The organism is Paenibacillus eucommiae (genome assembly GCF_017874215.1).
Classification (GTDB): domain Bacteria; phylum Bacillota; class Bacilli; order Paenibacillales; family NBRC-103111; genus Paenibacillus_AI; species Paenibacillus_AI eucommiae.
Map to the genome: position 1 here is coordinate 1 of NZ_JAGGLB010000005.1, position 57671 is coordinate 57671.

The following is a 57671-nucleotide window of genomic DNA, read 5'->3' on the forward strand; positions in this document are numbered from 1 at the left end:
TTAAAGATTTGTTCCTACCTCCTCATCCATTTCATTCAAGGGAACAAATCTTTAACAGCGGCTGGAGCCCACGCCCCTTACCTCCGCAACGCTCCAACGTCACAAACACGCACATCAAAGGACGCCGCAAGGTATTTTTCTTACCGCAATCACAAGCAACCCTTTAATTAACATTGACAGTGAGAATAATTTTCAATAGTATTTTAATTGGGACGGAAATTGGGACTCAATAGTATTTTAGTGAGTCTCCATCCAATTTTAATAGAGATTTAGCAGAAATTAATTTGAGATTATTCATTTGCAGGGATGTGAACGATGTGGGATCGTGGGATCATTCTCGTCAGCTGTCTCTTCGCTATGCAGCAACGGAGGAGCTTAAAATAGATAGCTGGCGCATCTTCGAGCTGCCAAATCATGAGGACTACAGGTTCGGGTATGTGTTGAAGGAGCAGGTGAAGCTGACTCTGGAGGCGGGTGGACAATGTCTGGAGCGGAAGCTGCTGTGCGGGGAATTGTTTCTCGTTACGCCCAACCTCAGTTGTAAAATTCACAATAGCACCAGTCAGGCTGCTCACATAGTCATCATCCATTTTCAATGTGACTGGGGAGGGAATCCGGCAGCGCCTGAAGCGGGCCAAACGCCATTCTTTCCATGTTTCTCAGAACAGGAAGAGGGTGTGGGAAAGCTTAGGAAATCCGAGTCCCAGGCCAAGGTATCGGTACCGGTCCATTCCCAGCGCCATTCCCAGACCCAGGCCCAGTTACAGTCCCAGCTCCAACTCTACACTCTGCGTGTGCCCCAAGCCTATGGCTGGATTCAGGATTTCCTGAATGACTCGCAGAACCCGGAATCGGTGCCGGTACCGTATTTCCAATTACAATCTCATTTGTATGCCATTGCGGCTGCTTTTCAAGCCCATGTCCACAAGCCGAGAAGTGCGGAGGATGACCTGCATGATTACGTTAAGCAGACCAGGCAGTACATACTGGAGAAGTACAATCGGGCCGTAGATATTGAAGAGGTTGCGCGGTTATCGGGTGCCAGCTCCAGCCGTTTTTATCAGGCATTCAAAAGAACTACCGGGCTCAGCCCGAATAAATTTATTACGATGACCAGGTTGAATGTCTCCCTGTATTTATTGTCTGCTTCCTCATCTTCAGTGATGGAGGTGGCCCATTCGGTTGGGTACCCGGATGAGTTGTATTTTAGCAGGTTGTTTAAGAAGCATATGGGGCTGTCACCGACTGAATATACGGGCTTGGCCAAAAAACGAATTGCCAACCTCTCACCGGTTTTTCAAGGCGATCTATCGGTGCTGGGCATTGTCCCCAAGATTACTTTGCAGCGGGGATGGTCGGAGCATCCGGAATCCTATATTAGGCTGATTGAAAATTCCAATCCGGAGCTTATCCTGACATCACCGATCCCGGATGAATTATACCGGACCTTATCGAAGATAGCGCCTGTGCTGATGCTCTACTGGAAAACCTACTCCTGGAAAGAACGTCTGCTCAAAATCAGCCGCGTACTCGACATGCCCACAATAGCAGAGCGCTGGTTAACTTATTTCGATATGAAGGTAGAGAATGCACGGTTTCACATCCATAGGCATTTGGGCAGCAAACCTTTTCTACTCGTCGGTGCCGCGGCGGGGCGTTTCCGTGTGTTTGGCATGCAGGGCAAAAAAATGAAGGATTTTTTCTACGATGATCTTCAGGTGACACCGGCCGGTCCTGCTGAGCATATTCGGTTCCTGGACGTTACCTCGATTCACGAAGTTGCCGCATTGGACTGCGAGAACGTCTTGTTTCTCGTTCAGACTTCGGAATCCGACGATTTTTGTACACAGCTGGAAAAAGACTGGCGGCGTTTAAAAGGAAACCGGCGCAACCAGAACTGCCTGTTTGTCCGTCATGAGGAACCCCTCTTGTACAATGCGGCTGTCCATGAAAGTTTGATTGACCAAACCGTACAGTTGCTGCAAAATCAGTAGCTTGTAGCATCATTAGCCATTGATAGCATCCTTAGCGCAGCCGGCTAGTCAATGAATAAACGTCCTATCGATCAAGCTGCCGGAAAATCCATGCGAATAAAAGGAACGTCCATTCCAGTACCCATAAATTCATGTAAAATAGATGAAGGTGATAACGATTATCATTTTCTTCTTTTTAGGACATGATGAGAATGATTATCTTTCCCGTAGAAAAAGCGTTACAACCAATACTCCGTACGTAAGGAAGCGTCATGAAAAAAAGATACCTGATTGCAGCGCTGCTAATTTTATCATTTACTTCTGTTTTTGTGGGTGTAAAAAACCTTACTCCATTTGATCTGTTTCATTTAAGTGAGGATCAGGCGCAAATCTTATTTGTTAGCCGCATTCCGCGTTTAATCAGCATTATTATCGCTGGTGTGAGCATGAGCATTATTGGCCTGATGATGCAGCAGCTGACTAGAAATAAATTCGTATCCCCGACTACAGCTGGAACGATGGACTCGGCAGGTTTAGGTGTATTAGTAGCTTTAATGATCTTTACTTCGGCTAGTCCTATGCAAAAAATGCTGGTAGCCTTTGTTTTTGCCTTGGCTGGAACCTTCCTTTTTATGAAAATATTGGAGAAGGTTAAATATAAGGATACGATTTTTATCCCGCTTGTAGGTTTGATGTTTGGGGGGATTGTGAGCTCGATTACGTCATTTTTTGCTTACAAGCATGATCTTATCCAGAGCATTGGCTCATGGCTGCAGGGTGATTTTTCAATGATTATGAAGGGGCGGTATGAGCTTTTATACCTTAGTATCCCGCTGGTGATCGTAGCTTATATTTTTGCAAACCGGTTTACGATTGCGGGAATGGGCGAGGAATTTTCTGTTAATCTCGGACTTAACTACAAGCAGGTGGTGCGTATAGGGCTGGTGATTATAGCTCTTGTAGCATCGGTTGTGCTGCTTACTGTAGGCTCGCTTCCGTTCCTGGGGCTGATTATTCCGAATATCGTTACGTTTTATCAAGGGGATCATCTTAAGAAAAGTCTTTCTCACACAGCGTTATTAGGAGCCGTCTTCGTGTTATTTTGTGACATCCTGGGCCGTGTCATTATTTATCCTTACGAAATTTCAATTGGTCTTACTGTAGGAGTCATAGGAAGCGGTGTGTTCCTGTATTTGCTAATAAGGAGAAAGGCATATGAGTGATAAGCTTAAAATTGGCCTTCTTGTGATTCTTGCCGGTGCTTTAATTACAACGTTTCTCGTGATAGATGCAAGTGGAAATTGGGATTATATTTTGCCTAGAAGAGGTAAGAAGATCCTTGCCATTGTACTCACGGGAGCTGCTATAGCGTTCTCTACGCTGGTGTTTCAGACGATTACGAATAACAAAATTTTGACGCCTTCGATTATGGGGCTTGACTCGCTTTACTTGCTGATCCAAACCTTTGTCGTCTTTGTTTTCGGCTCCACTACGCTGGCGATGATGAATAAACAGACTCACTTTCTTTTGTCGGTCGGCTTGATGGTTGTGTTTGCGGGGCTGCTGTACCGGATATTGTTTCGGCGGGAAGGGCGGAATATTTACTTTTTGCTGTTGATCGGGATTATTTTCGGTACCTTTTTCTCCAGTATATCGTCCTTCTTGCAGATGCTTATCGATCCCAATGAATTTCTCATCGTTCAGGACAAGATGTTCGCCAGCTTTAACAATGTCAATACGGACATTTTGTTAATCGCTATGATACTGATGCTTTTGGTCGGCGTTTATTTCGCCAAGTTCACCAAATATCTGGATGTACTGTCTCTCGGTAGAGAACACGCCATCAATTTAGGGATCAACTACGATTATGTCGTAAAAAGGCTGCTGATCGTCGTTGCGATTCTTGTATCCATCTCAACGGCCCTGGTCGGACCGATCACTTTTCTCGGGCTGCTTGTAGTCAACGTGACTTACCAGTTTATAAGAACATATAAGCATAAATATTTAATTATAAGCTCCAGCTTGGTTAGCATTATTGCTTTGGTTGGCGGGCAGTTGATTGTAGAGCGGGTTTTTACCTTCTCCACCTCGTTAAGTGTCATTATCAATTTTGCCGGTGGCGTATATTTTATTTACCTTCTGTTAAAGGAGAATAAATCGTGGTAGAAGTAACAGGCGTTTCCAAGAAATATGGCACTAAGCATGTGATAGATAATGTCTCCCTGCAGATCACTAAGGGGAAAGTCACGTCCTTCATTGGACCCAACGGCGCTGGCAAAAGCACCCTGCTATCGATGATAACCCGCTTGATTACGAAAAATCAGGGAGATATCTGTATCGACGGCGTGGAAATATCCCAGTGGAACAGCAATGATCTGGCCAAGAAGCTGTCTATTCTCAAGCAATCCAATCATATCAATATTCGTTTGACGGTAGAGGAGCTGGTTAGCTTTGGACGTTTTCCCTATTCCCAGGGCAGGCTGACGAAGGAAGATCTGAAGCATGTTGACGAAGCGATAAACTATATGGATCTTGGGGATATGCGCGATAAGTACCTGGATCAGCTAAGCGGGGGGCAGAAGCAAAGGGCTTATATTGCCATGGTTATCGCCCAGAACACAGAGTACATTTTTCTTGATGAGCCCTTGAATAACCTCGATATGAAGCACTCCGTGCAAATTATGAAGGTGCTTCGGAGGATGGCTGATGAGCTGGGCAAGACGATTATTCTTGTGCTGCATGATATTAATTTTGCATCTTGTTACTCAGATTATATAGTTGCGCTTAAAGATGGAAAAATAGTGAAAGAAGGTGCTACTGATGAGATTATACACCCTGCCGTGTTAAAAGAAGTTTACGAGATGGATATTCAAATCGAGACCATTGGCGGGAATCGAATTTGTATTTATTTTGCTTAAGCTTAACCATAAACCTAAATAGGAGTGAAAACCATGAAAAAAAGCTTAACCCTTATTGTCATGACCTTTATTTTAGCGATCCTTGTCTCAGCATGTGCTGCAAACAATTCGAAGGAAAACGGAGGCTCATCTACACCTGCAGCTTCACCTTCAGGCTCTGCAGCATCTCCAGAAGCAGCAACACCTGCACCAACAGCCGCAGTAGAGACAGAATTAACGATTACGCATCAATTAGGAGAAACCAAGGTAAAGAAAAACCCGCAAACCGTTGTTGTATTTGATTTTGGCGCCTTGGATTCCTTAGACAAGCTGGGTGTAGAAGTGGCAGGTGTGCCGCAAGCTAACATTCCGCCCTATTTGTCCAAGTATGAAGATAAGAAATATGCCAATGTGGGCAGCTTAAAAGAGCCTGATTTCGAAGCCATCAATAAAATCAAACCGGATTTAATTATTATTTCTGGAAGACAATCCGAGGCTTACGCAGAGCTGAGCAAAATTGCTCCTACCATTTATATCGGGGTGGATACCAAGAAATATATGGAGTCCTTTACTGAGAACATGAAAACCTTAGGCAAGATTTTTGATAAGGAAGCTGTTGTAGACCAGGAGCTGGCGGCGATCGATCAGTCGATTCAAACGTTGCATGCAAAGGCCTCCACAAATGGAAAAGCATTAATTATTCTTTCTAATGGCGGCAAAATCAGTGCCTATGGAGCAGGCTCCAGATTTGGTATTTTGCATGATGTATTTGGCTTTGCTCCAGTTGACGACAACATCGAAGTTACGACACATGGCATGAGTATTTCTTTCGAATATATTGTTGAAAAGGATCCTGACTATCTGTTTGTCATCGACCGCGACGGCGCTATTGGCGAAGAAGCCGCAGCCAAGAAATTAGTAGAAAACGAGCTGATGAAAAACACCAAAGCGATGAAAAACGGCCACATTGTATACCTCGATTCCAACTACTGGTACCTCTCCGGAGGCGGACTGCTTTCCGTATCCGAGATGGTCAAAGAAGTGGATGCAAGCATTAAATAGACTGATTATTTGATTTAGAAGCGCTATCTGACCACTATGGCTCAGGTGGCGTTTTCTTGTGGTTTTATTAGGTTTTATTAGTAATGGAATCAGAAAGAAAGCACAGATTATCCTATCGCCACTATCCCTCTACCTCAGGAAAGTAACTTCTATTGGCAGCCCGCCCTCCGCTGAAATAAGCGTACGCCACTTAACGATGTTTTTCATCGTTAAAAGGAGTGTTTCCTGGCCAAACGGCACGTTAAGGATGATTTTCATCGTTAAAAGAGGACGGATGGCCTTTTTGGGTGGTAAAAGGGGATTTTAACGATGTTTTTCATCGTTAAATAAGGTTGTGGAGTCGACCTGGTACTTTTAGCGATGAAAAACATCGTTAAGTAGCAGATCCTCTCGGTTGTGTGCGCGGGAGGGGGCGTTCTTCAGTCCCAGCGGCCTAGCTAAAGCACAACGACGAAAATATAGAATCTATATATTGACTATAGAAATAAATGGATTTATTATGGTGAGTAATTCATCGAATGGCAAAGGTATTTCTAGAGAACAGCAATCCTGTGACCCTGCGATGAAAAAGAAAGGAAGGTGGTTAACGTGCACAAACTATTGATTGTTGACGATGAGGAATACGTTCGAAATGGATTGAAGAAAAGATTTTCATGGCAGGAGTTTGGGTTCCAGGTAATAGGAACATGTAATAATGGCCAGGAGGCGCTGGACTTCGTCAGAACCAATCAGACTCACGTCGTATTGACGGATATCAAGATGCCGGGTATGGGCGGTCTGGAACTGGCAGCTCAAATTCATCAATTATTTCCTGAAATTCATATTATTTTATTAAGCGCTTACAATGATTTTAAATTTGCTCAGGAAGCGATAAAACTTGGTGTGAAAGGGTATTTGTTGAAACCGGTGGAAGAAGATGAAGTCAAAGAATTATTTGCTTCCATATCAAAGTCCTTGAGATTAGCTGCACGCCCCAACTATATACCCCCAGCCCCCGCAGACTTGTCTTCATACAATAGTATGGAGAAACAATGCATCACCCGTGCCAAGCAGTTCGTCGAAGAGCATATCGAATCTAAAATCACTTTGCAGGAAGTAGCCAGAGAGCTGCACTTTACTGCAACCTATTTCAGCATATTTTTTAAAAAAGAAACGAATCAAAATTTTATAGATTATGTTACGGAAGTGAAGATTAAAAAAGCGATGCAGCTGCTGCAGTATTCCGACTTCCTTGTTAAAGACATTGCATACAAAGTCGGATACGATGATTATTCGTATTTTTGCAAAATATTCAGAAAGTATGTGGGGACTACGCCGCTGGATTACCGCACAAACCGGATGAAATGATGAGGGAGACCACATGAATGTTCATGTACCGCACCGATTTCGTATCAAACTGCAAAGTTTGCTGATTGCACTGTCATTGACATTAGCGGGCACTGCGTTGTTCATTACAGCCGTTGTGTTTTATTCAGATGCTCAAGTGCTTATTTCTGAAAAGATGGATGCCATCCATAAAGCCGATTTTAACCAGATCGATGCAGAAATTCTAGATTTTTACGAAAGTACTGGAAAAATTACCGCCCTGCTGCAGAACAATATACAGCTGATAGATATCCTTCAAGAATTGGAGTACGAGGATCGGGATTTATTTCGCAAAAGTGAGCTCGTTGACGAAGTTAATCGATACTTAATGAACCTGACCATTAATAATAAAGCAATTAAAGGGATTAATATCGTCACCAGGGCAGCGCAATATTACAGCGGCCACTTACTGTTTAACGGGCAAATAGCAGATCAGTTCATGGCCAGGCAAATAAGCGGGATCGAGTTCGTGTATCCGGAGCAATTCATAGATTCCGAATTCCCTCTTGATCAAGGTACATTACTGAATTCTCGAAAGCTGGATATGGAGAGAGAGAGTTATTATATCACCTCGCTCCGATCAGATGACAAGTATTATGGTAATGTGATTGTCATCCTGCAGAATCTTCCATTAATCAATAAGCTGGATAAAAAAGATGATATTATGATTGTCGATGATCGTGGTTATACCATTTATCGGGGCAAATCGTTCAGCCATGTCGATGTCGGATCGTTAAATGAGAGTGATCCGGTTGGCAGAGGGGAAGTCATTCGAGTCGGTAAAGTGGTTGAGTCCCGCATCATCTACGCACAAATGAATCAATTTAACGGCTGGAAAGTGTATTACAGCATTGAGAACAAAGCCTACAGCAATCAAATCACGCTGTTATTTGCGCTGGCCATATCTTTCTTCCTCATCTGCTTCATCCTCTCTTTTCTGTTCTCCAAATTTATCGCCAGACGTATTGCCCGTCCCATTGCGAACCTGACTTCGTACATGAAGCGATATAAAGTGGGGGATGCCGCTGCTGCCCGCTCTACCGATTTAAATCGCCCTAAACAAATGCCTCTTCGTGAGAAGATCTATTACTATTTCCTGGTTTCCATTCTTGCCCCGGTTTGCGGTTTTGTATTAATGTTCCATTTGATGTCTAGTTCGATGCTGTCCAAGCAGATCCTTATGGATTATAAAATGGTGTTCGAGGATACGGTAGAGAGCATGAACGACTTCATGGAAAAAAAGGAAAGGTTACTGCTCGGTCAAGCTTACAGCAATCTTATGCAGCGTTACCTGCAAGGGGATGCCCAATCGGAAGCATCCATCTACGATATGATGAAACAATATATGTATCTGGGCATGGACGGCACGTTCAGTCTGTATAACACCTCCAATCAGCTGCTCTTATCCAGCCGTTACTGGCAGGAACAGCAAATGGATTCAAAGGATTTTAGCACACTTCAGAAAACGCGGCAGAAAATTGTCTGGAGCACTGGAAAAGATCAATTAGGCGCAGATATTGCCAAATTGAGTTTGACGATCACCGATTTATTGCATTTAAAGCCGATTGGTTATGCACAGATAGAAATTCAGATGGACGAGATCACCAAGTTATATTCCAAGTTATCCTTGGCTAGGGGTTCCGTATTTCTATTTGATGAGAATAATATGGCCGATGGCAGCAGCGAGTGGAAGGACCTCCTCGTTGTCCGTATGAATGAAACAGGAGGGGTGAAGCCCATTTCATGGCAAGGGACAACGTATTACATGTTTTATCAGAAGCTGGGCTCAACATCTTTTTATCTCGTTTCCCTCTATAATAAACAGGATATTGTCAAACAAAGCAGCGCTGTCTTAATGAACAATATTTATTTGCTCATCGTCCTGTTTCTAACCTTATTAATTTTGTCATTTTCTATATCCTGGGCACTACTCAGCCCGGTTAACAAAATAAACAGCAGCCTGTATATTGCTGAACTGGGACAATTTACGAAGATGCCCTCAAAGCCTTATGTGATTGATGAGGTTTATGAATTGTCTGACAATTTCAATCAGCTGCTGGAGCGCATTGAAGGCTTGGTAGATAACCTGCTTGTTGTCAGCAAGAAGAAGCATGAGGCTGAGAACAATAAGAATATTGCCGATATCCGGGCGCTGCAGGCGCAGATCAATCCTCATTTTCTGCAGAATACGCTGGATAATATCATCTACATGATGCAAGAACAGCATACTGCAAATGCAATAAAGATGATCCAATCGTTAAGCCGCTTGTTCCGTTACGGCATTAGCCGGGGGGAAACGATCATTCCGCTGCATGAAGAAATCAAATATGCCAAGGCCTATGTTTCCATCATGGAAATGCGCTATGGCGACGGTATTCGATTCACATGGAATATCGAGGAGGCCGTTCTCCTATGTCATATACCCAAGCTCATTCTGCAGCCATTGATTGAGAATGCGATTCATCACGGTTTTCGCGATTACCAGGGAGAAGGAACCATCTCGATTACTTGTGAGCAAAACGATGAACAGATTCTTATTACTGTGGCTGATGATGGCAAAGGAATTTCCAAGGAGGCTTTGGAAGTGCTGCAAAATCGCCTGCTTATCGGCGAAATGGGTGAAAGTATGGGAATTCTAAATGTTCACGAACGAATTCGCCTGTCTTTTGGGGCACAATTTGGGGTTACGCTGCATAGCGAACGGGATACATATACGCAGGTTACGCTGAATGTTCCTAAGCTTTTTAAAGAACAGGATTAAATAATCCATGAAAACCATATAAATACTCTTACTTCTCCCCTGAAGGCATTCGGTATAATTCAACTATGAACAACAGGATTGAAAGGGGATATAACGAAGGTGTCTATTACACAATTGCCATTGGTTCATCGAAAGAAAGCGGGCAGAACATGGAGGAAGCTGCGCCAGATGAAAGCGCTCTATCTGCTTATGCTGCTGCCGGCCGTGTTTGTATTTATTTTTAATTACATGCCCTTATACGGCGTGCTGATCGCTTTTAAGGATTTCAATTACAGTAAAGGGATTCTGGGCAGTGACTGGAATCAATTTGCCTATTTTAAATCCATGCTTAATGACTCGTTTTTCCGCAGAGCCTTATGGAATACTATACGCATCAATCTTCTAAGCATTCTGATTATATTTCCTGCACCGATCATTTTTGCGCTGCTGCTGAACGAAATGAAGCATTTGCCTTATAAAAGAGTTGTACAAACTATTTCTTATTTGCCACACTTTATGTCCTGGGTCGTCATTGGCGGTTTCGTGTACCAATTGCTCTCTCCAGAGGGGGGAATTGTGAATGCACTGCTGGGGTTGTTCGGAATCGAGCCGATTTATTTCATGACCAACAGTCATTTGTTTATTCCTGTCCTGCTGTCTGCTTCCATTTGGCAGGGTGTGGGATGGGGCTCGATTATATATTTGGCAGCCATCAGCGGAATTGACCCAACGTTGTACGAATCAGCGGAAATTGACGGAGCCGGCAGGTGGCAAAAAGTGTTTTCCATTACTATCCCCGCCATCATGCCTGCCATCATCATCTTATTCATATTATCCCTGTCCAGCATTCTTAACGCGGGATTTGATCCGATCTTTAACCTGTACAATCCGCTTGTCATGAATGTCGCGGATGTTATTGATACTTACGTGTACCGCAAGGGACTGCTGGAATCCAAATTTGGATACGCTGCAGCGGTGGGGCTGTTCCAAAGCTTGATTGGCCTGCTGTTGGTTTACTTCTCAAATAGGTTGATTAAGAAATTTAGTGATTACGGTATTTGGTAGATGGGCCCAAAGAGGAGAGTGAAAGCATATGAGTAGAAAGTATAAACTTGGAGTATTTGATCTCTTTACGTATGGTTTGTTGGCTGTATTTTGTTTTAGTATCCTGCTGCCCTTCTGGGATATGCTGCTGTTATCCGTCTCTGATCCCAAGAAAACGGCATCGCTGACATTGCGCTTATGGCCCCAAACTTTATCCTTCGATGCCTATGAATTTGCCTTTTCCAACAACCGGATTCCAATGGCCTATCTGGTAACGTTCTACCGGGCAATATGCGGCACAGCGTTGACCGTCTTCCTGGTAACTATTGCGGCATATCCGCTTTCTAAGAGAGATCTTCCTTTCAGAAATTATTGGACATCTTTCTTTCTTATTCCGATGTTTTTTGGTGGCGGTATGATTCCTACATACCTGATTATACGTAAATTAGGACTTATTGATAATTTACTCGTATATATCCTGCCAGGAGCTGTAGGTGTATTCTATGTACTGTTAGTGCGTAATTTCCTCATGTCGATGGAGAAAGAAATCGAGGATGCGGCCTTTATAGATGGAGCTGGATATATCCGAATCTTGTTCTATATTACAATGCCTCTATCCAAACCGATCCTGGCGACGATCGCCCTCTTGTCGATCGTCGGGCACTGGAATGCGTGGTTCGACGCCTTGATTTATATCCGCAGCGATAATAATCTGACGCTTCAAGCCATATTGCAGCAATTGCTGAGTCAAGCCAGCAGCACGATCCCCACAGATACCTTAAATTTTAACACCATGCATCCTGACAAATATGTTACGGGCAAATCGTTTCAAGCAGCCCTTACCATGATTACCATTGGACCCATCGTGCTCGTCTACCCATTTTTCCAAAAGTATTTTGTGAAAGGGATTATGATCGGTTCGTTAAAGGGTTGACGGTCATGCTGTCTACAAACTCTAAATTGATAATGGGGGTAAGTTTACATGAAAATCGCACGTATTATTCCAATGACCTATACACCGGGCAAGCTCGAATACGCTTCCTTTATCCGTGGCGGCATCGGTGCGGATTATCATCAGGAGCCCCGTTTCTTTCAGTTCCCGGATGGGCAAGTGATGATGTACTGGGCTGCCTATGACTTTGATGAATGTGCATCCAACCTGGTTAAGCTGTATTCCATAACTAAAGACCGCGGACTGACTTGGTCAGATCCACAGGTTTATATGGCGAATTACCCGGAAGGAGTGCCGTACTTTGTGTGCATGCTTCAGCTGCGTACATCAGGCAAGGCACTCATGCTGCACACCCAGACCAGGCACAATATCGAAGTTGACGAAGCAGACAGCACCTTCACAGCCCATAGCGACTATTTCAAGAGCCAAACCCGAATTTTTATTCGCCGGTCTGCGGACAACGGAATCACATTCGATCACGGTGAAGAGCTGCCCTATCTGGACATCAGCGGTGGCAAGAGCTTGCCCGGCGTCGGCTTCTACGGGTCTATTGATGAGCTGATCCAGTTGCAGAGCGGACGAATTGCAGTGGCATTCAGTTACCTGGATCCTGATCGTTCGGATTCGGGGAAGGGGCTGCAGCATTATACGGCTGTCTGCCTATTGTCTGATGACGAGGGCCGTACCTGGAGACGAAGCGGTGAGATCACCTGTGATACTCCGCGCGGGGTCATGGAAGTGCAAATCGTCGAAACAGCGCCCGACCGCCTGTACTGCCTGTTTCGCACCAAAGGCGGATATCTGTATCAGACTGTCTCGGAAGACGGCGGTGAGAACTGGCAAGCAGCTGCTCCTTCCATGCTGCCAGCGCCTGAATCCATGGCACGTATGATCAAACTGCAAAGCGGCAGCTTATTGGTCATCTGGAACAATATCTCCTCCACTACGCAGCAGCCGAGGCACCCATTAGTCGCGGCGATTTCCAGGGATGGCGGCCGTACCTGGGGCGATCCGCGAATTATTGCGCGTGAAGCCGGTACAAACCAGCTTAGCAATCATGGGGTGATCCAGCTGGATGACGGACGGATTTTACTGGGTATCAGCCACTACAGAGACATCAGGCCGATGACGAGCGATCTGGATATGGCCATCTTTGATGAAGCATGGCTGCAAGATCTGGAGGGGGGGATGGGTATGTAAATATAAAAAGTCGAACAGAGAGACAGTACGATATTCTATTCCAATCAGGGAGGTTAAGCAAATGGCAAGGAAGCGGACTATTATTCTCTTTATTTTGATCATGGCAATCGTTTTGGCAGCATGCAGCAGCAAAGATAACAATAACAACAAAGAAAACATAGGGGGAAGTAACCCGGATGCAACAAAGGCACCGAACGATACAGGTACCCCGGGAGCAGCCAATGCATTTGACAAGCATTTTGATATATCCTATCTCTCCACCTTTTTTAATACGAATGTAGTGGAGGGAGACTGGGTTACGAAACAGTTGGAGGAAAAACTTAACATTACCATTAAGCCCGTTAAGGTGGACAAGTCTAATAAACAGCAAGTTGAATTGATGTATGCTTCCGGGGAAATGCCGGATTTCGGGTGGCAGGGTCCGGGAGCCAATACACCGGAAAGTCTGATAGAACAAGAGGTGACTCGGACAATTCCCCGCAGCATGATAGAGAAATACGCACCGTCCTATGCGAAATTGCTCGATAAATACCCCCAAGGCTGGAAGAAATACGAATCCAAGGTTCATCCGGATGAGCAGCTGGCGCTATCCGCTTATGCTGAGGATTTATCGATTAGTATGATGGCGTTCTATCGCCTGGATTGGCTGGAGAACCTCGGAATCAAGCCTAATGGGGAGTTGAAGAGTCTAGACCAGGAAGGGAGAATATGGTACACGGATACAGGCTTCACTAAGGACGAGCATGTGAATATATTAAGATCGTTCAGTCAGGATGATCCGAACAAGAACAACAAGAAAGATACTTACGGGATGAGTGCTTTTTCTCCCTATTTCAACTGGACCTGGGCCCAGCTCTCGGGTTATGCCGGGTTTAACGCTAATAATCTGGAAGAAGACGGGAAAACAACGGATTGGTATGTATCCAATAAATACAAACAATTTTTGAAAGAAGCTCAAGCATTATATAAAGAAGGAAGCGTTGATCCGGAATTCTTCACGACGGATTGGAACCTGTGGAATGAGAAAATTGCCGGAGACAGGGTAGGCTTTTGGTTAACACAATCCGATTATGTGGGAGCGAGTTATGCACTGGATCGTGTCCCGCAGCTGCTGTTGAACACGCAGCCGCATGCGAAAATTTTGATTACTCCTTCAACCGGCACGACGTTAACTACCTTAGAACCCTATACGGGTAATATCGCCTTAATTCGCGCCGATGTCAGCGATGAGAAGCTGATCCGCATTCTGCAGTGGTTTGAATATATGTATTTTGATCCGGATGCAATGATCTACACGCAGTATGGACAAGAAGGCATCAATTACACCTGGGAGGGCGAGCCGAGGAAATCAGCCATCCTGCCGATCAAAGACAGCCCTGCGTTTACTCCAATGAATGGCAACTATATTGCCACCACAGAAACGATGTCCTGGACATTAAACCCGCTGTTTACAAAAGTAAAAGCCATTGGGAGCAGCGAAGCGTATTCGAAGCTTGCGATTCTGCCTCATCGAAATGACTTCTTGAATCAGACGAAGTACAGGGAAGTTTCAAGTGAAGTAAGTGCCTCAATCGATACGATCGTCAATGAGTTTCAGTTTAATGCCATAGGCGGAAAATTAGATATCGACAAAGAATGGGATAGTTACTTGAAGAAGTTGAATGATGCAGGAGAACAGAAATTATTGGAAGAACTGAACAAAATGCCTTTAACCGCAGATTATATAAAGTAAGAATGGCTTATTTCTATGAATTATGAATACTGAAAGAGAGTCGAAACTATTGTTTCTGAAATCGAGAAATATCGACGGGTTTGCGTAACTTTTCGATTTCAGAAAGTCAGTTCAGACCCTCTTTCAGTGTTCTCCCTCCATCAACCAGGAGGCACGTATCTAGGTCTCAGTCTATGAAAATAACTCAATATGGAGACTTCCTATGAAAGAGGATAACCGATTAAGCAAACTTCGCGAAAGCATGATCCGGAACAGTGCAATCACCATTGTTGCTTATGGGGACAGTTGGACATATGGCAGCTGCGCAGACGGCTGGATAGAGGCTGGTGAAGCTGGCAATAATGCCGGGCTGATCCACGGCTCCTGGGCGCAGCAACTGCAACGTTCTCTTCAGAAACGCAATCCTAATGTGCAATTTTATAATAGAGGTATGGGGGGATGGGAAAGCACTCAGGGGTTGGAGAGGTTTGATACGATTGTTAGCCCGCTTAAGCCGGACTATCTGATTTTGAATTTCGGCATCAACGATTGGAAAAATAATGGCTCGCTGGAAGACTATAAGATTGCAATGGAAACAATGATAGCTCGATCCACGGATATGGGATGCCAGATTGTACTGTGGACGGCAGGGCCGTTATCAACTAGCATGGGAGAAAGCTATGGGTGGAATGAGCCTATGATCGATACACACTACACCCATTTATACGATGACTATTTAGAGAAACTGCGGCAACTGGCAACTATTCACAAGCTGCTGCTCGCAGATGCTGCGTATGAAGCGGTCGAGCTTTGGAAGGCAGGAGAGGATCTTTCCTTATGGTTTGGTGATGCTATCCATTTCAAACAGAGTGGGCATGATTTGATATTCAACTGTATACAGAAAGAGTTGGGGTTGGTATGAAAAGAACTATTTGGCTAACTACTCAACCGTTACCCAAACTAGTTAAATTTATTAATGATGAAGGATGGTTATTATGGATAGCCTGCAAATGCTGTATTTGTCTAAAGAGGATGTTATGAAAGTGAATGTATCCATGGAAGAAATCATTCAATCGCTGGAGCGCATGTTTCGCCTGAAAGGTGAAGGTAAAACGGAAATGCCGCCCAAACCAGGCATACATACGCAAAAGGATGCCTTTATCCACGCGATGCCTGCTTATATTCCGGATATGAATGTCGCAGGAGTCAAATGGGTTTCCGGCTATCCGGATAATTACAAAAGCGGGCTGCCTTACATTACAGGCCTTATGATCCTGAATAGCCCCGCTACAGGAATTCCCCTTGCTGTAATGGACTGCACTTGGGTAACGGCCAAGAGAACCGGGGCAGCGACGGCTGTAGCGGCGAAATATATGGCCAGACCCGAATCTCATACCCTCGGCATTCTCGGATGCGGTGTACAGGGTGAGAGTAATCTGGAAGCTTTGATGATCGTACAGAAACAGATTAGAACTGTCTATACTTATGACATTTTCCCTCAAAAGACAGAAAGCTTCATAACGAAAATGGCCTTGCAATATCCGCAGGTGGAGTTTATTAAAGCAGCTATACCCAAAGATGCCGTCGTGGACTGCGATATCATCGTGACGACGGGCCCAATTCTAAAAGAACCTGAACCGGTGATAGAAGCGGAGTGGTTCAAGGAGGGCTCGTTTGCTTCCCCTGTAGACTTTGATTCCTATTGGAAGCCGGCTGCCATGCACTTGTCAGCTAAATTCTGTACCGATGATTATGAGCAGATGATGTACTACAAGCAGGATGGCTATTTCCGGAATATTCCCGAAGTTTATGCGGATCTTGGCCAGATTATCGCTGGACAGAAGCCGGGTAGAGAAAATAACCAGGAACGTATCATGTCGGTGAATTTGGGGCTTGCGCTTGAAGATATGGCCGTCGGCACCATCATATACGAGCGTGCAGTACAGATGAAGCTAGGTACTTGGCTGCCGTTATAAAAATGGAAAGTCATAATAGAAGGGGGCAGGCGGATGGCGGAAGCAGGCTTTGGGGTTGCAGATATAACGCCGGAGATCGGAGCACTTACTTCTTTGTCTATGCATTGTAAAGTTACCCGAATTATTACGCCATTGCAAATCAAGATTTGTCTAATTCGTATGGGGGAACAAATGACAGCGATTGTATCTGTTGATACGACATCGTTATATAGCTGCACCATTGCAGATATGAGAAGGGTCATTGCTAAGACGGCAGGCTTGCTGGAGGAGCATATTTTTATTAATTCGACACATACCCATTCATCCCCGTTCTTGCATCGTAGTGCACAAGATTGTTTAAAGCCATGGCAGCTGCAATTTCTCGACGATGATTATTATGAATATGTGTTACAGGGCGCGGTAGAAGCAGCAACAAAGGCTAAAGGCAGTATGGCAGCAGTACAATTCCGATTTTCCAAAGGCATAGTCCGGGAAGTGGCTTGCAACCGCCGCGTTACACTTCCTGACGGGACAATCGGCGTTCGGTATGGCCGGGGTGTAAGTGCAGAGCTTCGTGCGTATCCGGATGGGCTTATCGATCCTGAAGTGTCGTGTACATGGCTCGTTGGGAGTCAGGGAGATTTGATGGGCTGCTTAATTAATTATGCTTGTCATGCCACCACTTATCATCAACCGACAGAAATTTGCTGGGATTATCCCGGCTATGCGGCGCAAACAGTAGAGCGTGAACTGGGCGGAATCTGTCTCTTTCTTCAAGGCTGTGCCGGTAACATAAGTCCGGGAAAATATACGATTGGCGAGCCGCTCGAAGATAGTATGAAGTTGGGGAGGCGGGTTGCGGATGCCGCTATCGAAAGCTATTCATCTGCGGGAGCCGTAATGGTGGATGGTTTGCTGATTTCATGCGAGCACATAGAAACAGAGCTGCGTATTTTACGAAGTATGGAAGATTTAAAGCGCGCGTTAACCGTGGAAATTGAAAAGTATTTTACTGAATCTGGAGACTTAAGTGTTGGCAGCTCTGGTACAAATATAATGAGTCTGGCAGAGCGCATCGTCCTTCTCGGCAAGTATCCGGGCAGGCAAATGTTATCTGAAATTGCAGTGATTGGTCTGGGGACGATTGTATTCGTTTTTTTGCCAGGTGAGATGTTCGTTGAATGTGCTCTCTCACTAAAAGCAAAATTTCCTATGTTGAATCTAATGATTATGGCCTATACGGATGTATCCCTGGAATATGTGCCGATTAGAGCTGCGTTTGAGGAACAGGGCGGATATGAAACCTGTGAGGAATGGTGTTTTTCTGTACCGGGAAATGCTGAAATTATGGAAGAGAAAGCAGCCAACATGATCCCTGAATTTCCGAAGGAGCAGGAGGAGAGGATATTTTCATGAATATTATCGACAGAGGCACGATTTATCCCGGAAATAAACAGTGTAACCGGAACAGCTGCATCTTTCCATCAGTATGCATTCTTGCAGACGGGAGATGGGTGGCTGGCTTTCGCGCTGCACCGAGCAAAAGCGAGTTGCCCGGTCAAGAGGTGGTTATTACTTGGTCGGATGATGAAGGAAAGAACTGGAGTGAGCTGATCACTCCCTTTATCCAGCAAATGGTGGATGGACGGCAGGGTAGTTTCCGTACTGTACATTTGCTCGCATTGGGTGGGCAGCGGTTGTTGGCGGCTTTATCCTGGATTGATCAGACGAAGCCGGAGCTTGCATTCTTTAATACGGTAACCGAGGGTTTACTGGATGCACGTATTTTTCTATCTTTTTCGGAAGATGGAGGAGAGAGCTGGAGTTTGCCCTCACTTATGGATACCCCTGCATTTCCAGTCCCAACTCCAACAACCGGACCCGTATTGAGGCTCGGAAATGGCGAGCTTGCCTGCCAGTTTGAGCTGAACAAGCACTATGACGATCCTGCAGTTTGGCGTCATTCAGCCGTACTGATGTTTTCAAAGGATGAAGGTGTCACTTGGAAGGAACATTCCATTGCTGCTCATGATCCGGCTAACCGATTCTACTATTGGGATCAGCGGCCAAGTGTGTTTTCGAGTGGAGAGCTCCTGAATGTATTCTGGACCTATGATAACGAATTGGCGCAATATGCGAATATACATATGAGAAAATCTGTTGATCATGGACGAACCTGGTCTGAATACCGGGATACAGGCGTACCCGGGCAGCCAGCTCCCGTAGTGCCATTTGGTGACAACGCTATAGCGATGGTCTATGTAGACCGTACGGGAACACCTGCTATTAGAATGAAAACGAGTAAGGACGGTGGATTAAGCTGGTCGGAGGCGACTTTGGATGTGTCCAAGCCCGAAGGTGCTTCACAAACCAGGGAAAAAGGCTCTATGCAGGATGCCTGGGCAGAGATGAGTCTCTATTCCAAAGGCTTGCCTGGTACTGCAGTGCTTGCCAATGGGGATATTCTGATTGTTTATTATGACGGGCCGGGCACAGACTACACTGGGATAGAATGGGTACGCGTTCAAAAGCCTAAGCATTAGGAAGACCAGGCGTGTATGAAGGTACAGTGATTTATTTATAATCACTTAATGAACACGCCACTTTGAAACATTCCACGAAGGCCAGGCGGTATCACGTTGAGCTTTCCGCTGCAATTTTTCAACAGCTTCTTTTAATCCCGGAATTTCAGGCTGTTTAGCTTGAAGTTTTAGCAGAGAGGGGGCTGCATCAGTGGAAAGCTTCCCCAGATAGCTCATATCGATCACACCTGTCCGGTTAAACCTTTCGATATTGTTCGAAGCGATTCGATGATCCATATTCATATAATTCATCAGTACATAAGCGACGATAGAAGTACAAAGATAGGCTTTAGATAAGGAGAAGCGTTCCCGCCATATGCGGACGAAGGCTATAATCAGCAGGACACCTAGAAACCACATAAACCCGTGGACCAAGAGCCGGGATTGGGTAAACCCATAGGCTTCCTCATATAAAGAAAGGCGGCTGTAAGCAGAAATCAGCATAATGAACGTGCAGCTCACCAGTATGCTTAGCAGCAGCTTTCGGATCATTTCGAGACTATGGCCTGCACGGCGCACAAAGTGAAGACCCATTAGAAGCAAAGCTAGATTTATTAAGGCGGCGATAATCAATTCAGCAAACCCTCTGCGTGCATACTCGGCATAGGCAATATTAGCGGGCAGGAGGCCATTCGTTGAACCAAATAAATAAGAAAATTGGATAACCGTGAACAGGATATAAACTAGGTTTACACTTACAAGAAAAGTACTGGCAACAATGGGATCCAGGAAACGCCGTTCTTTTTCGCTTGGGCTGCTGGTTCCGCCCTCCATGAAAGTATCCTTGGCGTCCACTTCTTTAGGAAAAAGTAAGGCCCACAAGAAGCAAAATGTGTATAACGCAATAAGAATGGCCACGCCAGTCCGATAAATAACGCTACCGAGCGAGAGGCCCTCCAGTGAAGTTGGGATTTTCTCTAACCAAGACTGGAATATAGGATCTGCTGATGAAAGCAGCATAATAACTACAAGCAGAAGAGGGGCAGCCAGCAGTAGACCCATGGATATTTTGCGTATGTAACCCCAGGTTGAAGCGGTTTTTTCGCTGGAGAAATTAATCGCTATGCTGCCAGCTACACTAAATGGAGCAGATAGCTTTGTTAAAGGACCAGCAATAAGATGATGCAGCACATCCTGAAAAAAACGTATCCCATGCCAGGTATGAACGCTGGAGCGGGTTAACAGCATGGTTTGTGCAGCTGCCAAAATAAGCAATGCGAAGCTATTCAGTGTGCGAAAAAGCTCGTTAGCAAATAACATATATGTAATCGCGAGCAGTCCTATCGGCAGGAAAAGAAACCAGCCCATAGCCGTCTGCCCCCTCCATTTATCGAAACCCCCAAGTCTTCCTCTAACAGCATAAAAAAAGATGCAATAAAATCCAAGCATAAACAAAATAACGGAAATCCCTGCAGCTTTATCTACAAATAAATATTGGCTGAGCAGCCCGAATAAACAGGCAAGTAGAAGCATTCGCGGATATCTTTTCTGCCATGGCGCCGGATCTCTCATGCACATTCACTCCTCATCGTCCTTGTTATTCTCTCTCTTTTATTGTAACGTTGAAAACAGGAAGAAAAAGTGCAAGTTTATCCGTACAAATTTCATGTTTTAAAAATAGACCCTGAAATAGGGGAGGTCCAGATGAAAATCCGCAGGCATTATTTGACTTTAAGGCGTGCTTTTCCACAAATAGCCGAAGAGGTTCCTTTAGAAATTACCGTACAGGAGCTGTCGCAATTGTTAGACTGTACGCATCGAAATATGGTGTTGTTGTTAAAAAGGATGGAGCAGGAGCAGTGGTTAAGCTGGACTCCGCGGAGAGGTCGCGGGAATCGCTCTGTGCTGCTTTTTTTGGCGCGGAAAGAGGAGATGGTGCTGCAGGAAGCCCAAGAGATGGTCGGCAAGCAGGATCTGCGATCGGCCTTGGAGCTTGTGCATGCCGGGGAGGACGCTTCTTCCGCACGCGAGCAATTTCACGACTGGCTTTCGGGTCAATTCGGATTTCGCTCGGAGGTCCAGGGGCAGCGGCGCAGCGATATATTACGGTTTCCTTTACCGCAAACGATTCATTCCCTGGATCCGGTAGCGATTCATTATTCGGGGGAATCCCATTTGGTGAACCAATTGTTTGACGGTCTTGTCCGGATGGATGCAAAGGGAGAGGCTATTTTGCCTCATCTTGCTCATGCCTGGGAGGTGGATGCTGCGCGGACCACTTGGACTTTTTATTTGCGCAAGGGGGTGCTCTTCCATCATGGCCGGGAGATGCTCGCCTCCGATGTGAAATATTCGCTGGAGCGTTTGCAAAGGCTGGCTCCGCGGGGCTTGTACAGCTGGGCGTACGCCTGTATTCAAGCGATAGAAACGCCGAATGACACCACAGTCTCTATACATTTGTCTGAACGCAATGAGGCGTTCTTGGCATTTTTGACGACGAATAGGGCTTCCATTGTGCCGCAGGATGCGTGTGAGGCCGGGGCTGAGCGGTTTGGCAGAATGCCAGTGGGAACGGGGCCTTTTCGTTTAATTGGACATGAGCAGGGAATTTGGACCTTGGAAGCTTTTGCTGCTTATTTTCAGGGAAGGGGTTTTCTGGACCGTGTAGAGGTTTGGACGATGCCGGAGAGGGATGCCAAGCAGGGTGGACACCAGACTGGAAAGCAGGATGGACAACAGAATGAAAACCAGAATGGCAATAAGGATTCCAAGGAGCATGAGCATTTTCAAGTGATGCATAATGTGCGGATATCTGAGTTGGGTGCAGAGAGGTGGCAGCAGGTTCGCCAATCCGGGATGACTTGCAAATTTATTACCGTTAACGAGCTCAAAGGTGGACCGACAGCTAACCCTGAGATCCGTAAAGCTATTCATTCTGCTATTGATCGTGCTTATCTTTTGGAGCTGCTTTCTGGGGATGTAATTGAAGCTGGAGATAGCTTCTGGCCTGAAGAGGCAGATGCGGTTTCTGACACTGTATCTGAACTTTCTGGACTTCCTGTTCTTCCTGATCTCAAAGAGGTGAAGCGCAATTTGCTGGCGTCCGGTTATGGTGGAGAAACGCTTAAGCTGGCTACAATACCGCAGTATGAGTCTGATGCGCAGATTATTGCACAAGTGTGTGCCCGAGCCGGAATTTTGCTTGAAATTGAGCTCATTCCTGCCGAGCAGTTTAAAGGCAAGGCACGCATGGATGCGGATTTGCTGCTGTTTGCCGTTATGCTGGATGAACATCGGGAATTGCGGCTTATTGATCTCTACAAAAGTATGCAGGAGCATGCTGCACCGGAAGTACAAGCTATGCTGGATCTGACGATTCGGCGCCTGTTGATGGAGCCTGATGCCAAATGCAGATCCAGCCTGTTCCGTGAAATAGAAACTCAGCTTAAGAACCGGCACAGTCTGCTATTCCTGTATCATAAGCATTTAAAAACAGCGTATCACCCATCGATTAGAGGGATTTCATTAGATTCCCTTGGTTGGGTACGATTCAGGGATATCTGGTTTACTTAGCTATACTCTACGTAGTTACAATCTAGGCTTGTTTTGTTTCTCTGCCCAATACGTTTTGACGGCGGGAATGCTCCCTATGCCCACGGAGATGATGAAGGTCACAGCCAATGCGCCCAAGATGATCATAAATCCTGAAGTGATGATGATGGAGGCCAGTCCAATTTCCGTAAGTCCAATGACAAAAGCCAGAATTAGAATGAGTGGTGAAACAAACCTTTTGATCGGATTGCTGTCACTGATCATACGCTCGGCCAATAGCGCCAATGCTTTACCGACAATGATAATGATAACAACGAGCACTAAACGAGGCAGTAAGGCTATTAAATAACCTACGGTCGTAGAGATGAACGCCAGGTTAAGAATATTAGTCGCTTCCACCAGGAAAAATCCAAAGACCAGAATACCAACCAGATTCGCTATCCAGCGTGTTATCGGGTAAGTCTCCAGCTGAATGGCTGGGGATGTTTCCTGCACATCTGGTGTGGAAAAGCCTGGAACAGTAGTGTCCTTTTCTTTAGCTGGAAAGAGCATCTGCATTTTTTGATTGACGTTTAATGGTGAAATGAGTGTAATAGCCAGGTTTCTAACGATTTTCGCAAGAATATAACCGATGTAAATCAAGAAAGCGGCGATAGCGATTTTGGGAATCCATGCCATGATTAAATTGAGAATTCCCTCTGCTGGCTTTTGAATAGAGGCAATATTAAGTAAATTCAGGGCTTGAACGGCTATCGGGAAAATAATCAGAAAATAAACAATGCTGCCAATAACGTGAGCGGCTTGAACGCCTGCGCCTGTCCATCTTTCCAAACGGAATGGAGTGAGCAGCGATTCTACCAGGTTAGCCACGAATTTGGCGATGAAGTGTCCAATAGCCAGAATCAGGACTGCACCTATAACTAAGGGCAGATAATTAATAATAAGAGCAATGACATTTCCTATCGGACCGGCAATCGCCTGAATCTGCAAAGCGCCCAGAATTGCTGGTGCAAAAAGCAGAATAACCAAAGCATAACCGATTTTGGCCAAGCCATCTCTGTAAGAGACAAGCTGGTTTGCTTTTTCTTGGAGCTTACGGTTCGACAGCAGGCTGTAAATAAGTGACTTAACCATAGTTCCGATAATATGGGCGATAACGGCCAATAAGCCGGCTGCCAGAACGTTCGGAATATATAAAGTCAGCACATTAATGAACCCGACAAAAGGATTCAGTATGGAGGTGAAATTCAGCAGCTGCAGCACCATGAGAATCGTAAGTAAAGCCAGAAAATATTTAACGGCCAAACCGGTGCCACTACTTACCTTACCCTCCTTAAAATATCGCGTTGACTTCTGATCCACATTCGTTTTGGCCAGGCCGCGCGTAATCGCTCTTCCAACAACTCCAGAAATCCATAAGCCAATCCACAGGATCAGGAATGCGGCAATAACCCTGGTCAGCATGCTGCCTGTAAAAAAGTAATCCATCCATTGATTCCAGCTCCAGTTCAAATCAATCATTCCTCTCTTGTTAAAGTTTATTGGTATATTCCCTTGTATTCACTTAACCCTTTCTGTAAAGACTCAAACTTGCAGGGATTAAAAAAAGAATAGAAATTACCTTCCGCCAACTTCCGTCCACACACTATAAATCGAATGATGATGGTAGTTTGAAGGCTGCTGCTTTGGGGTAAAAGCTAGGGTTAATCATGAGTTAATCGTAGGCTATTACTGCCAACTAAATGAAAGAAATGACGGGAAGGAAAGCGGCCGCATGAAGAATTTAACCTCTCAATCTCTCTCTAAAAGAGCACCAAAGTCACGTAAAAAGAGGTTCTGGCTGCTCATCATACTGCTGCTGTTTCTTTTTCTACTGGTTCTGATTGGAGTTATGATCTATCAGACCCACAAGCCGTTACCTGCTGGACTTTCTATGGAAGCCCCTGTGCGCCTTGTGAAGGATACGGATGTTGAATTTTTATACGATTTAACGTACAAAAAAGCTGGACAGACCGTCTATGAACAGATGATTTTTGAGCGGATAATTAAGGCTATTGAAGAAGCTGAGCAATTTATAGTCGTGGATATGTTTTTATTTAATGGATATTATAAAAAGGAACAATCGTTCCCCCCGTTAAGCAGGAAGCTTACCGATGCATTGATCGCACAAAGAAACAGGCATCCACAAATGCCAATTTTGATTATTACTGATGAAGTTAATACCTCATATGGATCCCATCCTTCGGAGGAGCTTGAACTTCTGGAAGCAAGTGGTATACCGACATCGATTACCGATGTTGATCCGCTGCGCGATTCAAGTCCTCTATATTCTGGAATATGGCGGATGTTCATGCAGGGGTTCGGCCAATCAGGCAAAGGGTGGATACCTAATCTCATGGCTGATACGGCACCAGATATGACCTTGCGTTCTTATATGAAGCTGCTGAATGTGAAAGCCAATCATCGCAAAATTATTGCTACAGAAAAAACACTTATCGTACCATCAGCGAACGCACACGATGCCAGCTTCTACAACTCGAACACCGGCTTCGCCGTGAAGGGGGATATTATTGGCGATGCTCTCCTTAGTGAGCAGGCTGCGCTTAATCTCTCGGAGAGCGAATTGACTGTGCCTGATTTTGATTTTGAGAGCATGGCTCAAGCAGGGGCAGACGGAGAAGCCAATGGAGAAGCAAATGTCCAGCTGCGCTTTTTGACAGAAGGAAAAATTTTGCAGCGTGTGCTCCAATCATTGGCCGCTACGGAATCCGGGGATACGGTATGGATGGCTATGTTTTACCTGGCAGATCGGCAGGTGATCCAGGAGCTGCTCCAAGCTGCTGAACGTGGAGTTCAAATTCGCTTGATCCTGGACCCGAACGAAAATGCTTTTGGCAATGATAAAATAGGACTCCCTAACCGCCCTGTAGCCTCGGAGCTGCTGGAGAAGTCGGACAAGCAAATCCAGATCCGCTGGTACAATACGGGTAAGGAGCAGTTTCATAGCAAGTTAATGTTTATTGAGCAAAAGGATCAGATCACGATCCATAATGGATCAGCGAATTTCACTACCCGAAACCTGGCTGATCTTAATCTTGAGAGCAACCTGGAGATCCAAGCTTCTCCTGACAGCCGGTTAGCTCAGCAGGTGCGGCAGTATTTTCAGCGGTTGTGGGGCAATGACGGCGCCGAATTCACGTTAGACTATGAAGCTTACGAAGATAAGACGGTAGCTCTTAAAAAAGCCATGTATGCGCTCCAAAGATGGCTTGGGTTTACTACTTATTAATAACCGAAAAAGAGAAGGCTGCCCATTCCTGGGGAGTCTTCTTTGGATTGCTGAAGCAATAGCTCAGCAGCTCTCTTACGGGGCTTTAATAGAAAAAAGGACCACCTGGGCTTGATAAAACCCCGGCAGTCCTTTTTTAATTTGAATAGTGTCGTTCAAGCCTAAATTTAGGCCCTTCTCATGGAACGCATGAGCAGGCTGGCAATGAAGACCAGTATAATGGAACCAATTAACGCTGGTATGAAGTAGAATCCGCCAATCGCTGGACCCCAGTCACCCAAGATCAAACCTCCGAGCCATGCTCCTATAAAACCGGCGACAATATTACCAATAACGCCTCCTGGAATATCTCTCCCCATTATTAATCCTGCAAGCCAACCTATTATACCTCCAACAATTAAGGACCATAAGAAACTCATATTTGCCATCTCCTTTTTGTGCTGCTTATACTTGTTTACTATTAACCTATGACGAATCTTTTTAAACATTCCCTGGCTTGAATTATTTATGCATACCAGAAAAGACTTTTTTTTGTTAAAATTGTAGGGAGAGCAATTCATGATTACTTACAGGAGGATGGAAATGAGCATTAGAGTTGGTATTGTAGGGTATGGAAATTTAGGGCGCGGCGTAGAAATGGCGATCAAGCAGAACCCTGATATGGAATTAACAGCGGTTTTTAGCAGAAGGCCGGTTGACCAAGTCGCCTCGTCGCAGAACATTGTCCATATCTCTGAAGTGGAGAAATATGCAGACCTTGTTGATGTGATGATCTTATGCGGAGGATCGGCTACGGACTTGCCTGAGCAAGGGCCGATGCTTGCGGCGTTGTTCCATACAGTGGACAGTTTTGATACACACGCAAAGATCCCTGAGTATTTCGATCAGGTGGATGCTGCAGCCCGCAAAGGCGGTAAAGTCAGCGTTATTTCTACAGGCTGGGATCCAGGACTATTCTCGCTGAATCGTCTGCTTGCCGAGGCGATACTGCCGGAGGGTAAGGAGTATACTTTCTGGGGCAAAGGCGTAAGTCAAGGCCATTCCGATGCTATTCGGCGGATTGATGGGGTTCGTTCCGGTGTTCAGTACACCATCCCTGTTGAAGCTGCAGTGAATAAGGTGCGGAGCGGAGACAACCCTGAGCTGGCTACAAGAGAGAAGCACAACCGGGTATGCTATCTGGTTGCTGAGCCTGGTGCTGATCTGGCCCGCATTGAAGAGGAAATCAAAACGATGCCTAACTACTTTGCTGACTATAACACAGAGGTTCACTTCATCAGCGAGGAAGAGATGAGCAGAGATCACTCCACAATGCCGCATGGGGGAACAGTCCTAAGAAGCGGTAAAACAGGGACAAACAGTACCCAAATCATTGAATTTGGCTTGAAGCTGGACAGCAATCCGGAATTCACGGCTAGTGTTCTGGTTGCTTATGCCAGAGCAGTCTACAAATATTCCAACGAAGGACATGTCGGCGCCAAGACGGTATTCGATATTCCATTCGGCTATTTATCCCCTAAATCACCAGAGCAGCTTAGACAAGAGCTGCTGTAAGACAGTTTTGAAGGACACTTCCCATTTGTTTGTGGGAAGTGTCTTTTTTTGCGATTCTATTAGGAAATTTAGAAATTATAAGTTTTGGGGGATGCCTGGATTGGTGGTAGTTGCTGGAATATTACAGTGCAGCTTTACAGCGATAAAGCTAACGATATTGCCATTCATTCTCTAAGGGAATCAGAAAGGAAGCGTAGTTTTTCCCTATCGCCACTATCCCTTTCCCTTAGGAAAGCAGCATCTGCTTGCCAGTCCGCTTGAGAGTGGCAAGTTCGGCACTTTGAAGCTGAGAGGGAAGAGTAATCCCGCGGAGCATCCCAGTAGTATCCCAGTAAGTAGCCCGCCTCCTCCAAATGGAGCGTATGCTTCACTTAACGATGTTTTTCATCGCTAAAAGGGGAAGGACGGCCTCTCTGGGTGGTTAAAAGGGATTTTAACGATGTTTTTCATCGTTAAAGTAAATATTTGGAGGTGACCAGGCGATCTAACGATGAAAAACATCGCTAAAGTACGCAAAAGTCTCATAAGTCTCATAAGTCGCATAAGTCGCTAAAATCGCAAAGTAGCTAAAGGAGCAGACCCTGTCTGATCCTACCATATCCTCTCAGCTCTTCATGCCCAGCGCCCGCGCGGGCTAGAAGTTCTCCTCCAGCCAAGAGAAAAATCCTGGCTGTCCGTTTGAGCTTGGTGTTCGTGGTATTCGTGCGATTGTAGCTAAAGAGAGGGAATGGCTGTGGGCGGAAGAGCGGCAGCGTCCGCATTTAAAGATTTGTTCCTACCTCCTCATCTATACCAGTTCAAGGAAACAAATCTTTAACAGCGGCTGGAGCCCACAGCCATTCCCTCCCTCCATTATCCGAGTCAAGAACACGTCCATCAAAGGACGCCACGAGGTATATTTAGCAGATAAAGAAAAGCTGTTGACAATAAATACAGTAAACTGTATATTGAATTTGTTAGCTTGGAAGTGCTTACACTAGAAGTTCAGATTTATCAATTATGGAACCAATTTGACAAAAAAATGCAATCGCAAAAAGGAGCATGATGATGCCATTAGATGGAAAGTTTGAACATGTAAGTTTGAATTCGCTTGTAGGCTCTAATGCTTTTGTTACTGGAGCTGCAAGAGGTACAGGGAGAGCGTGTGCCGAGGCCTTGGTTGCAATGGGAGCAAATGTAGTAGCCGTTGATATCATTGAGATGGAGGCAATTGCTGGAGCCCAGATTCTGCAGGTGAATGTGGCTGATGAAGCAGCAGTTAACGAAGTCATTAAGCGGGGAATTGACGGGAAACCTTTTCAAATTATCGTTAATAATGCTGCTTATTATCGCCGTACTATTTTTGAGAAGCACAGCACGGAGGTTTGGAACAATACTTTGGCCGTGAATGTGAACGGACCTTTTTATATTATGAGAGCCGCGGCTCAAGCTTTAATTGCTGCTAAATTACCCGGAGCGTTTATCAATATGTCGAGTATAGCCGGTACACATGCTCACAAGAATTGTGCAGGCTACTGCGCATCGAAAGCGGCCATTTTGGGACTAACAAGAGCCACGGCTTTAGACCTTGCTCCTTATGATATTACTGTGAATGCCATTTGTCCGGGTACGGTCGATACTGAAATGATTAAACAAGTTGCTGAAGGTCTAACTATAGAGCTTGATACGGACATCGAAGGGGCTTGGGCTTATCTGCACAATAAAATTCCGCTAGGACGCCTGCAGACGCCTGCAGAGGTTGCTGCATCCGTCTGTTTCCTGGCTTCGAATGGCGCCAGAAGCATTACTGGAACCCATATTACGATTGACGGGGGTGAGACAGCAGGGTAATAAGGCTGCAGCGGCTAGTAGAGCATTATCATTTAACTTCAATATGGAGGGATCCTAAATGGAACATGAGCATATGCAGACGAAGCCAACCGTAGTTCTGATCGGAACTTTGGATACGAAGGGGGTGGAATACGGATATATAAGGAACTGCTTGGAAGAGCAGGGGGTCAGTACGATTCTGATTGACGCAGGTGTCCTGGGAGAGTCTAAGATCACTCCGGATATTACCCGGGAGGAAGTAGCCCAGGCTGCGGATACAAGCATTGAAGCGCTGGTGGCAGCGGAGGACCGGGGGGCTGCTGTTACAGCCATGGCTCACGGAGCGAGCGTCATTGCCAAGCGGCTTTATGCGGAAGGCCGGCTCAGCGGTATTTTGGGACTGGGTGGATCAGGAGGCTCGGCCTTGGCGACACAAGCGATGCGCGATCTGCCAGTCGGTGTCCCTAAGCTGATGGTATCCACGATGGCTTCAGGGGACACGCGGCCTTACGTTGGTGCAGTTGATGTTATCATGATGCATTCGGTCGTGGATATCGCTGGAATTAATCAATTATCCGTACGCATATTGTCGAATGCCGCTGGAGCGATGGCGGGAATGGTGAAAACAACGCCTCCGGTAATAAAGAGCGAACGGCCGCTTATTGGGACCACGATGTTCGGAGTCACGACTCCTGCTGTCAATGCTGCGCGTGAGCGGCTTGAGGAGCTCGGCTACGAGGTGCTGGTTTTCCATGCAACTGGTGTTGGCGGACAGTCGATGGAAGCTTTAATCAAAGACGGCTTCATCGTGGCCTCGCTGGATGTGACAACGACAGAGCTGGCCGATGATCTGGTAGGCGGAGTCCTTTCGGCAGGACCGGACCGGCTGCAGGCGGCAGGAGAATTGGGCATTCCGCAAGTCGTTTCGCTGGGGGCTCTCGATATGGTTAACTTCGGTGCTTTCGAGACGGTGCCATTGAAGTTCAAAGAGAGACTTCTATACAAGCACAACGAAACGATTACATTGATGCGGACAACACCTGAGGAATGTGCGGAGCTTGGCCGGTCCATTGCCCATAAGCTGAATGCCTCCAAAGGCAGGGTAACGCTTTTTGTTCCTCTCAAAGGGCTCTCGATGATTGCAACAGAAGGCCGATTGTTCTTTGATGGACAAGCGGATGCGGCACTGTTTGAAGCGCTGCGCGAACATTTGGACCGGAATGTAGTTGAACTCATAGAAGTTGATCAGCACATTAATGATCCGCTTTTCGCAGTAGCCATGGCAGACCGGTTGCATGAGCTTTATCAAGAGTGGAGCAGAGTGTAGAAGCGCGTAGAAGCATGTAGAAGTTAATGGGAAATAGTATATAATATTAAAAAATACCAAAAATTAGAAATAACCGATGATAGAAATACAGCCGATAAAATAGCCGATAAAAAATGGCTCAACCTAATAATCAGTGCTTGACAGTCAAGCTAACATTCGATGGTGGTTAAATGCTACGAAAATGCCAGCTTTATAGCGGCCCGGTACTTGTCATAGCTATTTTCATATTGCGAGGGTAACACGTGCGCTAATGGTCACTGCAGTGTCAAAGCAGTCCGTTAGAAGCGGAAATGCAGCGAAATGAGATTGTAACGGTCACAGATGTCCCTTACAGGCTGAAAAGGGGGCGATTGTGGGGAAAACCGCCTGCTAATGGTCAAGAATGTCCATTAGAATCGTGAATATGTAAAAATCAGCCTCTAAAGGTCAGCGGCGGCCGTTAGAGACAGGTCCTTTCCGTATCTGGAAGAATGGAAGATATCTTCCTTCGTTGTGATAGACGGGTTCTGCATCGGTCTATTCCTCTTTTGTTGTTGGGTAGGACTTTCAACCGTACAGGATTGGAAGATGTTTTCCAGTTTTAGCTATCCATTCATTTGTCAAGCACTGATTGTGGTGGTGAGCCTAAAAAATAGCTGAAAAAAAACAGCAGAGAGAAGGTTGGCAAGGATGGAGGAAAAGTTGGAGGAAAAGAAGTCTCCTTTTTTAAAATCGCTTGACTTGCAGTATCATTTTGAAGGAGCCTGGTATCGGCGCACCTACGCATCCGACGTTGAAATTCCCCAAGAGATTTTGGGAGAAAAGTATAGCGGGGCTCGACCGTCGGCTACTTGTATTTATTATTTAATGCATCCTGGCGAGGTATCCCGGTGGCACAAAATTGCTTCTACCGAAATTTGGATATGGCAAAGCGGCGGCACTGTCAAATTAACGATGGGCGGCGAAGGCGATCAACCGGGAGAAGGCTCGGACTACATTCTGGGTCTGGATATAGAGAAAGGCCAGCATCCCCATGTGATTGTACCTCCGGGAGTGTGGCAGATGGCAGTTAACGATAGTGATGAGCCGGTTCTATTTACATGTGTGGTTACACCGGGCTTTCATACGGACGAACATATCATATTGGAATAGCCTAGAAAGGAGATAACTTATGCTTACTAGAGAAGAAGCTCTTGCCCAGCTTAACCGAGAGGTGAAGGAGGGGCGGCCGGTTATCGGCGCAGGGGCAGGTACTGGACTTTCGGCAAAATGTGCAGAGGACGGCGGGACGGATCTTATTATTATTTATAATTCGGGCCGTTACAGAATGGCCGGCCGAGGCTCACTTGCAGGGATGATGCCCTATGGGGACGCTAATGCGATTGTTGTCGACATGGCCAGCGAAGTACTCCCCGTAGTCAAGCATACACCTGTTCTTGCTGGCGTGTGTGGTACAGACCCGTTCCGCTTGATGCCGGTTTTCTTGAAGCAGCTTAAAGAGATGGGCTTTACAGGTGTACAAAATTTCCCGACCGTCGGCCTTATTGATGGCATTTTCCGTGCTAACCTGGAAGAAACGGGGATGGGCTATGACCTGGAGGTTGAAATGATCAGGACCGCTCATGAACTCGGCTTGCTGACGGCCCCTTATGTATTTGACGAGGAGCAGGCCCGCAAGATGGCTGAAGCTGGAGCAGATGTTCTGGTGCCGCACGTAGGTCTTACCACTTCCGGAACCATTGGGGCAAAGACGGCGCTAACGCTGGATGAAGCCGTGGAACGCGTCCAGGCTATGCATGATGCAGCCAAAGCGGTGAATCCCGATATTTTGGTGCTTTGTCACGGAGGGCCGATCGCGGGGCCGGAAGATGCAGCTTATGTGCTTGAGAGAACGAATGGAATTGCCGGCTTCTTCGGAGCTTCCAGCATGGAACGCTTGCCGACAGAAGTGGCGATGACCGCAAATATGCGCAAGTTCAAATCCATTAACGGAGGGAATCAATGATGAAAAACGTGGATAAAAATGCAATCGCAACGCATTCTTTTGATTGGGGTCTGATTAAATGGAGCGTGACTCCGGACAGCATCGAAGGAGCCAAGGTAACTTTTGGCGAGGTTGTTCTTCTGCCCGGCAAAGGGCATGACCGCCATAATCACCCGGATTCCGAAGAAATTCTGTATGTGCTTTCTGGTGAAGGCGAGCAGACCATTGGCGATGGGGAGCCGTTCCCTGTCAAGGCTGGCGATGTGATTTATATTCCTACTGCGGCGTTCCATTCGACTTACAATACAGGCTGGGAAACGTTGCGGCTGTTGGCCTTTTATAATCCTGGAGGAGCAGAAAAGGGACTAACCGGTCTTCCTGATTTTCAAGAGCTTCCAGCTGGGGAAATTCAGAGCTATACACGCACTAAATAATCAGTTTTAATATGGAGGGGTATATGAATGTTTAAAAAGAGATTTTCGGCAGCACTAGTTTTATTGTTCGTAATGGCAATTATTCTTAGCGCGTGCGGGACCAAAGATGGCGAGGGTACTAAAGCAAGCACAGAAACCAAGCAGCCTGAAAAGAAAACTCTGAAGGTCGGTATGGTTACCGGTGCCGGAGGCGTCAATGACAACTCATTTAACCAAGCAGGCTGGGAAGCCCTGCAAAAAGCGCAAAATGCGCTAGGCATCGAAGTGAAATATTCGGAAGCCAAGCTGGAAGCTGATGCTGAGCCCGACTTGATCCGTTTTGCCCGTGATGGGTATGATTTAACTTGGGGAATGGGCTCTCTTATGGGAGAAGCTTTGGTCAAAGCGGCCAACAGTATGCCGGATTCCAAGTTTGCTATTATAGATGCGAGTTTAGAGGGAACGATTCCCGCTAATATTTCCACCGTTTCTTTTAAAGATGAGGAAGGTTCGTTCTTGATGGGCGTTATAGCCGGACTCATGACCAAAAGCAATAAAGTAGGTTTTCTCGGAGGGATGAAGTTCCCGCTTATCGAAAGATTCGAATATGGCTTCAGAGCTGGTGTACAAACCGTAAATCCAAAGGCTGAAGTTTCCGTTAACTATGTAGGGGCGTTTAATCGACCTGATCAAGGGAAAACATTTGCTGCAACCATGTATGATAGCGGCGTAGATATTATTTATCAGGGTGCTGGATCTACAGGAGAAGGTGTTTTTGCCGAAGCGAAAGAACGTAAAGGCGTTTGGGTTATCGGATCGGACAAGGATCAGTCCTACTTGGCTCCAGATCAGACACTTAGCTCCATGGTTAGACGTGTGGACGTTGGTGTATATACGATAACTGAGCAATTGAACAAGGGTGTTTTTAACGGCGGGACAGACAGTCTGCTTGGTTTGAAAGAGGATGGCGTAGGCCTTGCTTCATCTTCCGATAAGAATGTGCCTAAGGACATCCTGGATAAAGCAGCAGAATACAGGCAGCAAATTATCGAAGGAAAAATCAAGGTTCCCCAAACAGAAAGTGAATTTAAAGAGTTTAAATAAACAGGTCTTGAACTTTGGAGCCTTGAGGACTAGATATTCCTAAGATTTAGTCCCAAGGCTTTCATAAGGTTTGAAGAACGTTTTAATAACGTCGTTATAGGGGGTCGTGGAATGAGCCTGGTGGAGACTGTAGTCGAAATGCGCGGGATTACGAAGAGGTTTCCAGGAATTATTGCTAATGACAACATATCTTTTTCGGTAAAAAAAGGTGAGATTCACGCTCTATTGGGGGAAAATGGTGCGGGGAAATCGACGCTCATGAACATTTTATTCGGCCTGTATGAACCCGATGAAGGAGAGATTCTGATCCACGGGAAGAAGGTGAGGATGAAAAGCTCGAAGGAGGCTAACCGTCTAGGCATCGGTATGGTCCATCAGCATTTCATGCTTGTGAAGCCTTTTACAGTTACTGAAAATATTATTTTGGGCAGTGAACCGGTCAAGTTTATTTCCATAGATTCGAAGGCAGCTAAGCAGAAGGTTATTGAAATTTCCGAACAGTACGGGCTTGCAGTGAACCCGGATGCGATAATCAGTGACATTTCAGTGGGGATGGAGCAGCGGGTTGAAATATTAAAGACGCTCTACAGAGGGGCGGATATTTTAATTTTTGACGAACCGACCGCGGTTCTAACACCTCAGGAAATTAATGAATTGATGAAAATCATGAAGAATTTGGTTAGCGAAGGCAAATCGATCATTCTGATTACGCATAAATTAAAAGAAATCATGGCGGTTAGTGATAACGTTACCGTTATTCGGCGGGGCAAGGTTGTGGGGACTGTACAAACTTCGGAAACCAATCCTAACGAGCTCGCAGCGATGATGGTAGGAAAAGAAGTATCATTTGAAGTGCAGAAGAAGGAAGCCGAGCCTAAGCATGTAGTTCTGCAAATCAACAAAGTGACCGCCTTTAATGAAAAAAAGGTCAAGGTGTTAAACGATATCAGCCTGGAGGTAAGGGCGGGAGAAATCGTAGGTATTGCAGGGGTAGATGGAAACGGACAATCCGACTTAATTGAATCGATTACCGGACTTCACAAAGTAACCTCTGGCAAGATTTTGCTTAATGGAAAGGATATGACCAATAAAAGCGTCAGGACGATTATCGAGGCCGGGGTATCTCATATTCCCGAGGACCGCCATAGAAGCGGGCTGATCCTGGATTTCTCCATTGGTCAGAACATGGTTCTGGAAACGTATTATAAAGCGCCCTTCTCGAAAAACAAGGTCATCAATGAGAAGGAAGTTTCCAAGTATGCCAACCGGTTAATTGAGGAATACGATGTCAGGACACCGAGCGAGCACACACTTGCACGTTCACTCTCGGGCGGCAATCAGCAAAAAGCGATTATTGCCAGGGAAGTCGATAAAAACCCGGATCTGCTGATCGCTGTTCAACCGACCCGCGGCGTAGATGTAGGTGCGATCGAGTTTATTCATAAACGCTTAATCGAGCAAAGAGATATGGGGAAGGCGGTGTTATTGATTTCATTCGAGCTGGATGAAGTCATGCAGCTTTCTGACCGTATTGCGGTCATATACGAAGGTCAAATCGCTGCGGTAGTCGATGCGAAAGAAACTACGGAGAAGGAGCTGGGCTACCTCATGGCCGGCGGCACAAATAACAAAGCAGGTGACTCCCATGGCATCAAATAACAAGCCTGGCCTCTTGTTAACGCCTCTGATTGCTGTTGTGATCGGCCTTGCTGTTGGAGCCGTCGTCATGCTGTTCGGCGGTTATAATCCAGTTTCAGGCTATGGTGCGCTGTTCAAGGGGGTTTTCGGATCCTCCTACGATATCGGAGAAATGGTCAGGCAGGTTACGCCTTTGATTTTCACGGGACTTGCTGTTGCGTTTGCCTTCCGGACCGGGCTGTTCAATATCGGGGTTGAAGGACAATTTATTGTGGGCTCCTTTACCGCTGTCGTCGTTGGCGTTGCCTTCGATTTGCCTTGGTACGTGCATGCGCCATTTGCTTTTGTGGCAGGTTGTGCGGGCGGAGCATTGTGGGCCGTGCTTCCCGGGTTTCTCAAGGCGAAATTTCACGTACACGAAGTTATAACGACGATTATGCTGAACTATGTAGCGCTGATCGGGGTTAATTATTTAATTCGCACGAAATTTAAAGGGGCAGCGGAAAGAACGGATATGATCCACCCATCCGCATCCCTGCAATTCAAACCCTTGTCGGAATTATTTGACGGTTCCCGGATTAATCTGGCCATTGTGCTGGCACTGCTGTTCGCCTTCCTGTTTTACTTTATTTTATGGAGAACGGTGTGGGGGTACGAATTGCGTTCTGTAGGCTTGAACCCCATTGCTTCCCGTTATGCAGGGATGAATGTCTCCAAGAACATCGTGCTTTCCATGATGATCAGCGGATTTATTGCCGGAGCGGCGGGTGCCGCTGAAGCGCTTGGCGTATATGGCTACATGACCATGGGTGCCACGCTGCCGGGCTACGGATTTACGGGGATAGCGGTTGCCTTGCTGGGAGCGAATTTGCCGTTAGGGATCATTTTCTCCGCAGTATTGTTCGGTTCCCTGCAGTACGGCTCCAACAATATGCAGCTTCAGGCAGGCATTCCTACGGAAATTATTACGATTGTCATTGCTGTTATTATTTTATTCGTTGCTGCTAAAGGAGCGATAAAGTGGATGATGAACCGTATAAGTAAACCTAAAGGGGAGGCAAGGTAAAGTGGACATCCCAAGTATTTTAACCACATTAGTTCATAATGCCGTTGTTTATGCCACCCCTCTTATATTTGCTGCACTTGGCGGTGTTTTTTCAGAGAAATCCGGTGTAACGAATATTGGACTTGAAGGTCTTATGATCGTTGGCGGTTTTTCTGCAGCAGTGACGACCATTTTTTGCGATGATGTACTTGGCTTCGGTTCATTTTCTCCTTGGATCGGTTTAGCTATGGGCCTCCTAATCGGTGTGTTATTTTCACTTCAGCATGCCGTAGTTTCGATTACGTTTAAAGCAGATCAAGTGATAAGCGGCGTTGCGCTGAATCTTCTGGCACTGGGCTTTTCCATTTACATGATGAAAAAGCTGTTCGATGGCTCTTCGCAAACGACAACGATGCATCATCCCTTGAACAAGCTTCGTATCCCGTACCTGTCGGATATTCCTTATTTAGGAAAGGCCGTATTTACCGCTTATCCAACCTCCTATATAGCTATTCTGCTTACGGTATTGGCGGCATTTATACTTTTCAAAACTCCGTTTGGGCTCAGACTGCGTTCCGTTGGAGAGCATCCTAAAGCAGCAGATACATTGGGCGTTAATGTCAATCGGATGAGATATATCGCCGTCCTGATCAGCGGAGCTTTGGCCGGTTTGGGAGGCGCCACGATTTCACTGTCTATCACGAATAATTTTACCCAGACTACCGTGTCCGGACAAGGCTTTATCGCTATGGCGGCAATGATATTTGGGAGATGGAATCCGATTGGCGCACTTGGGGCTGCTTTGTTTTTTGGACTTGCGCAGGCTCTGGCAGCAATTAGTCAGGTTCTTGGATTAACCAAATATGTGCCTGCTGATCTTCTAACTATGCTTCCGTATATCATTACGATTATTGCTATCACCGGCTTAGTGGGAAGAAGTGAAGCTCCTTCAGCTTTAGGGAAATCTTATGAGAAGGGGCAGCGCTAGTCAGCGGGTAAGGACCCAAATAAGGACAAACAGGGAGTCACATGGATTGGAAGCGTTCGTAATAATATTTACTATATGTCTTTTTTCTTGTATCCTTAAGGGAAGCCATCTAAAACATGCATTTCCGATAGGATAAGCCTGTCCAATATGTAAAGCGTATCCAATAAAAGAGTACCCATATAACATGCACATCCAATAAAAAAGGCGGTTTTTATATCCGACATCCAATATCCAAAGCTTTGGGTATTTTCCGGTAGGAGATGGAGCTTTTGAAATCAAATGAAAGATTGTTGACAAGATTTGGTTACGCTGCTCAAGAAATTGCCACCAGAATGATTGAAATAGAGGTTGGAGAGCAAATACCACGAATCAGTGATTTATCCGAAGAGTTCGGTATGGGGCGCGGAACGGTGCAAGAGGCGTTTAAAGTGCTGGAAAGCAGCGGCGCGCTCAAGCTGGTTTCCCGTGGCCATCTGGGAACATATATTGTGGAAAAGAACATCCATTTGTTGTTACAAATGTCAGGAGTTAATAAATTTGTTGGTGCGATGACGCTGCCTTATTCCAAGCGTTTCGAAGGACTGGCAACTGGACTTTGCCATTGTTTTGAAGAACTTGGCTTCACACTGAATTTTACCTTTACCAGGGGAGCAGAGCAGCGTATTGACGCTTTGTCAGAGCGAAAGATCGATTTCGCTATTGTCTCCCGATTGGCAGCCGATTTATATTTAACGCAGCATAATGAGCTGGAAATTGCTTTCTCCTTTGGTCTAAAATCCTTTGTATCCTTGCATACGATTCTTTTGAATGATCCCTTGTTGGATTATATACAGGATGGAATGAGAATTGGCATTGATTCCTTATCCATTAGCCAGCGGGAGCTGACCTTTGCTGAATTTAAGGATTTTGACGTTACTTATGTGGAGCAAAATTATTTGCATCTTCCCGAAATGTTGCGTTCCAAGCAAATTGATGCTTTAATATGGAACAGAGACGAAATCAATCCCAGCTACTCCATGAAACAAGTGAACCTCAGAACGCCACTGGCTATTGAAAAAGCCGAAGGAATTGGAGAAGCCGTTTGTTTCGTACACGCTAAAAATATTGCCATCAAGAAAGTTTTGGAAATGCTCACTATTGATGAGATTGTAAGCATACAGCAGCTTGTTGAAAAAGGCGAAATGTCGCCACGTTATTAACACGTTGCCAGCACCTTTTTAATACACTATTAATTCGTATAACCTCACGAAAGAAAAGCAGGAACAGGGTGAGGGTTTCTACGGGGAGCCTTAACTTCCTAACTACGAATATAGAATCATCTTTTGATGATTCTATATTCGTAGTTAGGTTTTTTTTATGGACATAAGTATAAATGATGGATGGTTGGATGGATAGAGGGACAGATAACGATGATTTTCATCGCTAACGAAGGAATTTCCAGGTGACTCGGCACGTTAACGATGTTTTATATCGCTAAAGTAGTGTTGTGGGCCATTTCAGGCTGATGGAGGGACAGATAACGATGATTTTCATCGCTAACGAAGGGATTCCCAGGTGACTCGGCACTTTAATGATGTTTTTCATCACTAAAGTAGCGTTGTGCACTAATTCTGGGCTGATGGATGGGGATAGGAGAGCCACTGGAAGCAGCGAATGTTAGATTAATGGATTTGGGGAAAATCAGAGGAGGCATTTGAGACATATATGAAATATTTATTAGCTGTATTATTTGGTGCGATGAGCTATGGGGTTTTATCAACGATTGTTGTCCTTGCATATGGAAAAGGATATGTGTTGGGGGAAGTGGTGGGCAGCCAACTGCTGACCGGTTGTATACTGGCCTGGGGGTTGGCGATTTTTACTAAGTGGCGTGAGCGGCGGGCTTTACGGGAAAGGGAAAGGGAAAGCTCAGGACAGCAACCCGCTATAATCGCGCCTGCTGCTGGTAAGCTAACCTGGAAGCAAAGACTGCTGCTTATGGCCGCGGGAACGCCTACAGCGATTACCGGGCTGCTGTATTATCAATCCCTTCGTTATATCCCTGCTTCTTTGGCAATTATTTTACTATTCCAGTTTACTTGGATGGGTGTGCTGTATCAGGCTGTAAGCCAGCGTAAGCGGCCAACCGGCATTATGTTCCTTACTTTAGCGGTGCTGCTCGGGGGAACTCTGCTTGCTGCAGGCATTTTGGGGCAAGGGGCCACCAAGCTTAATCTGATGGGGATTGTTCTAGGGATCCTCTCCGCGGTTAGCTACTCTTTATTTATAGTGGTCAGCGGGAAAGCAGTACCGTCTGTTCATCCGGCTTACCGCAGCGTATGGATGCTCACTGGGGGGATGCTCTTGGTATTTATCCTGTTTCCTCCGTATTTCCTATTTAACGGGCTCCTTTGGGGAGATCTGCTTTTATTCGGTTTTTTGCTCGGTCTGTTTGGCGCTTTTATTCCTCCAGTACTTTTCGCTGTGGGGGTTCCCCATATTGGAGAAGGGATGGCAGGTATTCTTGGTGCAGCTGAGCTTCCCGTTGCTGTCCTGCTCTCTTCCTTCATCCTGCACGAGCAGGTCAGTCTGCTCCAATGGGGGGGAGTCGGGTTAGTTCTGCTTGGGGTTGCTCTTCCTGAGCTCCTTAAATCGAGACGGCGATCATCCAGTGCTCATTAGCAGGCCATAGTTCCAGTGCCAGGGGTTCTGCCAACATTTCGCGGAAAATGTACGCTAAGGATTGTGTTGCATTAAGCCAAGCCTATTTTAGCACTTTGAAATGAGAATATTTACAACACAATTGCTCTTGTGCTGCATTCTTAGCATGTGGAAAAATGTTTATTTTCGGGAATTCCTAGCTTAGCGTACGTTTTTCGCGTTAATATCTTTATGCAAAAAAATGCCCCATATCCCACCCCATACCGAATGTTGATGTTGACAGGTTAGTCACGCGCGTGGGGCAATAGCTGCCGCCTGTCGGTTATACAGACGGCACTTTCTTACAAGGAGACGAGCTTAAGCGAATTTCCGGCGTATATTTTATGCAGCACGTTCGGCGGACAAATCGCAGTACAGGTTGTAGTACGTGTGCATCATAGCGAAGACTTTGCCTGCCGAGATGACATCGCCGCTCTGGTAATTTATCGTTGGTAGTTTTACCTTATCACGCTGATTTTCTGACTGACGGAGGAATTGTCACCGATAACCGTTGAAGTATTGACAGGCAAAGACATGGACAACGCTTTGGTCCCGCTGTGGGCGATAGAGGAGATACCCCCTAGAAAATTAGGGTTGCTCTCCGCGTAGTACCAGTCCGGAGCCGATTCAAACCCGCTGTTCATAATCTCGGTGTTGGTGATCGACACGCTGTCCCAGAGCACATCGACCGTATAGTTGGAAACGGCTTTCTTCTCGTACAGTCTGAGTTTTACATCCACGGAGGATTTGCCGACCAGATACGAGGTCATGTCGATCGATTCCGTAAGCCACGTATTGGCGGCATCCGCCGTCACGTCCTTTTCCCACACGACTGTGCCGTCGATCAGCAACTGCTTGTAATGATACCCGGCCAGGCCGCCCGTTCGATTGTCCCGGTGGGCAAAGGTCAAGGTGTACGTTTTGTTCGAGCCGGTCGTAAAACTGTTCGTGCCGGAGGTAGTGGTCGTCCCGGCCCCATTGCGCGCGATCACCCGCCAGTAGTACGTCGTGTTGGGAGACAAGACGGAGCCCGTCAACATCGCGCTCATCCCGATAATCTTGGGAACTTCTGCGGTCAAGGTTGCGAAGTTGCTCACGGTGGAAACCTGCAGCGTATAGTCGGCGGCGTTCACCGAAGGCTTCCAGGAAAAGGCTAGATCCAGGTTTCGGCCGGTCGCCCCGTTCCCTGGACTGGAGAGCGAGAACGATCCAGGCGTCCCGTGATCGGGGTGTAACCGGTACAAGATGGCAATGTCATTCAAATATCGGGACGAGAATGTGCTTAAACTTCTCAACGACATCTCCTTTTCGAACAACGTCCATATCCCCGGCTTCCATCGTTCCATATCCCCGATTTGCAGCGTGAACTGTTCGGTATAGGAGCCGCTGCCGTTTACGTAATACGATAATTTCGGGGATGTCGTACTCCCGTTCCACATATTGTTGTAAATCGTATTGGCAAGTCGGGTCATCGCCGCCGTATTAAATTTCCCGCCACGCGTATAGTCCGTAATGGCATGTGTAAAATCAATCGTAGTGTGGAGCGAATCCTCCAAATGAAGAGTATGATTATCGGCCGGGGTTAACCGGTCCCAATAGTTCCAATGGTAGCCGGTGCCGTTCAGCGTCAGCCAGTAATGCCACTTGGCCGTCATGCCATCCGCCTGCGTCAAGTAGCGCTTATGCGTGTCCAGATTAATCTTGGCCATTTCCAATTGGGCTGACGCCATAGCCAGGTACTGATTGTATGGCAGAGAAAAACCCGCATGGAGGTTATCGAGGTAGACATTGTACTGATTCGACCAGCTGTTGTCGAACGCCGGAATCAGGTCGCTATTGATGAGCGCCTCCATGGCGTTCGCTTGCGCTCCGTAAGTGATGCCCTGCGGATTCGTCGCGCTGGCGATGCTGCTGTCCGCCCGAACAAGCTGGATGAACTTGGCGAATTCATACACCATCGCGCCGCGATGAAGAAGATACTCTTCGTAGGTCGGGTTATAGTAAGTCGATCCCCAGCCGAGGAATCCGTCGCCGTCCACATCGCCGAGATGGCTGAACATATTGTCTACGTATGCGCTCAATTTCTGCAAATAGCTTGTTTGCCCCGTCATTTCATACATGATCCGCAGCGCAGCAAGCGTATAATTCCCGTTCTGGGCCAGATAAGCATCGTCGTCCGAATCCGTGTATCCGTAATCATAGGCAGGGGTATCCCCTAAAGCAAGCAGATTGTCAAAGCTCGTTTTCCAGCTCGCGGCGCTGCCGTACGCGGAAGCTTGCCCCGCAGTCCCCAGTACGCAAGAACCTGCCAGTACAACCGCCAAAACGAGAGCTTTCCACGTCGACATTCGAATCATTCCCATCTGTACACTCCACCTTTTCCTCTGAGTTTTTCATACAGGTCAAGTATAAACAATTTTAAAAGCGCTTACATAATACAATCATCAGGTTTCGTAGTACAATTTTCACATGTTTCGATTTCAACGCAAATTGCGCCGTGTGAGGCTTCCCAGCCCGCTCCGTTCCTTGATATAATGAGCTTACATTCAAGGCCAAGCTTCATGAGCGAAGGGGAGGACGTACCATGTATCGCATACTGATTGCGGATGACGAGCCCTACATTAGAGACCGTTTGGCCCATCATATGCCCTGGAGAGAAATCGGCTTCGAAGTCGTAGGCAGCACCGAGAACGGGGAGCAAGCCCTGGAGATGTTCCGTTCGGCCAAGCCGCACGCGCTGCTCACGGATATTCTCATGCCTGGCATGAGCGGCCTGGAGTTAATTCAGACGATCAAAGAGCAGGAGCCGCGCACAAAGCTCCTGGTCATGAGCGCCTACGACGACTTTAAGTATGCACAGCAGGCGATCCGTCTGGGCGTGAAGGGCTATCTGCTCAAGCCGATCATTCCCGAGGAGTTCGTCGAGCTGCTGCAAACCGTGGCGGAGGAGCTTCACCAGGAACACCCTTACTCCAGCCAAACGGACAAGGCGCGCGGCAACGAGAACCCTTATCGGAAGACGGGCAATCCGTACGCCCTGGCAGCCAAGCGTTATATCGACGAGCACTACGAGGACAAGCTCCACCTGGAAGATGTGGCCGGATTCCTCTACATGAATCCCAATTACTTCAGCTCCCTGTTCAAGCGTGAGATGGGGCTCAGCTTCGTGGACTACGTGAACGAGTTCCGCATCCGTAAAGCGCGGACCCTGCTGGTGGAGACGGACGAAAAGGTGTATGAAGTGTCCATACGGGTCGGCTACAGCAACTTCTCCTATTTCAACAAACTGTTCAAGCGGTTGAACGGTGTCACGCCGCAAGCTTATCGCGAGCTTGCTTGGAGCGGCGGGAAATCGGCAGGACTCCAACCGTGACGAAACCCCCTACGATCAGATTCACGCATTTCCTGATGCTGTTCTCCCTCAGCGTAACGACGATCCTGCTGCTGATCATCGGAACCGTCCTCTACAGTAAGACCAAGCATATTCTCGTGGAGAAGATCAATCTCATCCACTCCATGAAGCTGAACCAGGCCTCGGCGGACGTGCGCAAGCAGTTCGAGGATCTCTACAAATCATTCGACGGCTTCCGCAGTCACGAACTGCTGATCGACTCCGTTCGCAAACTGTCGAACAGTCGCACGTCCTCCTACGAGCGTTTCACTGTGACCAAAAACTTGCAGACCGCGATTACCAATTTCAAAATCGGAAACGCTTCCATTGAACATGTGATGGTCATGACACAGCAGCAGCAGTTCAGCTCGAATCTCAAATATGTGGAGTACTTCCTCGACGGCAACCGGCTCCCCCTGCATCTGGATCAGGATCAAATCGTGTTCGTGCCTCCCGGCCGAACGTATGCCTTGTTTCAGCTCGACCGCAACCGCATCGACAATCCGCTTCTGATCGATATGATCGATCCGCTCGAAGGCTCGATGTATTTCGTCTGCCGTCTGAACGATACGAATGGTGAGCAGATCGGGCTGATGTTCATGCTGCTGAGCGCAAGCGCGCTGAAAACGCAAATTCCGTATGCTGACTCCCTCGCCATTATAGGAGAGGATGGAAAGCTGCTCTATCGCGGCGATGGAGTGGACGCGGGCTTCCCTCAGCAGCTTCGGAAAGGCGGCCGCTTGGAGGCGCAGACGCTCTCGCTGCACGGGCAACGCTATGAGATTCGTCCGCTTGGCTTCAACGGGTTTCGTCTCGTCTTCGTCGAACCTGAGATTGATTTTCACCGCAGCCAAATTCGGATCATCGCCTGGTATTCCATCCTGACCTTGCTGGGCAGCGCTCTGCTGTCCTACATTTTCTCCCGCTGGATCGGCAAGAACATTTTGCGCCCGCTTCACGGGCTCATTCGCTGGATTCGCGGGTTTGAACGGCTGGAGGACCGCTGGGATGCCGGGAACGGCTGGTCCGGAAATACGCGGATCACCACAATGAGGGAACGCTTCTTCGTCTATTTCCTGTTGACGATTCTGCTGCCGATTCTTTTGTTCGTCATGCTGTTCTACATCCAGTCCACGCGCGTAGTGTCGAAGGAAGTGCAGCAAACGTATTCCGTGCTGTTCGAGAAGTCCGCGCATCGGCTGGAACTCTTCGTAAAGCAGAAGGAATCGGCCTTGACCTGGCTCGCGTATAATGCCTGGGTTGCCGAATATGTGGAGGACCCCGGGGAGGAGAATCGGGGGAAAATGGACGATCTCCTGGTCACCGGCACGTATTCCTCCCTCAGCGAAGACATCGTCAGCTTGTATGATGTAAGGAACCGGCTGATCTATACGAATCGCCACAAGCAAGCACCGCGTATGGACGTTTCGCTGTATGAGAGCATGATGACCATGCGCAAAAACATGCATTATTGGCTGCCACCGGCCGAGACCGGCTCGTCCACGGTAAGCCTCAGCATGGCCGTCGTGAACATTCAGATCTCGTCCGAGCCGCTCGGCTTCCTGAAGGCTGATGTGAGCGGCGTGTTCCTCTCGAGCCTGTATGCCGAGCTGAACGGGAACGGCAGTGAAGCGTTCGTCGTCGATCAGGAAGGGCGCATTCTTTCGCACCCGGAGGTTGAGAAAGTGGGCCAAATGTCCAAGCTGCCGGCCTCTCCCGGAGAGCTGAACGCATTCACGCAGGGGAATCCTGCGGTTCAATACTTCTCGAGCAAGCTGAGCGGGCTTCCCTGGTATTTGGTCACTGTTTTCGACGCCACCACTGTCCGCAAGCAGGCGATCGGCTTGATCTATGATGACATTTATTTGTTCATTATTATCTTTTTGCTGATTTTGCTGGCCTCCTACTTGATGTCCCAATATCTCATCCGGCCGCTGTCTTCGCTCCAATGGAAAGTCGCCCGGAGGGATCTGGACCCTGAAGGAAGCTTCTCTTGGGACGCCCACTATGCGATCGACGAGGTCGAGCAGCTCCGGGCCTCTTTCAACCTGCTAATGGAGCAGATCGGACAATTGGTGGAGGAGAAGCTGAAGGCCAAGAACGAACTGCTGCTGCTGGAATACGAGAAGAAAGGAACGCAGCTTGAAGCGCTGCAGGCCCAGATTAATCCCCATTTCCTGCACAATACGCTGGAGATCGTGATGTATATGATCGAGAAGGGAGAGCGGGAGAGCGCGGTCACGATGATCGGACTGCTCAGCCGGCTATTCCGGTACGCCATGGGTAAGGAGAGCCAAGTCACGTCACTGCGTGATGAAGTGGCTTATGCGAAGACTTATATGCGAATCATGAGTTTCCGGTACAAGGACAAAATCCGCTGCAAGTGGCAGATCGACGAGGAAATGCTGAACTGCGCCGTGGTGAAGATGATCCTGCAGCCTTTGCAGGAGAACGCCATCCGGCATACGCTCCAGTCAGGCGCGGATCAAGTGCATATCTCCATCTCCATCGACCGAGAGGGCAGTGATTTGCGGATCGCCGTTACAGATAACGGGCCGTGGCTCGCGGACGAGAAGCTCGCAGCCATCCAAGACAATCTGAAACGCAGAGATCGCAGCAAGGTAGGGCTGTATAACGTGAACAGCCGTATTCAACTGCACTTCGGCGAGAAGTACGGGATTACGATGAACCGTGCCGTGCCGCATGGAGCAACCGTGGTTCTGAAACTGCCCTATGCACAAGTCGCGTCCGTGGAAGCGGATACAAACATGTGAAAATTGTGATACGAATATCGAATGATCTTGTCATTGCCTCCCTCCGAAATTATCTATACTTGATTTGTACCACATTCATGTTAGGGGGATTGTACAATGACAGGCAAAAAATCATTAGTCATTATGCTCGGTATCCTGCTGGCCGTTACGACAGCTTGCTCAAGCCCGGGCAGCCCGGAGCCCGCGAGCCCGACAGCGGCGCCCGGGACAGTGGCGCCAGAGGCAACGGCGGACACCATATCCAAGAAGCTGGAGATCAGTTGGGTTGGACAAGGGGCCAGGGGCAAGGTCGAGGACAACAACAAGATCCAGCAGATGCTCGAAAAGAAATTCAACGTGAAGTTGAACAACCGGAAAATCGACATCCTCAGCGCCGAGCAGCGCAACCTGATGGTCGCCTCCGGCGAACTGCCGGACTACGCATACACGCTGGACGATCCGAGCAAGCTGTACCTCGACGGCGTGACCCGCAGCATCCCCAAGGATCTGATCGTCAAGTACGCTCCGAAATACGCCGCTCTGCTGGACTCCTACGGAACCGGTTTCAAGGTGAATCTAGTGCCGGGCAAGACAGATGAATTCTATGCGCTTACCGGCTACGTCGATACGACGGTAAATCAGTTCTGGGGGCAGGCTTACAGGCTTGACTGGATGGAGAAACTTGGCATCAAGCCGAAGGGTGCCTTGACGCAGCTCGGTACGTCAGGCGGGCTGGAGCGAATCTACTACACCACCGAGGCGTTCACGATCGAGGAAGAAACGAAGATGTACGAGGCGTTCGTCAACCAGGACCCGGACGGCAACAGCAAGAAGGATACGTACGGCCCGATGCTCGACTATGAAGCTCCGTCCAATACCCAGGCCACGCTTATGGGCGCGTTTGGCTTCGGTTTGGGGCAGTTTGTGGAAGAGGACGGCAAGCTGCTCAATTCGGCAATCAGCAAGAACTATAAGGATTACTTGAAGCAAATGGCCGATTGGTACAAGAAAGGCATCATCGATCCCGAATTCACTACACTCAACCTGACGAAAAGCTGGGAGAAGTACGCTACGGGTAAATATGGCGCCGCACAGGCTCTGCATATGTCGGCAGCCCTGGTTCCCTTTACGCAAACCCGTCCCCCGGGCAACCTCGTGCTGAAGGATCCGAGCGTGAAAATTTTGTTCGCGCCTCCCCCGATTGGCCCGAACGGCAAGCAAGGCGCGCCGACCAACGGAAATGGCGTAGACGGCTTCTCCTATTCGGCTGTCATCCGCAAGGATGTCTCGGACGAGAAGCTGATCCGCATCCTGCAAATGTTCGACTACATCAACCTGGATTTTGACGGAAATATGCTTACTCAGTTCGGAGAAGAAGGAATCGACTTCGCTTGGGAAGGCACGCCGAAGAAATCGGCAGCCGTTCTCCAGAAGAGCGATGCGGAACGGGAGGCGGTGGGAGTCTCTTATTACAATCACGTCATGCGTCCTGCCACAATGACGCCGATTTGGAACGATTCATACACGCTCAAGCTGTTTGAAGCTTACTGGGGCACCGAAGAAGGCCGGAAGACGGTCTACGCGAACGCCAGATACGATTACTTCAACGAGACGACATACAACGAGCTTCGCACCAAATATTCAGCCAAGCTGAAGACTATCACTGACGAGTACATGTTCAAGGCGATTACCGGTGAATTAAATATCGATTCCACGTGGGACAACTACGTGAAAAACTACTTGGACAACGGCGGCAGAGAAGTTACGGCCGAACTGGAAAAGGCGCCCAAAACCGCGGATCTGCGCAAAAAATAACGCCCGTGCTTTGATGAAAGGAGCCTGTTATGGAAACAAATTTGAAGGCGCATGCCGTGCCTCGGACCGCTGCAGACCGAGGCATTATCCGAAAAAAACTGAAGCGGATGAAAATGCTCTACTTGATGCTTCTGCTCCCCGTCGTGCATTTAGCGGTGTTTCATTATGCCCCGATGTATGGCGTATTGATCGCATTTAAGGATTATCGCCCGGGGCTGGGTATCTGGGCCAGTCCGTGGAACAACTTCGAGCATTTCCGCTCCATGCTGAACGATTTCGTCTTTTTGCGGGCGCTGCGCAATACGTTTGTCATCAGCCTGCTGCGTCTCGTATTCGGATTTACGATGCCGATTTTGTTCGCTCTACTGCTTAACGAATTGCGGACCCGCTTTTTCAAGCGGACGGTGCAGAGCATCTCGTATTTGCCCCACTTCCTGTCTTGGGTTATCGTCGCCAGCATGGTCGTGGAAATCGTGTCGCCTCAGCGTGGCGTCGTGAATTATGTCATTACCTTGTCCGGTGGGGAGCCGATCAATTTTTTATCGAGCAAATTGTTCTTCTTGCCGCTGCTTCTGATTACGGATGTGTGGAAGGAGATCGGGTGGGCCTCCATCATCTACTTGGCTTCCATCGCCTCCATCTCGCCCGAGCTCTACGAAGCGGCGGAGTCGGACGGGGCCAATCGCTTTCAGAAAATGATTTATATCACCATCCCGTCTCTCCTGCCCGTCATTACCATTTTGTTTCTCTTGCGGTTAGGGAATATTTTATCAGGCGGGTTCGATCAGATCCTGAACTTGTACAATCCGCTTGTGTACGAAGTGGCCGATATTATAGACACGTATGTATACCGTGTCGGTCTGCTCGAGGTTCGCTTCGATTATTCCGCTGCGGTCGGCTTGTTCAAAAATGTGGTGGGGGTCATCCTGCTCGTCACCGTCAATCAATTGGTTCGCAAACACAGCGACTACGGAGTGTGGTAATCATGGCCCATCCTGTTCGACCTCGCGCACGACTGCGCCCGGGCTGGTGGTTCGATACGCTGAACATCGGGTTGATGGGGCTATTCGCCCTCCTCATCCTGTACCCGTTCTGGCAGGTCATTATCCTGTCGTTCTCCACCGCTCTGGAGGCCACTTCGCTGGGCTTTCATTTCTGGCCGAAAACGTGGTCCCTGGAAGCCTACAAGTTCCTATTCTCTTATGACGCTATTACTCGGCCTTATCTGAACTCGATCCTAAGAACGGTGTCGGGGACCGCGCTGGAGCTGCTGTTTACGGTGCTGGCCGCCTACCCCCTTGCCAAGCGGGAGCTGCCATTTCGAAATACGGTGACGATGTATTTTATTATTCCGATGTTTTTCTCTGGCGGCCTGATCCCTTCTTATTTATTGATCAAAAGTTTGGGCTTGTTGGATAATTTCCTCGTTCTGATACTCCCGGGCGCCGTAGCCATCTTCAGCATCATCATCATGCGCAACTATTTGATGTCGCTCGACGTAGCGCTGGAGGAATCCGCGCTCATAGACGGCGCCGGATACTGGACGATTTTATTTCGCATCATCCTGCCCGTGTCCATGCCCGTACTGGCGACCGTCGCCCTCTGGGGCGCTGTAGGTCATTGGAATGCCTGGTTCGACGCGATGATCTATATCCGGGATCGCGATCTGACCGTCATTCAGGTCATCATGAGGGAGATGCTCACCTCGGTCAGCCAGCAATACAACGATCTGGCGCTGAGCGAAAACGCCAAGCAGGCCGAGCTGTCGCTCAGCAACGTCCGGTCCGGTATCACCCTGCTGTCCATCGGGCCGATCGTGCTGATCTATCCGTGGCTGCAAAAGTATTTTATCAAAGGCATCATGATGGGTTCGCTGAAAGGCTAAGACTCGGTCGTTGTGGCTGTCGATGAAATGGGAAACAGAAGGGGATCATCTTGATTGACAGCAGTGCGGATCCCGGAAATTACGTCGAGATCAAGCTCGATGCCTGTCGTCGATCGCCTTCTGTCCGGTGGATCTGACCGGGAACAGGTATCAAGGTAACGCCATGAACCGGGGTGAAATCGAGACTACACATCACCGATCCTCGCGTTCGCTGCTCCGCAGTGCATCGTCTGGGAGTGCGTGACGCCGCGAGAGACGATATTTTTAAGGAGGAGAAATCTGTTTTGCACATTACAACCGTATCGGAAAGCACGCCAGATTATGCCCGTAAGAGCGAGGGCGACGTGGTGGAACTAAAGGATGGCCGCTTGCTGCTGGTCTATATGGAATTCGGCAGCGAAGGAGACGATTTCGACCGGACGCAGCTGGCGGCGAAGGAATCCACGGACGGCGGGTTGACTTGGGGGCAGCATCGCGTCTTGACGGGGACCGCGCCGGAGGACGTGAACGTGTACTCGCCCAATCTGATTCGCAGCCAGGACGGCGGCATTTTGTTGATCTTCATGCGGCGGCATTCCGTGTTGCCCTTCGATAACACCTTCCACGCATGGAAATCCGATGACGAAGGCGCTACCTTCCGGCCACATGCCGTGTTCGTGGAGCGGGCGGCATACAACCTGTGCAACGCGGTCGTGAAGCGATTGAGCTCCGGGAGGCTGCTGCTGCCGACCGCCTCTCCCGTTGAGGGGGCGGCCCCGCCCGAATACAGCTTTACCATCGCCATCCTGTTGAGCGATGACGACGGCCTCACTTGGCGCGAGGCGGATCAACGCATCCATCTGCCTATGCGCGGAGCGATGGAGCCGCATGTGGAAGAGACGCGCGATGGTCGGGTGCTTATGGTCATGCGCAATCAGCTTGGTTCCCTGTTCCTGTCGGCATCGATAACGGAGGGAACTTCCTGGTCGCTGCCTCAGACGACCGGTCTGCGCACGCCGGAATCGTGTCCGGAGCTGACTCGAATACCGAGCACGGGGGATTTGCTCATGATCTGGAATAACACCGAGTACAACCCGTCCTTCCGCTCGCACTATGGCCCGCGCAACCCCCTTACCGCCGCGTTGTCCCAGGATGAAGGCAAGACATGGCGATTACTGCGCGATATCGAGAACGATGAACGCCGCGCCTACTCCAATCCCGGCTGCCGATTCACTTCCACCGGCACGGCGATTCTTAACTATTGGACGTGTGAATACCGGGAGGACTCGCGGCTGCAGGACAAGATCGATCTTCGCGTTGCCGCCATCCCTACGGAGTGGTTCTACGGAAACTAGAGGGAAGGGTAGGCGGTCGTCACCGGCGGGGAATGGCTGGATCGTCCCCTAGGGGCGATCCTTTTACAGACCGGCATATGGAAGCAAGTGGGGGAAGTTCCTCCAACAAAGACCTTCCGATCATGCAAGTTGCCGCCGGTATGGGCGGGGTGTTCGCTTCTATGGAATGGTCGGGCCTCTGGAAATAAACGTTTACGAGGGACACGGACGTGTCCGATGTGCATGTTCATGAGCTGGTAATTATCGTGAACGGGTTAACTTTGGATCAAGGGGAGGAGTTGCCGCTTCCTCCGGTCCATCACGTTTTCTATGGAGAACGGGGGGAATGCGTTTCACCAATACGTCTATGATGAAATTTGCCCGGAATTCGACGATTTGTAACCCAATACTTTTAACTGTAAACCGACCCATAGAGACAAAGAAGGTAGTGCAAAAAACCAAAACGTTCCATGGGGGCCTGGATCAAATTGAAATGCTTGTGCCAGTCCAAAACCATACAAATGATATCCCAAAAATATCATCCAATTAAATCCCATTTGACCAGGGAATATCACACCATATAAGCCTATTAATAAACCGACCGAGCTCACCAATGATACAGAGAGAAGATTTGTAAGGACAGAGCTCATTGGCTTAAGGAAAACATATCCAAGTGTTATATATCCAATTAGTGCTAGCAATATCACAACAACGAGTAAAACAGGGTGATTACCCATTGAATATAGAATACCCGTCATCATAAGGATAAGAATGTGAAATACAAATGATAGCAGGATGTTGCGACTCATTTTAAACCCCCTTAAGTCTGAATAAGCTAAGCTAATCTATCTATCTATCTATCCTTCCTTCATTCCCCCGTCCCTCACTCCTTCACTCCCGCACTCCGTTTCAAGGTCCAGCCAAGGCAGGCGGGATTAGCCTGGCAGGGAGCAGGTTCACGTATTTATCTGAAAGGTCCATCCATCCCATAATGTAGTCGTAATCGCTTCTATACATCGAGAAATCCTCCACAGGCTGCAGAGTGTCAATCGAATAGGCCGTACCGTCCTCAAAGCCTTTGCCAGGCACAAATAAAATATCATTATTGAAAAAAGAGCCTGTTGGCAAATAATAGCGCATGCCCAAAATATTGTTCTCTATGTTGAGCAGATCATGCCCAAAAGGAAGGAAGTCCTCCTCATCAAGCTGGATGCCGAGCAGGTTCGCAACCGTAGGCAGGATATCCATCTGTCCGCCGACCTGCTCCACCGTTTGGCCGCTCGTTTGTCCGGGAGTCCGGATGAGCAAAGGGATATTAAAGCGGGATAGCCGCGGGTGATAAGTAATTCCGAGAGCCTCACTCACAATTTCATGTTCATTATCCTTGAGCTGCAGCCCGAAATGATCACCATACAAGACTAGCATCGTGTTTTCCCAAAGACCTTCCGCTTTCAATTGCTCGATAAACTTGCCTAACGCATAGTCTGTATAATTAATGGAAGTTAAATAATCCTTGAGCATATTGCCTTGCAAGGAATCTGGCAGCTTGATTTGCTGGCGATCCTCTGGAATCACAAAGGGGTGGTGGCTGGATACGCTGACGAATTGCGTGTAGAATGGCTTCCCTAACTGCTGGAGATTTTTCATGACCTCGATACCTACGTTGTACAATTCTTCATCAGAGGCACCGAAGCTGTTGAAATTATCATTGTTAAAAAATTTTTTGTCATAATAGTTGGTAAAGCCGAGGGCAGGATACATCTTGTCCCGATCCCAGAAGGTAGCCGTATTTACATGAAAGGTACTGGAAACATAGTTCAGCTTATCTAGCAGCTTGGGCAGGCTTGGAAGATCGCGGTCGCTATACCCAGTTGACATGGCCACGGTCCCGGTTGGATAAATCGATGTGTTGGACATAAATTCAGCATCTGAAGTATTCCCTTGGCCAATTTGTTGATAAATATTAGGGAAATAAAAGCTTTCATCCATCAGTGCATTTATCACGGGAGTTACTTCCTGACCTTCGATTCGTAAACCAATGGGGAAATTCTGAAAGGCCTCCAGCTGGATAATGACCACGTTTTTACCTTGTTGTGAACCGAAATATTGGGGGGCTTCAGCAGCTTTTGCCAGAGATTGATAGGGGAATTGAGATTCGAAGCTTTTGATCGTCTGTTTCAACTGCTCGATGTCGCTGATTTTTGCCATGCTGCTTGCTTGTTTGGATGCCCAAATCGTTGAGACCTGGTAGCTTAAGAAGCCAAGCTCCTCAGCCTGTTTTAATTCATTAGCGATGTTGGCGCCAGCCTTAATTGACCATGCGGAATAGGCCCCAGCTGTTATCAGAAGAAGGCAAATAACGATTTTATTTATGGAATGACTGTTGAGTATGCGCAGCTGCGGTCTTCTATAAATAAGCTTCAGCAGCAAAATTAGGGCGAAATCTAAAAAGTAGACGAAGTTTATCGGCTCTATAAGTGATTTGACGCTATCGGATATTTGTCCGAGCTGATTGATATTTTTAAGCGCTGTATACGTAACTACGGCACCAAAATGGCTGTAATATACAGTCGCGGCAAGGAATATGAGAGAGGCTGCAAGATTGATGCCCCAATAAATCGCTGGCTTCATAAATTTAGGCCCAAAAAGCTCAATCAAACCGACAATAACGAGCACCGCGGCCAAGTCCGTCCCCAAGCGGTCTATAGCAACTTCTTCGAATAGAAAAGTTCTTAACACGACTAATTTAGCCCAAAGCAATAAAAGCGTATACATAAAAGGACTTCTCCACAGGACCTTCCACGGACCAATCACGCTGGGGTCACCTCCTAAAAATAGTTTATTCATTAGTTTAACCTATTTCCTCCATTATAGGGAACTATTAAAATGCGAATGGTGCCTATTACCAGATCGCCGGTCGCAGGGCAGGCTACCATTTTTTGCACAGTTTGACAGTTTCACTTGGTGAATGTTAGGGTAAAAATAAGTTTAGAAGATTTAATGAACTCAAGTTCTGGGAGGGAAATCGATGTCGGAAGTAAAGCTTGTTGTCGACTATGATGAGTATGAGAATGGGAAGAGAATAGAACAACTTATTGAAGATTTAGCGAATCAGCCGGAAGCCCGTGAATTGACCAGTCTAGTTATTGGTGAGTGGGGACAATCCTATGAAAATGATTCGAGTACGATTGTAGAAGCCCTGGTTCGTTTGAGGGATCAGTTTCCTTCCTTGCGCAAGCTTTTTATCGGTGATATGACTTATGAAGAATGTGAAGTATCCTGGATCAATCAAAGCAATTTGGCACCGCTGTTTCCCGCATTTCCAGAACTGTTGTCACTGACTATAAAAGGAAGCACTGGACTCGAGCTAATTCCTGTGCATCATGAAAAGCTGGAAGAGCTGGTCATTATTTGTGGAGGACTCGGCAAAAATGTACTAGCGGAAATTAGCAAAGGACACCTGCCACGGCTCAAGAAGCTTGAGCTTTATCTAGGCGTGGACAACTACGGTTTTGATGGCGGTTTGGAGGATGTGCTACCTTTGATAGAGGTTGGTAAATTTCCGGAGCTTACATATCTGGGTCTAAAAAATAGCGAGATACAGGATGAAATCGCGATTGCGGTGGCAGATGCGCCTATTCTCGAACAGCTCGAGACGCTTGATCTGTCCATGGGAACTTTAAGTGATACAGGAGCTGAAGCGCTGCTAGCTAGTGAAAGAGTGAAAAAGCTGAAGCATCTCGATTTGAGCCATCATTATATGACTGACCCGTTAGTCAAGCGTTGGCAGCAATCCGGTCTATCCGTGGATGTCAGCGAGCAGGAGCCTGCGGATGATGAATGGCGCTCACCGTCTATGACGGAATAACGATGCCGCCTTTTATCCTCATTGGCAATCCGGGAAACCGGCGTACAGACGGCCTGCAGCAAGCCCGGCTTAAGCTGGGTCTGGAACCGGCAATCGTTGTGTCCTATCTGGACCTGCTGCAGGGACGGGTGTCGCTGTCCGATGTGCTGTCCACAAAGGGACTGGCATCGGGGGAGCCGCCGCTGCTGCGGCTTGATGCGCCAGGTGAGAACTTCGAAGTGGAGCGTGCGCTGATCGCTCTCGGCGCACCTGATGCCGTCATCGATCCGCTGGACGAGGCTTTGCTGCCGTATGCTGCGAGGAAAGACCCGCAGCCTCTTCCGGTTGAATCTGTCATGAGGCTGGAGGAACAGGTTGGACGGATCTGGCATCCGTCCCAATGGTTCCGCGGCTATGGCCGGCTGCTTGCCCGCCTTGAGCGGGAAGCACTGCAGGGGCAAAGACTGCCGGCCGGTATGGCCGGACAGGGAATGCTGGAGAAGCTGGATAAACAGAACCGTAAGCAGGAGCAAATGGAACCGCAAGGCAAGCAGGAACAGCAGGTTCAGAAGGATCAGAGGAGCAAGTGTGAGCAAGAGGGCAAGGAAGAGCAGCGTGGTCAGCAAGCCCGCTGGCTGAATGCCCCTGCCGATATTGCAGCGATGTTCGACAAGCGGTATACACATCGGCTGCTGACGGCCGCAGGTGTGCGGGTGCCGAGGCTGCTTGCTGCACCAGAAGAGCTGAGCGACTATGAATCGCTGCATGAAGCTATGCGCGATAAGCGGATGCATCGCGTTTTCATTAAGCTCGCATGCGGTTCAGGCGCATCTGGCGTTATGGCTTATCAGATCCATCCCCGGACTGGGGCTGAAGTGGTAGTGACAACGGTGGGCGTGGAAACTTTCTTTACGCGTTCACCTATTTATTATAATGCGGGCAAATTGCGCCGTTATACAGACCGGGCTATTATTCGTCGTATTGTCAACTGGTTGTTGGCTCATGGAGCCCATGTTGAACAATGGATTGCAAAGGCTTCCTGCGGTGACAGGGCGTTTGATATCCGCCAGCTTGTCGTGTGCGGACAAGCCTGCCATAGTGTTGCGCGTGCCAGCCGCACGCCGATCACGAATCTGCATCTGCGCAGCAAACGGATGCTGCCAGCTGAAACGGGACTTCCCGAATCAGCGCTTTTGGCTATCCGTGGAATCGCCGAGCAGGCTATGGCAGTCTTCCCCAGATCGGCCGTTGCCGGGATCGATGTGCTGGTCCGTTCGGGCGATCTGCTTCCATATATCGCCGAGCTTAATCCGTTCGGCGATTTGCTGTACAACATAGAGTACCAAGGCTTCAGCCCCTATGAATGGGAGATGGAGCAGTTGATTGTGGAAGGTTTACATGAAGCTCGTTAACAACCACTAGACGATGGAATATAGAATTAAAATATACTATGAAATATGGCTCAACCTAATAATCAGTGCTTGACAGTCAAGCTAACATTCGATGGCGGTTAAATGCTACGAAAATACCAGCTTTATAGCTGCCCGGTACTTGTCATAGCTATTTTCATATCGGCGAGGGTAACACGTGAGCTAATGGTCACCGCAGTCCGTTAGAAGTGGAAATGCAGCGAAATGAGATTGTAACGGTCACGGATGTCTAAACTTGACCCACAACGCTTCCAGAAAAATGGGATTTCATATTAGCTCCATATGAGCGTTGTTCAAGAGCGGAAAATATACTATTTTACCAATATATGATGAAATTTGATCTCTCCTCGTAGAGCCCCAGCTCTATTTTCTGTAAAAGAGCCGCTTTCATGTCGGGGATCCGCGGCAAGCCATAGCTGTTTTTAGTAATTTTGTTCGTTCCAAGTGCTTTTAAA

Annotated in this window: 43 protein-coding genes and 1 riboswitch; of the genes, 37 read left to right on the forward strand and 6 right to left on the reverse strand. The window is 47.6% G+C overall.

The features are described 5' to 3' along the window. Positions 1 to 284: 284 nt before the first annotated feature. The 15 genes from J2Z66_RS09630 to J2Z66_RS09700 all read left to right on the forward strand — a co-directional run bounded on the left by J2Z66_RS09630 (position 285) and on the right by J2Z66_RS09700 (position 19442). Positions 285 to 1994, forward strand: a complete 1710-nt coding sequence (locus tag J2Z66_RS09630) for an AraC family transcriptional regulator (RefSeq protein ID WP_209971183.1) — start codon at positions 285 to 287, stop codon at positions 1992 to 1994. 251 nt (positions 1995 to 2245) lie between these two features. Continuing rightward, entirely contained in the window at positions 2246 to 3196 is a 951-nt protein-coding gene (locus J2Z66_RS09635) for an ABC transporter permease (protein WP_209971184.1), read from the forward strand. Further along, complete coding sequence (locus tag J2Z66_RS09640; RefSeq protein WP_209971185.1) at positions 3189 to 4139, forward strand: iron chelate uptake ABC transporter family permease subunit; 951 nt, start codon at positions 3189 to 3191, stop codon at positions 4137 to 4139. Before J2Z66_RS09635 ends, J2Z66_RS09640 begins: the two co-directional genes overlap by 8 nt. After that, a complete protein-coding gene (locus J2Z66_RS09645; RefSeq protein ID WP_209971186.1) occupies positions 4133 to 4891 on the forward strand; it encodes an iron ABC transporter ATP-binding protein in 759 nt (252 codons plus the stop codon). Before J2Z66_RS09640 ends, J2Z66_RS09645 begins: the two co-directional genes overlap by 7 nt. A gap of 33 nt (positions 4892 to 4924) precedes the next feature. Then, complete coding sequence (locus J2Z66_RS09650) at positions 4925 to 5932, forward strand: siderophore ABC transporter substrate-binding protein (RefSeq protein WP_209971187.1); 1008 nt, start codon at positions 4925 to 4927, stop codon at positions 5930 to 5932. A gap of 588 nt (positions 5933 to 6520) precedes the next feature. Next, the gene (locus J2Z66_RS09655; protein WP_209971188.1) at positions 6521 to 7279 is read left to right on the forward strand and encodes a response regulator transcription factor; all 759 of its coding nucleotides are present in this window, start codon (positions 6521 to 6523) and stop codon (positions 7277 to 7279) included. Positions 7280 to 7292: 13 nt separating this feature from the next. Next, complete coding sequence (locus J2Z66_RS09660; protein WP_209971189.1) at positions 7293 to 10058, forward strand: sensor histidine kinase; 2766 nt, start codon at positions 7293 to 7295, stop codon at positions 10056 to 10058. 99 nt (positions 10059 to 10157) lie between these two features. Next, positions 10158 to 11102: an ABC transporter permease gene (locus tag J2Z66_RS09665; protein WP_312894473.1), complete on the forward strand. Its 945-nt coding sequence runs from the start codon at positions 10158 to 10160 to the stop codon at positions 11100 to 11102. 28 nt (positions 11103 to 11130) lie between these two features. Further along, complete coding sequence (locus J2Z66_RS09670) at positions 11131 to 12015, forward strand: carbohydrate ABC transporter permease (protein ID WP_209971190.1); 885 nt, start codon at positions 11131 to 11133, stop codon at positions 12013 to 12015. A 48-nt stretch (positions 12016 to 12063) separates the two neighbouring features. Then, a complete protein-coding gene (locus J2Z66_RS09675; protein WP_209971191.1) occupies positions 12064 to 13233 on the forward strand; it encodes a sialidase family protein in 1170 nt (389 codons plus the stop codon). Positions 13234 to 13294: 61 nt separating this feature from the next. Continuing rightward, entirely contained in the window at positions 13295 to 14965 is a 1671-nt protein-coding gene (locus tag J2Z66_RS09680; RefSeq protein WP_209971192.1) for a type 2 periplasmic-binding domain-containing protein, read from the forward strand. Between the two features lie 202 nt (positions 14966 to 15167). Beyond that, positions 15168 to 15866: an SGNH/GDSL hydrolase family protein gene (locus J2Z66_RS09685; RefSeq protein ID WP_209971193.1), complete on the forward strand. Its 699-nt coding sequence runs from the start codon at positions 15168 to 15170 to the stop codon at positions 15864 to 15866. Between the two features lie 73 nt (positions 15867 to 15939). Beyond that, positions 15940 to 16920: an ornithine cyclodeaminase family protein gene (locus J2Z66_RS09690; RefSeq protein WP_209971194.1), complete on the forward strand. Its 981-nt coding sequence runs from the start codon at positions 15940 to 15942 to the stop codon at positions 16918 to 16920. Positions 16921 to 16953: 33 nt separating this feature from the next. Then, positions 16954 to 18315, forward strand: coding sequence for a neutral/alkaline non-lysosomal ceramidase N-terminal domain-containing protein (locus tag J2Z66_RS09695; protein ID WP_209971195.1), 1362 nt, complete (start codon positions 16954 to 16956; stop codon positions 18313 to 18315). After that, on the forward strand, positions 18312 to 19442 hold the full coding sequence (locus tag J2Z66_RS09700) for a sialidase family protein (protein ID WP_209971196.1): 1131 nt from the start codon (positions 18312 to 18314) through the stop codon (positions 19440 to 19442). Before J2Z66_RS09695 ends, J2Z66_RS09700 begins: the two co-directional genes overlap by 4 nt. Positions 19443 to 19487: 45 nt before the next feature. Here the strand turns inward: J2Z66_RS09700 and J2Z66_RS09705 are convergent, their stop codons facing one another. Beyond that, on the reverse strand, positions 19488 to 20993 hold the full coding sequence (locus J2Z66_RS09705) for a DUF4153 domain-containing protein (RefSeq protein ID WP_209971197.1): 1506 nt from the start codon (positions 20991 to 20993) through the stop codon (positions 19488 to 19490). 132 nt (positions 20994 to 21125) lie between these two features. Here J2Z66_RS09705 and J2Z66_RS09710 point away from each other — a divergent pair, with 132 nt between their 5' ends. Beyond that, positions 21126 to 22994 carry an ABC transporter substrate-binding protein gene (locus J2Z66_RS09710; protein ID WP_209971198.1) on the forward strand — a complete coding sequence of 623 codons (1869 nt, stop codon included), beginning with the start codon at positions 21126 to 21128 and terminating at the stop codon, positions 22992 to 22994. Between the two features lie 15 nt (positions 22995 to 23009). On the opposite strand, the gene J2Z66_RS09715 is transcribed toward J2Z66_RS09710, so the two are convergent. After that, a complete protein-coding gene (locus J2Z66_RS09715; RefSeq protein WP_376774374.1) occupies positions 23010 to 24494 on the reverse strand; it encodes a mechanosensitive ion channel in 1485 nt (494 codons plus the stop codon). A 253-nt stretch (positions 24495 to 24747) separates the two neighbouring features. On the opposite strand from J2Z66_RS09715, the gene J2Z66_RS09720 reads away from it, so the two are divergent. Continuing rightward, the gene (locus J2Z66_RS09720) at positions 24748 to 26262 is read left to right on the forward strand and encodes a phospholipase D family protein (RefSeq protein WP_209971199.1); all 1515 of its coding nucleotides are present in this window, start codon (positions 24748 to 24750) and stop codon (positions 26260 to 26262) included. Positions 26263 to 26429: 167 nt separating this feature from the next. On the opposite strand, the gene J2Z66_RS09725 is transcribed toward J2Z66_RS09720, so the two are convergent. Beyond that, positions 26430 to 26681, reverse strand: a complete 252-nt coding sequence (locus J2Z66_RS09725) for a GlsB/YeaQ/YmgE family stress response membrane protein (RefSeq protein WP_209971200.1) — start codon at positions 26679 to 26681, stop codon at positions 26430 to 26432. Between the two features lie 157 nt (positions 26682 to 26838). Here J2Z66_RS09725 and J2Z66_RS09730 point away from each other — a divergent pair, with 157 nt between their 5' ends. The 12 genes from J2Z66_RS09730 to J2Z66_RS09785 all read left to right on the forward strand — a co-directional run bounded on the left by J2Z66_RS09730 (position 26839) and on the right by J2Z66_RS09785 (position 40764). After that, positions 26839 to 27816: a diaminopimelate dehydrogenase gene (locus J2Z66_RS09730; RefSeq protein ID WP_209971417.1), complete on the forward strand. Its 978-nt coding sequence runs from the start codon at positions 26839 to 26841 to the stop codon at positions 27814 to 27816. A gap of 1041 nt (positions 27817 to 28857) precedes the next feature. After that, the gene (locus J2Z66_RS09735; protein ID WP_209971201.1) at positions 28858 to 29646 is read left to right on the forward strand and encodes an SDR family NAD(P)-dependent oxidoreductase; all 789 of its coding nucleotides are present in this window, start codon (positions 28858 to 28860) and stop codon (positions 29644 to 29646) included. Positions 29647 to 29704: 58 nt separating this feature from the next. Further along, complete coding sequence (locus J2Z66_RS09740) at positions 29705 to 30952, forward strand: Tm-1-like ATP-binding domain-containing protein (RefSeq protein WP_209971202.1); 1248 nt, start codon at positions 29705 to 29707, stop codon at positions 30950 to 30952. 669 nt (positions 30953 to 31621) lie between these two features. Further along, a complete protein-coding gene (locus J2Z66_RS09745) occupies positions 31622 to 32083 on the forward strand; it encodes a cupin domain-containing protein (RefSeq protein WP_209971203.1) in 462 nt (153 codons plus the stop codon). A gap of 19 nt (positions 32084 to 32102) precedes the next feature. Beyond that, positions 32103 to 32936, forward strand: a complete 834-nt coding sequence (locus J2Z66_RS09750; protein WP_209971204.1) for a phosphoenolpyruvate hydrolase family protein — start codon at positions 32103 to 32105, stop codon at positions 32934 to 32936. Then, positions 32933 to 33349 (forward strand): cupin domain-containing protein, encoded by a 417-nt coding sequence (locus J2Z66_RS09755; protein WP_209971205.1) that lies wholly within the window; start codon positions 32933 to 32935, stop codon positions 33347 to 33349. Before J2Z66_RS09750 ends, J2Z66_RS09755 begins: the two co-directional genes overlap by 4 nt. A 27-nt stretch (positions 33350 to 33376) precedes the next feature. Next, positions 33377 to 34432 carry a BMP family lipoprotein gene (locus tag J2Z66_RS09760; protein WP_209971206.1) on the forward strand — a complete coding sequence of 352 codons (1056 nt, stop codon included), beginning with the start codon at positions 33377 to 33379 and terminating at the stop codon, positions 34430 to 34432. Positions 34433 to 34552: 120 nt separating this feature from the next. Further along, the gene (locus tag J2Z66_RS09765) at positions 34553 to 36091 is read left to right on the forward strand and encodes an ABC transporter ATP-binding protein (RefSeq protein WP_209971418.1); all 1539 of its coding nucleotides are present in this window, start codon (positions 34553 to 34555) and stop codon (positions 36089 to 36091) included. Then, positions 36078 to 37136, forward strand: coding sequence for an ABC transporter permease (locus tag J2Z66_RS09770; protein ID WP_209971207.1), 1059 nt, complete (start codon positions 36078 to 36080; stop codon positions 37134 to 37136). Before J2Z66_RS09765 ends, J2Z66_RS09770 begins: the two co-directional genes overlap by 14 nt. Position 37137: 1 nt before the next feature. Beyond that, positions 37138 to 38103, forward strand: coding sequence for an ABC transporter permease (locus J2Z66_RS09775; protein ID WP_209971208.1), 966 nt, complete (start codon positions 37138 to 37140; stop codon positions 38101 to 38103). A 269-nt stretch (positions 38104 to 38372) separates the two neighbouring features. Beyond that, complete coding sequence (gene yhfZ / locus J2Z66_RS09780) at positions 38373 to 39302, forward strand: GntR family transcriptional regulator YhfZ (protein WP_209971209.1); 930 nt, start codon at positions 38373 to 38375, stop codon at positions 39300 to 39302. A gap of 14 nt (positions 39303 to 39316) precedes the next feature. Continuing rightward, positions 39317 to 39427: riboswitch (purine riboswitch) on the forward strand. Positions 39428 to 39807: 380 nt separating this feature from the next. Beyond that, positions 39808 to 40764, forward strand: coding sequence for an EamA family transporter (locus tag J2Z66_RS09785; RefSeq protein WP_209971210.1), 957 nt, complete (start codon positions 39808 to 39810; stop codon positions 40762 to 40764). A gap of 476 nt (positions 40765 to 41240) precedes the next feature. Here the strand turns inward: J2Z66_RS09785 and J2Z66_RS09790 are convergent, their stop codons facing one another. Continuing rightward, complete coding sequence (locus J2Z66_RS09790; RefSeq protein WP_209971211.1) at positions 41241 to 43145, reverse strand: hypothetical protein; 1905 nt, start codon at positions 43143 to 43145, stop codon at positions 41241 to 41243. A 221-nt stretch (positions 43146 to 43366) separates the two neighbouring features. Here J2Z66_RS09790 and J2Z66_RS09795 point away from each other — a divergent pair, with 221 nt between their 5' ends. The 6 genes from J2Z66_RS09795 (at position 43367) to J2Z66_RS09820 (ending at position 51960) form a co-directional block, all read left to right on the forward strand. Continuing rightward, positions 43367 to 44155 carry a response regulator transcription factor gene (locus J2Z66_RS09795; RefSeq protein ID WP_209971212.1) on the forward strand — a complete coding sequence of 263 codons (789 nt, stop codon included), beginning with the start codon at positions 43367 to 43369 and terminating at the stop codon, positions 44153 to 44155. Further along, positions 44152 to 46947: a cache domain-containing sensor histidine kinase gene (locus tag J2Z66_RS43770; protein WP_209971213.1), complete on the forward strand. Its 2796-nt coding sequence runs from the start codon at positions 44152 to 44154 to the stop codon at positions 46945 to 46947. Before J2Z66_RS09795 ends, J2Z66_RS43770 begins: the two co-directional genes overlap by 4 nt. Positions 46948 to 47043: 96 nt before the next feature. Next, entirely contained in the window at positions 47044 to 48741 is a 1698-nt protein-coding gene (locus J2Z66_RS09805) for a type 2 periplasmic-binding domain-containing protein (protein ID WP_209971214.1), read from the forward strand. Between the two features lie 29 nt (positions 48742 to 48770). Continuing rightward, the gene (locus tag J2Z66_RS09810; RefSeq protein ID WP_209971215.1) at positions 48771 to 49724 is read left to right on the forward strand and encodes an ABC transporter permease; all 954 of its coding nucleotides are present in this window, start codon (positions 48771 to 48773) and stop codon (positions 49722 to 49724) included. Positions 49725 to 49726: 2 nt separating this feature from the next. Further along, a complete protein-coding gene (locus tag J2Z66_RS09815; RefSeq protein ID WP_209971216.1) occupies positions 49727 to 50626 on the forward strand; it encodes a carbohydrate ABC transporter permease in 900 nt (299 codons plus the stop codon). Positions 50627 to 50910: 284 nt separating this feature from the next. Continuing rightward, entirely contained in the window at positions 50911 to 51960 is a 1050-nt protein-coding gene (locus tag J2Z66_RS09820; protein WP_209971217.1) for a sialidase family protein, read from the forward strand. Positions 51961 to 52304: 344 nt separating this feature from the next. On the opposite strand, the gene J2Z66_RS09825 is transcribed toward J2Z66_RS09820, so the two are convergent. Then, a complete protein-coding gene (locus J2Z66_RS09825; protein ID WP_209971218.1) occupies positions 52305 to 52748 on the reverse strand; it encodes a hypothetical protein in 444 nt (147 codons plus the stop codon). Positions 52749 to 52848: 100 nt separating this feature from the next. After that, a complete protein-coding gene (locus J2Z66_RS09830) occupies positions 52849 to 54753 on the reverse strand; it encodes an LTA synthase family protein (protein WP_312894476.1) in 1905 nt (634 codons plus the stop codon). 214 nt (positions 54754 to 54967) lie between these two features. On the opposite strand from J2Z66_RS09830, the gene J2Z66_RS09835 reads away from it, so the two are divergent. Further along, positions 54968 to 55807, forward strand: a complete 840-nt coding sequence (locus J2Z66_RS09835) for an STM4015 family protein (RefSeq protein ID WP_209971220.1) — start codon at positions 54968 to 54970, stop codon at positions 55805 to 55807. Further along, positions 55780 to 57198, forward strand: coding sequence for an STM4014 family protein (locus J2Z66_RS09840; RefSeq protein WP_245375424.1), 1419 nt, complete (start codon positions 55780 to 55782; stop codon positions 57196 to 57198). Before J2Z66_RS09835 ends, J2Z66_RS09840 begins: the two co-directional genes overlap by 28 nt. Positions 57199 to 57671: the final 473 nt, after the last annotated feature.

What these genes read in the sequence shown, in the direction of transcription:
- J2Z66_RS09815 (WP_209971216.1), top strand. Translation starts at nt 49,727, where the DNA reads ATGGCCCATCCTGTTCGACCTCGCGCACGACTGCGCCCGGGCTGGTGG.
- J2Z66_RS09760 (WP_209971206.1), top strand. Translation starts at nt 33,377, where the DNA reads ATGTTTAAAAAGAGATTTTCGGCAGCACTAGTTTTATTGTTCGTAATG.
- J2Z66_RS09680 (WP_209971192.1), top strand. Translation starts at nt 13,295, where the DNA reads ATGGCAAGGAAGCGGACTATTATTCTCTTTATTTTGATCATGGCAATC.
- J2Z66_RS09725 (WP_209971200.1), bottom strand. Translation starts at nt 26,681, where the DNA reads ATGAGTTTCTTATGGTCCTTAATTGTTGGAGGTATAATAGGTTGGCTT.
- J2Z66_RS09640 (WP_209971185.1), top strand. Translation starts at nt 3,189, where the DNA reads ATGAGTGATAAGCTTAAAATTGGCCTTCTTGTGATTCTTGCCGGTGCT.
- J2Z66_RS09735 (WP_209971201.1), top strand. Translation starts at nt 28,858, where the DNA reads ATGATGATGCCATTAGATGGAAAGTTTGAACATGTAAGTTTGAATTCG.
- J2Z66_RS09695 (WP_209971195.1), top strand. Translation starts at nt 16,954, where the DNA reads ATGGCGGAAGCAGGCTTTGGGGTTGCAGATATAACGCCGGAGATCGGA.
- J2Z66_RS09790 (WP_209971211.1), bottom strand. Translation starts at nt 43,145, where the DNA reads ATGGGAATGATTCGAATGTCGACGTGGAAAGCTCTCGTTTTGGCGGTT.
- J2Z66_RS09750 (WP_209971204.1), top strand. Translation starts at nt 32,103, where the DNA reads ATGCTTACTAGAGAAGAAGCTCTTGCCCAGCTTAACCGAGAGGTGAAG.
- J2Z66_RS09715 (WP_376774374.1), bottom strand. Translation starts at nt 24,494, where the DNA reads ATGATTGATTTGAACTGGAGCTGGAATCAATGGATGGATTACTTTTTT.
- J2Z66_RS09685 (WP_209971193.1), top strand. Translation starts at nt 15,168, where the DNA reads ATGAAAGAGGATAACCGATTAAGCAAACTTCGCGAAAGCATGATCCGG.
- J2Z66_RS09675 (WP_209971191.1), top strand. Translation starts at nt 12,064, where the DNA reads ATGAAAATCGCACGTATTATTCCAATGACCTATACACCGGGCAAGCTC.
- J2Z66_RS09810 (WP_209971215.1), top strand. Translation starts at nt 48,771, where the DNA reads ATGGAAACAAATTTGAAGGCGCATGCCGTGCCTCGGACCGCTGCAGAC.
- J2Z66_RS09670 (WP_209971190.1), top strand. Translation starts at nt 11,131, where the DNA reads ATGAGTAGAAAGTATAAACTTGGAGTATTTGATCTCTTTACGTATGGT.
- J2Z66_RS09720 (WP_209971199.1), top strand. Translation starts at nt 24,748, where the DNA reads ATGAAGAATTTAACCTCTCAATCTCTCTCTAAAAGAGCACCAAAGTCA.
- J2Z66_RS09700 (WP_209971196.1), top strand. Translation starts at nt 18,312, where the DNA reads ATGAATATTATCGACAGAGGCACGATTTATCCCGGAAATAAACAGTGT.
- J2Z66_RS09755 (WP_209971205.1), top strand. Translation starts at nt 32,933, where the DNA reads ATGATGAAAAACGTGGATAAAAATGCAATCGCAACGCATTCTTTTGAT.
- J2Z66_RS09635 (WP_209971184.1), top strand. Translation starts at nt 2,246, where the DNA reads ATGAAAAAAAGATACCTGATTGCAGCGCTGCTAATTTTATCATTTACT.
- J2Z66_RS09730 (WP_209971417.1), top strand. Translation starts at nt 26,839, where the DNA reads ATGGAAATGAGCATTAGAGTTGGTATTGTAGGGTATGGAAATTTAGGG.
- J2Z66_RS09705 (WP_209971197.1), bottom strand. Translation starts at nt 20,993, where the DNA reads ATGAGAGATCCGGCGCCATGGCAGAAAAGATATCCGCGAATGCTTCTA.
- J2Z66_RS09650 (WP_209971187.1), top strand. Translation starts at nt 4,925, where the DNA reads ATGAAAAAAAGCTTAACCCTTATTGTCATGACCTTTATTTTAGCGATC.
- J2Z66_RS09795 (WP_209971212.1), top strand. Translation starts at nt 43,367, where the DNA reads ATGTATCGCATACTGATTGCGGATGACGAGCCCTACATTAGAGACCGT.
- J2Z66_RS09660 (WP_209971189.1), top strand. Translation starts at nt 7,293, where the DNA reads ATGAATGTTCATGTACCGCACCGATTTCGTATCAAACTGCAAAGTTTG.
- J2Z66_RS09740 (WP_209971202.1), top strand. Translation starts at nt 29,705, where the DNA reads ATGGAACATGAGCATATGCAGACGAAGCCAACCGTAGTTCTGATCGGA.
- J2Z66_RS09785 (WP_209971210.1), top strand. Translation starts at nt 39,808, where the DNA reads ATGAAATATTTATTAGCTGTATTATTTGGTGCGATGAGCTATGGGGTT.
- J2Z66_RS09745 (WP_209971203.1), top strand. Translation starts at nt 31,622, where the DNA reads ATGGAGGAAAAGTTGGAGGAAAAGAAGTCTCCTTTTTTAAAATCGCTT.
- J2Z66_RS09690 (WP_209971194.1), top strand. Translation starts at nt 15,940, where the DNA reads ATGGATAGCCTGCAAATGCTGTATTTGTCTAAAGAGGATGTTATGAAA.
- J2Z66_RS09840 (WP_245375424.1), top strand. Translation starts at nt 55,780, where the DNA reads ATGGCGCTCACCGTCTATGACGGAATAACGATGCCGCCTTTTATCCTC.
- J2Z66_RS09835 (WP_209971220.1), top strand. Translation starts at nt 54,968, where the DNA reads ATGTCGGAAGTAAAGCTTGTTGTCGACTATGATGAGTATGAGAATGGG.
- J2Z66_RS09805 (WP_209971214.1), top strand. Translation starts at nt 47,044, where the DNA reads ATGACAGGCAAAAAATCATTAGTCATTATGCTCGGTATCCTGCTGGCC.
- J2Z66_RS09825 (WP_209971218.1), bottom strand. Translation starts at nt 52,748, where the DNA reads ATGAGTCGCAACATCCTGCTATCATTTGTATTTCACATTCTTATCCTT.
- J2Z66_RS09770 (WP_209971207.1), top strand. Translation starts at nt 36,078, where the DNA reads ATGGCATCAAATAACAAGCCTGGCCTCTTGTTAACGCCTCTGATTGCT.
- J2Z66_RS09710 (WP_209971198.1), top strand. Translation starts at nt 21,126, where the DNA reads ATGAAAATCCGCAGGCATTATTTGACTTTAAGGCGTGCTTTTCCACAA.